The organism is Mycolicibacterium stellerae, from assembly GCF_003719305.1.
In the GTDB taxonomy this organism is placed as follows: Bacteria; Actinomycetota; Actinomycetes; order Mycobacteriales; family Mycobacteriaceae; genus Mycobacterium; species Mycobacterium stellerae.
In genome coordinates this window covers 115,344-173,014 of record NZ_RARC01000010.1, presented here as the reverse complement: position 1 = coordinate 173,014, position 57,671 = coordinate 115,344, and the positions used below count along the sequence as shown (strand labels likewise).

The window sequence follows — 57,671 nt, the reverse complement described above, 5'->3', positions numbered from 1 at the left end:
GGGGTGGCGCCGGTGACCGCGACGTTGCGGTATGCCTCCGCCAGCGCAAGCTGGGCGCCCGTATACGGGTCAAGTTGGGTGTAGCGGCCGGAGGCGTCGGTGGACACCGCGATGCCGCGCCCGGTGGACTCGTCGACACGCAGCACCCCGCCGTCGGCGTTCTCGGCCAGCACGGTGTTGCCGCGCACGTAGCGGTCATATTGTTCGGTGATGTACGCCCTGCTGCACAGATGCGGGCTGCCAACCATCGCAAGCAAAGTCGCGCGCAGCTCGTCGCCGGTTTGCGGCCGCGGCAGCCGCTCCGACGTGTCGGCGTTGAGCGCATCCTGGGTTTCCGGACGCTGGACAGGCCGTTCGTACACCGGGCCTTCGTGCGCGACGGTGCGGGGCGGCACGTCGACGACCGTCTCGCCGTGCCAGGTGATCTCCAGCCGGTCGCCGTCGGTGACCTCGCCGATGACGGTGGCGAGCACCTCCCACTTGCGGCACACCGCCATGAACGCGTCGACGTTCTCGGGGGCGACGACCGCGCACATCCGTTCCTGCGACTCGCTGGACAGGATCTCCGCGGGCGTCATGTTCGCCGCCCGCAGCGGCACCTTGTCCAGTTCGACGGCCATGCCACCGTCACCGGCGGAAGCGAGTTCGGATGTCGCGCAGGATAATCCGGCCCCGCCGAGGTCTTGGATGCCGATCACCAGGCCAGCGGCATACAGCTCGAGGCAGCACTCGATGAGCACCTTCTCCATGAAGGGGTCGCCGACCTGCACCGACGGCAGCTTCTTGCGGCCCGGCCCGCTTCCTTCGTCGCCGCCGAACGTCTCCGAAGCCAGAACCGAGACCCCGCCGATGCCGTCGAGGCCGGTGCGCGCCCCGAACAGGATGATCTTGTTGCCGGTGCCCGACGCGAACGCCAGGTGCAGGTCCTCTTTGCGCAACACCCCGACGCACAGCGCGTTCACCAGCGGATTGCCCGCGTAGGAGGCGTCGAATACGGTTTCACCGCCAATGTTGGGCAGCCCCAGCGAGTTTCCGTATCCCCCGATGCCGCGGACCACACCGTCGACGACGCGGCGGGTGTCGGGCGCATCGGCGGCGCCGAACCGCAGCTGGTCCATCACCGCAACCGGACGGGCGCCCATCGCCATGATGTCGCGCACGATCCCGCCGACACCGGTCGCGGCGCCCTGGTACGGCTCGACGTAGGACGGGTGGTTGTGCGATTCGACCTTGAAGGTGGCCGCCCAGCCGTCGCCGATGTCGACGACGCCCGCGTTCTCGCCGATGCCCGCCAGCATCGCCGCGCGCATCTCCTCGGTGGTGGTCTCGCCGAAGTAGCGCAGGTGCACCTTGGAGGACTTGTAGCTGCAGTGCTCGCTCCACATCACCGAATACATCGCCAGCTCGGCATCGGTCGGTCGGCGGCCGAGGATTTCGCGGATGCGCTCGTACTCGTCGTCCTTGAGTCCGAGTTCCCGGAAGGGTTGCGGTTGGTCGGGAGTGCCTGCGGCCCTCTCGACGGTGTCGACGATCTGGCTGGAGTCGACGGTATCGACCACGTGGGTGAGCTCCGGCGTCACGCGAACAGTCTAGTTTGCCGATCGCGGAATGCGCGGGCGGCCGCGGGCGCGCCGACACCGTGCAGAACCACGCTGGCCAGCACCACGATGACCGTGGTCATCAGCACGGCCCGCTCATCGTCACCGGTCAGCACGTTGAACGCCGACAGCGATGCCAGCGAGCACCAGAAACATCGGCGCGATGACCAATGCCAACACGGGCGCGATTGTGCCCGGTGCGCCGTGCGCTCGCTAGCCGCCCGCCACGCAGAACGCGTTGCCGTCGGGGTCGGCCAGCACCACCCACTCGAATTCGCCGAAGTTGCCCCTGCCTGTTTCGCTGGCGCCGAGGTCGACCAGGCGTTTGACCTCGGCCTCCCTGTCGGCGGTGCTGAAGTCGATGTGCACGCGGTTCTTACCCGGCGTGGGGTCGTCGACCTGCTGGAACGCCAACCCCGGGCCTTCTGGCACCGTCACGACGACGAAAAACGGTGGGGCGACAGGGTTTACCTGCCCGTCGAGCGCGCCGGCCCACCAGTCGGCGAGCTTCTCGGGATCGGTGGTATCAATCGTGATGTTCTCGGTTTTGAGCGCCATGCGCCGACCTTATGCCTGCCCACCGACACGCCGGCGGGATCACCGTCGCCTTTACCTGACACGTAATTGTGCTGCACCGGAACTCGACGCAGGCTTGGTTCATGACCGAAACACAGACCCAACCAGCGTTCAGCGCCGAGGTGTGGGCGGCCTTCTGGGCGGCCCCCGACATGTCTCGAGTCGGCGACGTCCTCGCCGACGACATCGTCGGCTACTGGCAGGGCGATCCGAGGCCGGTCCGGGGCAAACAGGCCTACGTCGGCAAGATCGCCGAGCTCGTCACCGCCGCCCCCGATCTGGCACTCGACCTGGTCGACAGCGCGACGGTCGACGGAAGCACCGCCGGAGAGCAGTTGGTTTACCTGCACTACGTCGGACGCGGCACGGGACCGGACGGACCATTCGCGATCCGCGGTATCGACCGGGTCCGCAGCCGCGATGGCCTGGTGATCGAGAACGTCATCCGCTACGACGAGGTCGATCCGGCGTCGATCTGACGCGGTCAGCCCGGCATCAGGAACGCCTGCAGCGCCGCCGAGTACGCGGCGACGTCGTCGGCTCCCATCACCTCACGCGCCGAGTGCATGGCCAGCTGTGCGGCGCCGACGTCCACCGTGGGGATGCCGGTGCGCGCGGCCGTCATCGGCCCGATCGTCGACCCGCACGGCAGGTCGGCCCGGTGTTCGTAGCGCTGCAACGGAACCCCTGCCTGCTTGCAGGCCAGAGCGAACGCCGCGGCGGTGCGGCCGTCGGTGGCGTAACGCAGGTTCGGCTGCACCTTGAGCACCGGCCCGGCGTTGACCTCGATCAGGTGGTAGGGCTCGTGGCGCTCGGGGTAGTTCGGGTGGGTGGCGTGCGCCATATCGCCCGACGCCACCATCGAGCCGGGCAGTCGGCGCAGGAAGTCCTCGCGGCCGCCGCCCGCCGCAAGCGCGATGCGCTCCAGCACCGTGAGCAGCAGCTCGGACTGCGCGCCGTGATCCGACTGGGAGCCGACCTCCTCGTGGTCGAAGAGCGCGAGCACCGGCAGGTGTTTTGCGGGCTCGGCGGCAAGAAAGGCCTCCAGGCCCGCGTAGCAGGTGGCCTGGTTGTCCAGTCGCGGCGCGCTGAGCAGCTCGCCGTCGGCGCCTGCCAGGGTCGACGGGGTCAAGTCGTGGGTCATCAGGTCGAATCCGAGGATCTCGTCGGCGTCCACTCCGGCCTGCTCGGCGACGTAGCCGAGGAACGACCGCGGCCCGCCGCCGACGCCCCAGACCGCGTTCACGTGCCGCTGTGGATCAAGCGACACCGCCTTGCGGTCCTCGGCCAGGTGAATGGCGAGCTGCGGCACCCGCAGGATCGGCTCGTCGATTCGGAACAGACGATCCTCGACGCCACCGGATGAGCGCACCGACAGCCTGCCGCTGACACCGAGGTCACGGTCGAGCCACGAGTTCAGCCACGCCCCGCCGTAGGGCTGCAGCGCAACGACCTGCCAGCCGGACACGAACCGGTCGGGATGCTGCTTGACCCGCAGATTCGGACTGTCGGTGTGGGCGCCGACGATGCGGAACGGTGCCGCGGGCTCGCCGTTGCCTTGCCAGGCGACCAGCGATCCGGCCCGCACGACGAAGAACCGGCCCTTCGTCGGCCACTCATCGCCCTCTGCCAGTTCGGTGAAGCCGGCATTGAGCAGACGCTGCGCGACGGTCGCGCACACGTGGAACGGGGACGGCGACTCGTCGATGAACTCGCACAGCCCTTGTGCACTTGCGGACATGGTTCACCATCTTCGCCCACGATCTTGATTTAGGGTCAGATGGTGCCCGCCGTCCAACCTCAACCCGTTCTTGCGCCGCTGACGCCAGCGGCCATCTTTCTGGTCGCGACCATCGACGACGGCGGCGAGCCAACCGTTCACGATGCGCTCGGCGACATCTCGGGGTTGGTGCGCTCCATCGGCTTCCGCGATCCGACCAAGCGCCTGTCGGTGGTGACCTCGATCGGTGCCGACGCGTGGGGCCGGCTGTTCTCCGGACCACGCCCCGCCGAACTGCATCCGTTCGTCGAGATCCAGGGCCGCCATCACGCGCCGTCGACGCCGGGCGACCTGCTGTTCCACATCCGGGCGGAGACGATGGACGTCTGCTTCGAGTTGGCGGGCAGGATCGTCGACGCGATGGCCGGCGCCATCACGGTCGTCGACGAGGTGCACGGCTTCAAGTTCTTCGACAACCGCGACCTGATGGGCTTCGTCGACGGCACCGAGAACCCGGACGGGCCCGTCGCGGTGTCAGCCACCCAGATCGGTGACGAGGATCCCGACTTCGCGGGCGGGTGCTACGTGCACGTCCAGAAGTACCTGCACGACATGGACTCGTGGAACTCGCTGTCGACCGAGGAGCAGGAGCGGGTGATCGGGCGCACCAAGCTCGACGACATCGAAATGGACGACGCGGTCAAACCCGCGAATTCGCACATCGCGCTCAACGTGATTGAAGACGATGAGGGCAACGAGCTGAAGATCGTGCGCCACAACATGCCGTTCGGCGAAGTCGGCAAGGGTGAATTCGGCACGTACTACATCGGCTACTCGCGTACCCCGACTGTGACGGAGCGCATGCTGGACAACATGTTCATCGGCGACCCGCCGGGAAACACCGATCGGATCCTGGACTTCTCGACGGCCCTGACCGGCACCATGTTCTTCACCCCGACCGTCGATTTTCTCGATGACCCACCGCCACTGGCGGATTCGGTTCCCGCAGAAGACGAACCTCCGGCAGTTCCCGTCGCAGCTCGTGATGGATCACTTGGCATTGGCAGCCTGAAAGGAACTCCATAGATGAACAACCTCTACCGCGACCTGGCTCCGGTTACCAAAGAGGCCTGGGCGGAGATCGAAATGGAGGCGACGCGCACGTTCAAGCGGCACATCGCCGGACGACGCGTCGTCGACGTCAGCGAACCGGGCGGTCCCACCGCGGCGGCGATCAGCACCGGGCACCTGCTCGACGTGGGCGCACCCGGCGACGGCGTGATCGCCCATCTCCGCGAGAGCAAGCCGCTGGTTCGACTGCGGGTCCCGTTCACGTTGTCGCGCAACGACATCGACGACGTCGAGCGCGGTTCTCAGGATTCGGACTGGGATCCGGTCAAGGAGGCCGCCAAGAAGTTGGCGTTCGTCGAAGACCGGGCGATCTTCGAGGGCTACAAGGACGCATCGATCGGCGGCATCCGCGCGTGCAGCTCCAACCCGGCGCTGGAGTTGCCAAGCGATCCGCGGGAGATGCCCGACGTAGTCGCCCAGGCACTTTCCGAGCTGCGCCTTGCGGGCGTCGACGGCCCCTACTCGGTGCTGCTGTCGGCCGACGCCTACACGAAGGTCAGCGAGACCACCGAGCACGGTTATCCGATCCGTGAGCATCTCAACCGGCTGGTGGATGGTGACATCATCTGGGCGCCCGCGATCGACGGCGCGTTCGTGCTGTCCACCCGCGGCGGCGATTTCGATCTGCAGCTGGGCACCGACGTGTCGATCGGGTACCTGTCGCATGACGCCGAAACGGTGCAGCTCTACATGCAGGAGACGCTGACGTTCCTGTGCTACACGGCCGAAGCCTCGGTCGCGCTGTCTCCCTAGCCGCACCGCGTGCGTGTCTGCCCACGCCACGCCGCGAAAAGCTGCCATTCTGCGCACGCTCGGGGGCATCGAGCGCGCACGCCCGGAATAAGCCGCCCGGCGATCCGGCTTATGTCGGGCATGAACACTTTCGAAGGCAGCACGGCCCTGGTCACCGGGGCAACCGCGGGCATCGGTAACGCGATTGCGCTGGAGCTCGCGCGACAGGGCGCCGAGGTCGTCGTGCACGGACGCAACGCCGAACGCGGCGCCAAAGCCGTAAGCCAGATCGAAAACGCAGGCGGCAGAGCACGATTCGTCGCCGCCGACCTCTCAAGGGCCGACGATGTCCGCAGGCTTGCGGCGGAGGCGGGTGAGGTGGATATCCTGGTGAACAACGCGGGCATCTACGAGTTCGCCCCGACCTTCGAGACCGATGACGCCGGTTTCGACGCTCATTTCGACACCAACGTGCGGGCCCCCTACATCCTGGTGCAGCAGCTGGTCCCCGGCATGATCCGGCGTGGCGGCGGCAACGTGGTCAACATCAGCACCGTCGCAGCCAGCACACCCTCCGCCGACGCGGGCCTCTACGGCGCCAGCAAGGCGGCCCTGGACCTGCTGACCAAACTCTGGGCCGACGAGTATGGGCCCGCCGGGGTGCGCGTCAACGCCATCGCACCCGGCCCCACCGAGACGGAAGGCACCTCAGGGTTCGCCGACGTCGTCGAGGGACTCGGCCGCACAAGGGCACTCCAGCGCGTCGGCCAGCCTGAGGAGATAGCGCGGGCGGTCGCGTTCATCGCCTCGCCAGGGGCGAGCTTCATCAACGGTGCGGTGCTGCCCGTCGACGGCGGCGCACTGGCTCTGCGGCCCGCCGCCTAGCCGGTTCATCTCAAGAGGTGGTACCGCCCGCTGCCGCGAGGCGATTTAGCACACAATGAGTCAGTGCCCGATGCCGTTGGACCCGATCCCCAGTACGACGTCTTCGCCGACGAATTCCTCGATCATGCTCGTAATGGCCTGTTCAACGCCTATTACGACAGGCCGGCATGCCTCTCGCTGTTGGGTGACGTTGACGGGGCGACGGTCCTTGACGCGGCGTGTGGCCCTGGGCTGTACGCCGAGGAACTCGTCGCCCGCGGCGCCCAGGTGATCGGTTTCGACCAGAGCCCTCGGATGGTCGAGTTGGCTGCGCAACGAGTTCCTGCGGGCCAGTTTCGCGCTCACGACTTGGCTGATCCCCTTGACTGGCTCGCCGACCAGTCAGTGGATTTGGTGCTGTTCGCACTTGCCCTCGAGTACATCGACGACAGAGGACGCGCCCTGCGGGAACTCCGGCGGGTGCTTCGACCCGACGGTGCGTTGGTCCTTTCCCGTCAGCATCCTGCCGGCGACTGGCTTCGCCACGGCGGCAACTACTTCCACGCCCGCGTCATTGAAGAAACCTGGAGTCGAGGCTGGCGAGTCCGGTATTGGCTCGCACCGCTGGAGCAGACCTGCGAAGAGTTGCACGAGGCTGGATTTCTCATCGAGCGGCTGCTTGAACCGCGTCCGGTCGCCGCGGCCGCTGACATCGACCCCGAAAAATACGAACGCCTAACGCAGGAGCCGACTGGCTTTCTTGCCATCAAAGCCATTCCAGATCCGCGTCGGTCGGTGCCTCCAAACTGGTGAGGCTTGTCACCAACCTGCTGAGACAGCGCACCTAGGCGTTGGCGAGAACCGCGTCGATCGCGGAGTAGAACATGCCGAGCCCGTCGTCGGACGGGCCGGTGAGCGCCTCGGTCGCGTGCTCGGGGTGCGGCATCAACCCGACCACCCGGCCGTTGGCCGAGGCGATACCGGCGATGTCGCGCATCGACCCGTTGGGGTTGTCGCGGTAGCGGAACACCACGCGGCCGTCGCCTTCGAGTTGGTCGAGCACGGCGTCGGAGGCGACGTAGCGACCCTCGCCGGACTTCAGCGGCACCAGCAGGTCGGCACCGGGCTCGTAGCGCGACGTCCACGCGGAGGTGTTGGACGCCACCTCGAGCCAAAGGTCGCGGCAGACGAAGTGCAGACCGGCGTTGCGGGTCAACGCGCCCGGCAGCAGGCCGGCCTCGCACAGCACCTGAAACCCGTTGCAAATACCCAAGACCGGCATTCCACTGGCCGCGGCGCCGATGACGGATTTCATCACAGGGGCGAACTTCGCGATGGCTCCGCAGCGCAGATAGTCACCGTAGGAGAAGCCGCCGGGGACGATGACCGCGTCGACACCCTTGAGGTCGGCGTCGGCGTGCCAGAGGCTGACCGCCTCGGCGCCGGACCGCCCGACCGCCCGTGCGGCGTCGACGTCGTCGAGTGTCCCTGGAAACGTGATGACGCCCACGCGTGCGGTCACGACGACTCCCTGCTGACCGACCAGTCCTCGATCACGATGTTCGCCAGCAGCGACTCGGCGATCTCGGCGACCGTCTCATCGACCACACTGTCGTCGACTTCGAGTTCAAACCGCTTGCCCTGCCGGACATCTGATATGCCGTCGTAGCCGAGACGGCCGAGTGCGCCGACGATCGCCTGCCCCTGCGGGTCGAGGATTTCGGCCTTCGGCATCACGTGCACAACCACCTTTGCCACGGCGCCCACTCTACCGGCGGTACCGGCCGGCCCGCCTCACCGGCACGAATCGATGTAGGCCGTGCACAGAGGGGCGGCCATCGCATCGAGGATCTGCGGGTCGGGCACCAAAGGCCAGTCGACGCGGGGCGGGGTCGTCGCCCACAACGCCATCTCGACGACGGTGCTGTTGAAAGGATTGACCAGCAGGTATTCATGCAGCACCGCCTGACCGGGCAACACCCCGCTGATGACCGCGGCCATCCGGTTGGGGGCGTCGGTGGTCAGCGACGGCGATGTCAGCGGAGAGGTGGCCTGGCAGCCGCGCAGGGCAGCGACGGCCTCGTCGAAGACGGTCGCGGCGAGTTGGCCGCCGCGCCAGGTCTCACCCCGCCAGTGCATCACCTGGACCTGCAGCTGCCAATGGCCCTCCGGCTGCGGGACGAGGGCTCGCGCCGCGACCGCGTAACCGCGCGGGTCGTCGGCGGGAACGGGCGGCGACGCGCAGGCCTCCTCGAACCGGAAGCGGGGGGTGGTCGCGGTGACGGCGACCCCGGCGAGGCCTGGCCAGCGGTAGGTCGAATACAGCGGGATGGCCGTCGGGTCCGGCCAGGCGGAGTCCGGGATGCGATCACAATTCGGCGGGCAGTCCACTGGAACCGCATACGCAGGGCCGACCGCGCCCGGCGCGATCGCCACTCCCCAGGCCGCCAGTATCGCCGCCACCATCATTCGCATCGCCCACCACCCCTGAGCGCACAATATAGGCATGCAGTTGACGCATTTCGGCCATTCGTGCCTACTCGCCGAGTTCAAGAACGATTCCGCGACGACATCGGTCCTGTTCGATCCAGGAAATTTTTCGCACGGCTTCGAGGGCATCACCGGACTGGACGCGATCCTGATCACCCATCAGCATCCCGATCACGCCGACACCGAGCGGCTGCCCGCGCTGGTGGACGCCAACCCGCAGGCTGCGCTGTACGCCGACCCACAGACCGCCGAACAGCTCGGGGGTCCGTGGCGGGCTGTGAACGTCGGTGACGAGTTCACCGTCGGCTCGTTGACCGTCCGCGGCGTCGGCGGCAAGCACGCGGTGATCCATCCGGAGATCCCGGTGATCGACAACATCTCGTATCTGATCGGCGACGGCGACCACCCGGCCCGGCTGATGCATCCCGGCGACGCGCTGTTCACACCGGGCGAGCCGGTGGATGTGCTCGCCACTCCGGCCGCCGCACCATGGCTGAAAATCTCTGAGGCCGTTGACTTTCTGCGTGCGGTCGCGCCGGCCCGCGCCGTCCCGATCCACCAGGCGATCATCGAGCCCAATGCCCGCGGGATCTACTACGGCAGGCTGTCGGAGATGACCGACACCGACTTCCAGGTGCTCGAAGCCGAAAAAGGCACGGCGTTTTAGGCCGTGTCCCTCGCGGCGGCCCGGCCCGCCGCCCGGCCGGAGAAGATGCAGCCGCCGAGGAAGGTGCCCTCCAGCGAGCGGTAGCCGTGCACGCCACCGCCGCCGAACCCGGCGGCCTCGCCTGCTGCGTAGAGGCCCCTGAACACCTCGCCGTCGCTGCGCAGCACTCGTGAGTCGAGGTCGGTCTCCAACCCGCCCAACGATTTTCGCGTCAGAATGTGCAGCTTCACCGCGATCAGCGGCCCGGCCTTCTGGTCGGTCAACCGGTGTGGGGCGACGACGCGGGTAAAGCGGTCGCCGAGATAGCCGCGAGCGGCCCGGATCGCCGTCACCTGGGTGTCCTTGGTGAACCGGTTGGCGACCTCCCGATCGCGCGCGGTGACCTCCGCTTCGACAGTCGCGTAGTCCAAGGGGATGACGTCGGGAACGGTGTTCATCTGAGATACCAACTCCCGCAACGTGGTTGCGCTGACGAAGTCGACACCCTTGTCGACGAACGCCTGCACCGGCGGCGGCGGGCCCGGTTTGACCCGCGCCAGCACGTCACGGATGCTGCGGCCGGTCAGGTCGGGATTCTGCTCCTGCCCGGACAGCGCGAACTCCTTGGAAATGATGCGGGCGTTCAGCACGAACCAGGTGTAATCCTGACCCGTGCGGGCGATGTGTTCCAGCGTGCCAAGGGTGTCGAACCCCGGGTACAGCGGTGCGGGCAGCCGTTTCCCGGTGGCGTCGAGCCACAGCGACGATGGCGCGGGCAGGATGCGGATGCCGTGATCCGGCCAGATCGGGTCGTAGTTGGTGATGCCCTCGGTGTAGTGCCACATCCGGTCGCTGTTGATGACGTGCGCGCCCGCCGACTCGGTGATCCCGATCATGCGGCCGTCGACGTGGGCAGGCACACCGCTGAGAAGTTGTGCGGGGACCCGGCCCATCCGGGTGGGCCAGTTCTGCCGAACGAGGTCGTGGTTGCCGCCGATGCCGCCGCTGGCGACGATCACCGCCTGCGAACGGAACTCGAACTCGCCGATGGTGTTTCGCGATGTCGCAACGCCTCGGGCGGCAGTCGTCGGTTCCAGCACGGCGCCGCGCACACCGACGACCGAACCGTCGGAGACGATCAGCTCGTCGACGCGGTGGCGATGCGCGAACGTCACCTTGGCGCTGCCCCGCAGGCGCCGCACGAATATCTCGACGATGCCGGGTCCGGTGCCCCACGTGACATGAAAGCGTGGCACCGAGTTGCCGTGGCCGCGCGCGTCGTATCCGCCTCGCTCAGCCCACGCCACCAGCGGGAAGCTGCGCAAGCCTCGTTCGCGCAGCCAGCTGCGCTTCTCACCCGCCGCGAAGTCGACGTAGGCATGTGCCCATTGCCGCGGCCAATGATCCTCTGGCCGGTCGAATCCGGCGGTGCCGAGCCAGTCCTGCAGCGCCAGCTCGTGGCTGTCGCGGATGCCCAGCCTGCGCTGTTCGGGGCTGTCGACGAAGAACAACCCGCCGAACGACCAAAACGCCTGGCCGCCGACGTTGGCAGCGTTCTCCTGGTCGACGATCAGGACGCGACGGCCCCGTTCGACCAGTTCACAGGCGGCGACGAGTCCCGCCAGGCCCGCTCCGACGACGATGACATCAGCATCTGCCATGGCCGCCAATGTAGCGGTTGATCAGGCGGCGTCGGTCAGCGCGGGATAGGGACGCCACTCGTAGATCGCGGGCGCGCACTGATGCATCAGGGCCAAGTCGATCGCATCGAGCATGGCCTGACGGGGTCCCGGTGTGCTCAGATGCCGCGCCGCCACCGCGACCCGCACGATGCCTGCCCGCCGCGCTGTGCGGTCGGCCGACATCACCAATGTGCGGCACCACCACGGCTCCGAGAGAAAGCCCTCGCCGATCCCGAGGACCCGCGCACGAACCGCCGTCCTGCGCACCAGGTCGGTGACACCGCTCAGACCGGCGAGCAGCCGGAACCCGTTCCGCGGCAGCGCATCTACCGTCCCCTGCGACACCGTCCAGCCCGGTGCGGCGAACAGCCGGGTGCGCAGCCCGAGATGCTCGAGCACCCTGTCGGCACCCATCAGCCGAAGGTTTGCCTCGTGTGCGGGCAGCGTCGCGAACTCGCCGCGTCGTTTCTTCGTTGCGGCTTCGTCGAAGCCGTGCAGGACGATGGCGTCGCCCCTGTTGCGCCGGCTCGCCAACCACTCGACGGTCGATGCATCGCGGTCGAGCCGGTAGCCACCCTTGCGCCGTGGCGCGACGAGGAAGGAGGACGGCACCCCCCGCTCGTCGAGTTGCGAGCAGAAGGCCGCGACGTCGGGCAGCGTTTGCTCACTGATGCCGGAGATCGAGACGATCAGCTGTCCAGCCACCCCGGTATTGTCGCAACGCCAGGTGTCTCAACGGTTTCCGACACTCTTACAGCAGTTGTCCATCCGCTATCGCGGCAGGACAGCCTCGATGGCTTCGACCACCTCTTGGGCGTCGGGTTCGGTACGCGGGCGGAACCGCTTGATCACCTCACCACCGGGGGCGACCAGGAACTTCTCGAAATTCCACTGCACGTCGCCCGCCTCACCTTCGGCGTCGGCGGCCTTGGTCAGCTCGGTGAACAGCGGGTGACGGCCCGGCCCGTTGACGTCGGTCTTGGCCAGTAGCGGAAAGGTGACGCCGTAGGTGGTGGAGCAGAACGTCTGGATCTCCTCGGCGCCTCCCGGCTCCTGGCCCATGAACTGGTTGCACGGCACGCCGATCACGGTCAGCCCCCGGTCGCCGTAGTCCTGCGCGAGCTTCTCCAGCGCGCTGTATTGCGGCGTCAGACCGCATTTCGAGGCGACGTTGACGACCAGCGCTGCACCGTCGGCGAGCTCGGCCAGCGTGGTCGGGTTGCCGTCGAGGGTGGTCAGTTCGATGTCGGTGAGCCGCGTGTCCGTCATGGTCGGCAACATTACCTATGTCCCGTACAGCATTCCGGCCACCCGGTGCACGGTCGCCATCGGATCCGTGTCTGTGTCGATGGCGCCGTTGAGCCACAGCAGCGAAAAGCCGTGCACCAGAGACCATGCCGCGAGTTGGGCCGCCTGCGGATCGCCTTTGGCGCGCGGATCGTCGAGGGTGCCCACACCGGCGGCCAGCTCGGCACCGGCCGACATTTCGGCGGCGACGAGTTCGGGGTCGGTCGCGTCGTACAGCGACTTGTCGAACATGACGGCATAGTGGCCGGGATGGTCGATCGCGAACCGGACGTACGCCAGCGCCGCGTCAAGGAAGTCCGGCCGTGCGCCGGTGAGCGCCTCGGCCAGCTTGCGGAACCCCTCGGTGGCCAGCGCGGTGAAGAGTCCGCGCCGGTCGCTGAAGTGATGAGCCGGCGCGGCATGGGAGACGCCTGCGGCACGGGCCAGCTCGCGTAGCGACAGGTCCGCGGCGCCACGGTCGGCCACCAGGGCGGCGGCTTCACCAAGGATGGTGGCCTTCAGATCGCCATGGTGGTAGGTGTCTCTGCTGCTCATAGCGCCATCATAGCGCGGAATCTTGACACTGACTAGATTCTTCTCTAGCGTGCATCTTGTCACTGTCTAGATTGGAGGTTCGACATGGCCCCCCTTCTCGCACTCGTGCTGGGAACGCTCGGTGCCCGGCTGATCGGCTCCCTTGGCGTGCACTACGTCGGCAACTGGCCTGCGGCCGTCGCCGTCGGGTTGGCGGTGATGTTCCTGGTCACCGGCGTCGCGCACTTCGTCAACCCCCTGCGCCGGGATCTGATCGCGATCGTGCCGCCGAAACTGCCCGCGCTGGGCCCGATTGCTCCTCACGTCCGCGGCCTGCTGGTCACCGTCACCGGCGTGCTGGAACTGCTCGGCGCCGTCGGGCTGCTGTACCCGCCGACCAGAGTGGCGGCCGCGATCTCGCTCGGCGTCATGATGCTGGCCATGTTCCCTGCCAACGTCTACGCGTCGCGGATGCCGAGCCCGCCGAAGTCGATGACCACTGCGCTGCCGCTACGGACGATCGAGCAGTTCGTCTTCGTAGGCGCCGCCCTCGTGGTTGGCCTTGGCGGCATCCAGTAACCACGCGTATTGGAACGCCGCCTCCTTCCAGCGTTCGTAGCGGCCGCTGATGCCACCGTGACCGGCGCTCATCTCGGTCTTCAACAGGATCGGGTGGGCGTCGGTCTTGGTGTGCCGCAGCGCCGCAACCCATTTTGCAGGCTCTACGTAGTACACCCTGGTGTCGTTGAGCGACGTCATCGCCAGAATCGGCGGATAGTCCTTGGCCGACACGTTCTCATACGGCGAATAGGACTTCATGTAGTAGTAGACGTCGCTGTCGGCCAACGGATTTCCCCACTCATCCCACTCCGTCACGGTGAGTGGAAGCGACGGGTCGAGGATCGTCGTCAGCGGATCGACGAACGGAACTTGGGCAAGGAAACCCGCGAACAGCTGCGGTGCCATATTGGCCACCGCGCCGATCAACAGCCCGCCCGCACTGCCGCCGAGTGCGACGAGGTTCTCCGGCCTTGTCACATCGCTGTTGATGAGATGTGCTGCCACAGCGACGAAGTCGGTGAAAGTATTCGCCTTCTCCAGCAGCTTGCCGTGCTCGTACCATGGGCGACCCAATTCGCCACCACCGCGCACGTGGGCGATGGCGAACACCATGCCGCGGTCGAGCAGCGACAGCCGCGCGATCGAGAACCGAGGATCCTCACAGGACTCGTATGCCCCGTAGCCGTACAACAGTGTGGGCGCCGGGAATTGGAGACCGGCGCGGTGGATGATCGACACCGGCACCCGCGCACCGTCGACTGCGACGGCCCAGTCGCGGCGTTCGACATAGTCCTCGGGTCGGTAGTCGCCGAGCACCGGTTGCTCACGTAGCAACGTCCGTTCGCCCGTGGCGAGGTCGACGTCGTAGATCCGCACCGGGGTGACAAACGACGTCGCACCGATCCGCAGCTTGGGCGAGACCCAGTTGGGATTGCCGGAAAGGCCTGCCGACGTCAGCTCGGATTCGAAGGTGAAGTCCTCCGGGCGGCCGTAGGTGCCCTCGGCATACAGCGGCCACAGCTGGATCCGCGGCAATGCCTCGCTGCGATAGCTGACCACGATGTGCCCGACGAACGCGTCGACCGCGTCGAGACGGACGTCGTCGCGGTGCTCGATCAGCGTCCTGGTCGCGGTCGGGTCGCTCACGGGCGCCTCGACGAGGGTGAAGTTCTCGGCGCCGTCGTTGTGCAGGATGAGGAATCGGTCTTCCCCGCCGACGACGGCATGTTCGACGGAGTACTCGACCAGCTCGCGCCGCGGCCAGACGGGGACGAACTCGGCGTCCCCGTCGGTGGCGTCGGCGTAGCGGATCTCCGACGTCACGGAGCTGCCCGCGGCGATGATCACGTACTTGTCGCTGCGGGTTCGGCCAACCGCGAGCCAGAACCGCTCGTCGGGCTCGTGATAGACCTTCTCGGCGGGCAGGCCCGCGCCGACCCGGTGCCGCCACACGGTGTCCGGCCGCCACGCGTCGTCGACCGTCGTGTAGTAGATGGTCCGATTGTCGGCGGCCCAGGTAGCACCAGCGCCGATCCCGACGATCTCGTCGTCGTACAGCTGGCCGGTCCGCAAGTCTTTGAACCGCAACGTGTATCGCTCGTCGCCGCGAACGTCGACCGAGTAGGCCAGCGTGTGGGCGTCGATACTGACCGAGGCGGCGCCCATCGAGAAGAAGTCGTGGCCGTCCGCCTCCGCGTTCTCGTCGAGCAGTACCTGCTCGCCGCGAATCTGGGTGTGCTCGTCGAATTGTGGGGGCGCCCAGTCGTCGGGATCGGTTATCGGACAACGGCAATGCACGCTGTACTGCTTGCCCTCGTAACTCCTGGTGTAGTACCACCAGCCGCCGCGGCGGATGGGCACCGACAGGTCGGTCTCCTTGGTGCGGGCCTTGATCTCGTCGAAGATCTTCTGCCGCAGCGGTGCCAGGTGGTCGGTGACCTGTTCGGTGTAGGCGTTCTCGGCCTCCAGGTACTCGATCACCGCGGGGTCGGACTTGTCACGCAGCCATTCGTAGGGGTCGACGAACACGTCGCCGTGATGCTCACGGCGGTGCTCGACCCGTTTCGCAGTCGGCGGAACCTGAACGCGGGTCACGCCTGTGGGCCGATCCAGTCGGCGAACTGCAGACCCGAGATGCGTTCGTAGGCATTGATATAGCGCTCGCGGGTGGCATCGACAATGTTGGGTGGCAACGGGGGCGGTGGCTCGTCGCCGCCGCGATCCCAGCCCGATTCCGGGCTCAGCAGCCAGTTGCGCACGAACTGCTTGTCGAAGCTGGGCTGCACGACACCTTCGGTGTAGGTGTCGACTGCCCAGTAACGCGACGAGTCCGGGGTGAAGACCTCGTCGGCCAGCACCAGGTTGCCGTGCTCATCGGCGCCGAACTCGAATTTGGTGTCGGCGATGATGATTCCCTTCGTCAAGGCATGGTCGGCTGCGCGGACATAGGTCGCGAGGGTGAGGTCACGCAACTGGTTGGCACGCACGGCGCCGACCATCTCGATCACGTGGGCGAACGAGATGTTCTCGTCGTGCTCACCGAGCTCGGCCTTGGTGGCAGGGGTGAACAGTGGGAAGTCGAACTTGCTGGCCTCCGACAGTCCGGGCGGCAGGGCGATGCCGCTGACCTCGCCGGACTTCTGATAGTCCAACAGCCCCGACCCGGTCAGGTAGCCGCGGGCGACGCACTCGATCGGGATCATGTCGAGCTTGCGCACCACCAGCGCGCGGCCAAGCACCTCGTCGGGGATGCGGGCGTCGTCGGGCGGCCCCGCGAGATGGTTGGGCGTCTTCAGGTAATCGAAGAAGAACACGCTCATCGCGGTCAGGATGCGGCCCTTGTCACCGATCTCGTTGTCGAGGATGTAGTCGAAGGCCGAGATGCGGTCGCTTGCGACGAACAGCAGGTGGTCATCGTCGATTCGGTAGATCTCGCGAACCTTGCCACTGGCCACGTGCTGGTAGGAGGACAGACCTGGGCGCATCGGGCCAGCCTAGCGGTCGATCTGTGTTGGGATCGATGGCATGACTTCGAGGTATGTGCCCTACGCCACCACCCCCGCTCGCCTGCTCGGACAGTTGATCAGCGACTTCGTCGTCGGCATCTGGATCGCCATCTGGGTGGTGGTCGGCATGGCCGTGCATTCGGCCGTCGCGACCATCGCCGACTTCGGCGGCGACGTCGAGAACGGGGCCAACGGGATCGCGGGCAACCTCGACCATGCGGGCGAGAATGCCGGCAAGGTGCCGCTGATCGGGGATGCGCTCAGCGAACCGCTGGCGGCGGCGGGTGGATTCGCCCGCGACATCGCCGGCGCGGGTGCACAGCTGAACTCGACGGCGACGTGGCTGGCATGGCTGTTGGCGTTGGCGGTCGCCGCGCCGCCGATCATGGCGATCGCGGGGCCGTGGCTGGTGTTGCGAATGCGGTTCTTCCGGCGCAAGTGGGTGGCGCTGACGCTGGCGCGCACGCCTGCCGGCGAGCAACTGCTTGCGCTGCGGGCGCTGGCCAACCGGCCGCTGGCCAAGCTCGCGGCGATCAACGCCGACCCCGTCGGCGCGTGGCGGCGCGAGGACGCCGCGGCGATCAGTGGCCTTGCCGCGCTCGAACTGCGATCGGCAGGCGTCGCCCGCCGCGGCACCTAGCCCCTATCAGCGATTTCGGCGCGCTGATCGACGCTCAGCGTATGTGAGCGCGCCGAAATCGCGACAGGTGGAACCGATACGCGTCGTCGCGAGTCCATTCACGATGTGCTCGACGAATTTCTTCGATCCCAAGACGGTGTGCTGACGCTCGCCGACGCCCAACGTGCCGGCCTCAGCCAGGCCGCCGTTGCCCGACGCGTTCGTTCGGGTCGTTGGCGACGTTTCGCGCCAGGCGTTTACTTCGCGGACGACCGTCCGTTCACCGATGCCGCGAGGGTGCGCGTTGCCGTCTGGAGCTACGGCGGGCAAGCCGCGGCGAGCGGGATGGCTGCAGCGTGGTGGCATGGCCTAACGCGATTTGCGCCAGACGTCATCGAGGTGACCGTGCCGAGGAACAGTCATGGCAGATGTCACGACGGCTGCCGGGTTCGCAGGCGCGATCTGAAATCGGCCGACATCGTCGAGCTCCGCGGCCTGCGGGTCACAGAGCTGGCTTTGACTGTCGTCGAAGCATCGGTACGGCCTCGACGCAACGTCAAGTTGATGGATGGAGCGCTGCAACGTCGCGTCGACCTGAACGCCTTGTGGCGCGCGCATTTGCGCAACAAAGGGCGGTACGGCTCACCCGCCGCACGCCTGCTTTTGCAAGCCGCGGCCGACGGTGCCCGCTCCCAAGCAGAGCGGCTGCTCATTCAATTGCTCAAGGCGGCAAAGATCACCGGTTGGAAGGCGAACTATCCCGTCGCGGGCTATCGCGTCGACGTTGGGTTCCCGAAGCAGAAGGTTGCGATCGAGGCCGACGGGTTCGCCTTCCACTCCGATAGCGAAGACTTTCACCACGACCGCATCCGACAGAACGCCATCGCATTGGCCGGCTGGCAGGTCTTGCGCTTCACGTGGTTGGACCTGATCGAATACCCGGACCGGGTGATCGCAGAGATCCGTAGTGCGATTTCGGCGCGCTGATCGACGCTCAGCGTATGTGAGCGCGCCCAAATCGCAGGGAGGTGAGGACCCATGCCGCAAGGGCGATCCAAAAGAACACCAACGAGACCGTCGTCAGCGGATGCCAGCCAGTTTCGACCGCTGTCGCATACGTCGCCGACGAGTACATCCCCAGCGGGAACACCGCAGCCCACCAGCTCCCGCCGCGCACCCGAGCACTGGCCACGACCAGCACCGGAATCCACAGGCTTGCGACGATCCACGTCGCGACGGTCACCGGACGAATGCCCTCGAAGCCGGCCTTGTGGATGTGATCACCCGCCAGTGTCGCGATCGCCGCCCCGCCCATCAGAATCCACACATCGGGCTCGAACAGATCGGTCTGCGACGGGTCGTGTACCGCGCGCCACAGAACCAACCCCGTCATCACGCAGTACAGGCAGATCGCCAGCGCCAGCAGGCCCAGCGCGACGCCGACGAGCCCGACGTCCGCTGCGATTATCGCCAGCCCCGAGGTGGCCACACTGGCCAGTTCCCAGCCGCCTCGCGCGCGGTCGCGAAGCCCGGTCCACCGACATCGCCACATCGCGCGAAGTGCGATCGGCAGTAAGAGCAGCCAGCCGAGCAGCCCGACCACTCCGACCGGCCACCAGCCCAACCGCGTGCCGACGACAGCGCACGCCGCAACGAAGGTGAGCAGTTGCAAGGGCACATCGGGTGCGTCGAAGTCGGGCCGCAACCGAAATATCGCCACAATCGTCAGCACCGCGAACACGACTACCGCGATGACGGCCAGCACATCGCTGATGCCGTGCACACCGTGATCGGCCGCCGCGATAGACACGATGCCGGTCGCCATCACCGCCGCGAATGCGTCGGGTCTCACGCTTTCAGTTCGACGACGAGGTGACGGATACCGGTGTGCCGGTTGCTTCGGGTCCACTCCACCGGCTTGGCGACGCGGACCGAGGAGAACCTGCCGAGTAGCTCCTCGTAGAGCACCCGTAGCTCCAGCCGCGCGAGGTTGGCACCGAGGCAGTAGTGGATGCCTTGCCCGAAACCCAAGTGCGGGTTCGGCTTCCGCCCGATATCGAAGGTGTCAGGGCTATCGAACGCCGCGGCGTCGCGATTGGCCGAACCCTCCCAGATCTGCACCTTCTGCCCTGCTTCGATCGCGCATCCGCCCAACTCGACGTCACGCGTTGCGGTGCGCCGCTTCGACGGCGACGGCGACGTCCACCGCACCATCTCTTCGACCGCGGTCGGCAACAACGACGGATCGGCGCGCAACGCGGCGAGCTGGTCGGGATGTTCGGCGAGGGCGAGCAGCCCGCCCGCGACCGCATTGCGTGTGGTTTCCGCGCCCGCACTGAACAGCAGGCTGAAGAACAGGTAGAGCTCGAGATCCGAAAGGAAGGGCGCCGAGAGCCCTTCGGAGTCCAGCACCGCATTCGCGACGACCGACAGCATGTCGTCGGTCGGCTCCGCCCGCTTGGCCGCGATCAGCTCCTGGCCGTATGTGTACATCCGCGTGCCGGCTTCTTCCGGTGTCATCTGGCCGATGGACGCCTTGCGCGAACCGCCGAAGTCGAACTGCGGCTCGATCGCCTCGAACAGCCAATGCCGTTCGGACTCAGGAACTCCCAGCAGAATACAGATCATCTGCATAGGCAGCTCCGCGGCGACCTCGACCAGGAAGTCGAAAGCCGAACCCGGCTCGACCGCGTCCAGAAGCCGACGAGCCCGGCTACGGAGGTCGTCTTCGACCCTGCTGATCATCCGCGGAGTCAGCCCGGAGCTGACCAGCCGCCTGATCTGCGAATGCCGGGGGTCGTCCATCATGTTCAGCACCTGACCAGCGACGGCGAGATCCTGCAGCAGGGTACCGCCGAACGGCCGCGTGCCGCCGGTCACCGATGAAAAGGTCTCCGGATCACGCAGCACCGCAAGTGTTTCCGCATACGTGGCCACCGACCAGAAGCCTTCGCCGTCGGGTGTGTTCTCGGTCGGCCGATGCCAGTAGACCGGTGCGTCACGGCGATGCACCTCGAAGAGGTGGTGCGGAAATCCGCCGGCGAAGTTGTCCAGATCGGTGAAGTCGATCTCGGGCAGCGGGCCAGCCAGTGTCACAGGATGGCACCCGAGGTGTACTTCGCCGCCTCGGGATAGCGGCTGACCAGTTCGTCCACCGCCGCGGCGACGGTGTCGACTTGACTGCCCGCCGCGCCGGTGAACGCTTGCTTGTCCGCCAACGCCGCATCCAACGCCGCCCGGTCCAGCGGCAAGCGCTTGTCGGAGGCCAACCGGTCCAACAGGTCGGGCTCGGCGCCCTTCTCCCGCATCGCCAACGCGACCGCGACCGCGTTCTCCTTGATGACTTCGTGCGCGGCCTCGCGCCCCATGCCTGCGCGCACCGCCGCGATCAGGATTCGGGTTGTCGCCAGGAACGGCAGATAGCGGTCGAGTTCCCGTTGAATCACCGCGGGATAGGCGCCGAACTCGTCGAGCACCGTGAGGAACGTCTCGGTCTGCCCGTCGATGGCGAAGAATGCGTCTGGCAGTGCGACGCGGCGCACCACCGAGCAGAACACGTCGCCCTCATTCCATTGCGCCCCAGCAAGTTCGGCGGCCATCGACGCGTAGCCGCGCAGTATCACCTGCAGCCCGTTGACCCGCTCGCACGATCGCGTGTTCATCTTGTGCGGCATCGCCGACGAACCGACCTGGCCGGGCGCGAAGCCCTCGGTCACCAGTTCGTGGCCAGCCATCAACCGAATGGTGTGTGCCAGCGACGACGGCCCCGCACCCACCTGCACCAGCGCCGACACCACGTCGTGGTCGAGCGATCGCGGGTACACCTGGCCGACGCTGGTCAGGATCTCGGTGAAGCCAAGGTATTCGGCGATGCGGCGCTCCAAATCCGCGAGCCGCGACGTGTCACCGTCGAACAGGTCGAGCATGTCCTGCGCGGTGCCCATCGGACCCTTGACGCCCCGCAACGGATAGCGGTCGATCAGTTCGCGCAGCCGGGACAACGCGATCAGCATCTCCTCCGCCGCGGACGCGAACCGCTTGCCCAACGTCGTCGCCTGCGCCGCGACGTTGTGACTGCGGCCCGCCATCACCAGGTCGCGGTAGCTGATCGCGCGCTCGGCCAGCCGCGCCACCACCGCGACACCATGGGAGAAGACCAGTTCCAGCGAGCGGCGGATCTGCAGCTGCTCAACGTTTTCCGTCAGGTCCCGGCTCGTCATGCCTTTGTGTACGTGCTCGTGGCCTGCCAACGCGTTGAATTCCTCGATGCGCGCCTTGACGTCGTGGCGCAACACCCGCTCGCGTTCGGCGATCGAGGCCAGATCGACGTCGTCGATCACCCGTTCATAGTCGTCGATCACGCCGTCAGGAACGTTGACGCCCAACTCGGCCTGCGCGCGCAGCACCGCAAGCCACAGTCGGCGCTCACCGACGATCTTGGCCTCCGGCGACCAGATCGCGACCATCTCGTCGCTGGCATACCTGCTGGCCAGCACGTTGGGAATCGCCACAAATACACAGCTTACGGCGGCGGGCAGGCGCACGTTTAAGGCACAGTAGCCCTATGCGCTTCGTTGGGCTCGATCTCGCTTGGGGCGAGAAAAATCAGACCGGTGTCGCGGCCATCGACGGCGACGGTCGGCTCCTGCACGTCGGTGCGGCCCAGGACGACGCCGACATCATCGACGCCATCGCGCCGTTCACGGCGGGAGAATGCATCGTCGCGTTCGACGCGCCGCTGATCGTCAACAACCAGACCGGCCAACGACCCGCCGAGACGGCGTTCAACCGCGACTTCGCGAAGTTCGATGCCGGAGCGCGTCCCGCGTTCGCCGAAAAGCCTGAACTCAAGAATCCCCGCGCCGCCAGGTTGGCGACCGCCCTCGATCTCGACATGGATCCCGCATCGGGCTCGACCAGGAAGGCCATCGAGGTCTATCCCCACCCGGCGACGGTCGTCCTGTTCCACCTCGAGAAGACGCTGAAATACAAGCGCGGCACTTTTGGTGATCGTCAGCGCGAGTTGCTGAAGTTGATGACGCTGATCGAAGGACTCGACGACGAGACCCCTCGGCTGCGGGCCAATCGCAGCGTCGGCTGGGTAGAACTTCGCAGACGGGTGGAGGCCGCCACCAAGCCGGTCCAGCTCGACCGCGACGAGGATCCGGTCGACGCGGTGCTGTGTGCTTACGTCGCGCTGTACTGGTACCAACGGCCCGACGACGTGACCGTTTACGGCGACTTCGAAAACGGCTACATCGTCACCCCCAGCCTGCCGCCGGACCTGGCGCCCACCCCACGCAGACGTGTGGTGCCGCCGCCCAGCGACGAACTACACCAACGCCTTTCACATCTCGAGGAGCTGCTTGCGCAGGCGCAGATCGAAGCCCGAACGATCCGGGAACGGCTGTACCGGTTGTGAACTGGCGAAGCTAGTCGGGCGCTTGGCCCAGCCGCGTCGGGTCCTTGATGCCCGCGTCTTCAACGCCGAGCCTGCGGTTGATCGCCATCGTGACGAAGAACAGCGCGATGCCGATGACGACGAGGATGCCCGCCAGGATGTACTGCTGCACCGGCCGGCCCGACAGCGGCGTCACCAGGTACAGCGAGGTGATAAAGCCGATGACCGGAAGGATGGTCGGGGTCTTGAAGTGACCGCCCGCCGCCTGCACGTCGCGCCTCAGCACCAGAACCGCGACGTTGACGACGGCGAATACCGCAAGCAGAAGAAGCGATGTCGTTCCGCCCAGAACGCTGATCGCCTTGTCGTTGGCGAACGCCGTCACGTAGATGAGCAGGCCGACGGCGATGCACGTGGTGAAGATGATGGCCACCCACGGAGCGCGGGTACGCGGATGCACCCTTCCCAGCACCGGCGGCAGCACGTGCTGACGGGCCATGCCGTAGATCAGCCTGCTGGCCATCAACATGTTGATCAGCGCCGTGTTGGACACCGCGAACATCGTGATGAACGGGAGGATCTTGTCGATCGGCAGCCCGGGCGCACCGGCCTTGACGACCTCTACCAACGGGGTGTCGCTGGCCTCAAGCTCGCCGATCGGCACCAGCGCCACCGCCACGATCGACACAAGGATGTAAACGATGCCTGCGATGCCGAGGCCCGTCAGCAGCATCTTCGGAAAAATCTTCACCGGATCCTTGGTCTCCTCGGCCATGTTGACCGAGTCCTCGAAACCCACCATCGCGAAGAAGGCCAGCGAGGTCGCCGCGGTGACGGCCATGAAGGCGTTCTTGTCCTCGGGAGTGTCGAACGCCACCACGCGCGAGAAGTCCACATCCGCGCCGCCGGTGAACGCCCACAACCCCACCAGAATCACCAGAATCAGACCACTGATCTCAATGATCGTCAGGAACACGTTGAGCTTGACGCTTTCGCCAACCCCACGCAGGTTGATCAATGCGAGCGCGATTATGAAGAATAACGCCAGCGCGACGATACCGGCTTTCCCCAGACTGAAGTCGAAGCCTTTGAAGAAGTTGGAGGCGAAGGTTCGGGCCGCCGTCGACGCCGAGGTGATTCCTGAGCACATCACCACAAAGGCGATCAGGAATGTCACGAACTGAATCCCAAATGCCTTGTGCGCGTAGAGCGCAGCACCCGCGGCCTGAGGATATTTGGTGACCAGCTCGAGGTAGCTGAACGCGGTGACCGTGGCGATGAGGAATGCGACGAGGAAGGGAACCCAGGCAGCACCACCGACTTCGGCGGCGACGTCTCCGGTGAGCGCATAGACGCCGGTGCCGAGGATGTCGCCAACCACGAACAGCAATAGCAATCCCGGGCCCATCACCCGCTTTAGTTCGGGCTGCTTTTCGGCGGTATCGGAATCGGCCACGGCACCTCCCCTGTCAGACGGCTGTGAGTACCCCATCATTGACCAGCACTAGTCGCCCTGCACCCGCAACGATGCAAACAGGACCGACGCGGTGAGGAGAATCAGCCGGGAGCTGCAGTGAGCAATGGTGCCGTGATCGGGGCGAGCACGTCGATGACGTCGATCAATGTCGCGCGCGCGGTGCCGCGCGGGCCGTCGCCGTCGTCGACAAGCGCAGCCACCACTGCACCGTCGACGGCGCACACCAACGCGGGAACGAGTTCCGCGCGAACAGACCGGCCGCATAGATCCACGACCTTGACGACCGCATCGGTCCGCTGCTGCAGAATTCGCCGCTGCACCTCGCGCAGGGCCGGCTGTCGCGCGCACGCGATATAGCGCTCGTACCGCGAGATCAACTGCTCGCTCACCTGTGTCTCGGGTTGGTCTCCGACGCAGGGGTCGTCGCCCACAAGCAGATCCACCAACACGTCGACGGTCGCCTCGGCGCCGCGACGACGTCGCGACAACCCGGCGACCCGCTCACGAAGCTGCTGCGCTTCGAGTGCACCGACGTGCTCGACGGCCTTGACGATCAGGTCGTCGAGGGACGAAAAGTAATACGTGGTCGCCGCCAACGGCAACCCTGCCCGGCGTGCAACGGCACGATGCCGCACGGCGTCGAACCCGCCTTCACACAGCAGGTCGGCGGCCGCAGTCACCAGCGCGTACTTCCTGCGTACGCCCTTGGGTGTCACCGCTGCCGTCACTCTTTGCATGCTGCCAGCCACACGAGGTCGAGATGGCTCTTTCGGCTAAAGCAAAGGCTTTACACAGGAAGTCGACACGCCAATCGATTTGGATGCATTTGCCCAAACATGCCCGCAGGTACGCCAGCATCCAATGGCATGATGGCCCGCATGCGAGGCAATCCGTTGAGCCGCCGGGCGATGATGCGACTCGGCGTCAGTGCGGTCGCAGGGGCCGCAGGCGCCTTCGCGTTCGGCACCCTGCGCGAGTCGGATCCGTCCATCGCGGGTCCGCCGGTGGAGATGACGAGCGCCGGTACCCCACTGGCGCCGTTGGCGCCGCCCGCCCCTCTTGAGCCCGCGCCCACCGCTGCACCGACATACATCAACGGGTCGTTCGTGTCGGCCGCGCGCGGTGGCATCGACACCAATTGGGCGATCGCGCGGCCGCCGGGACAGACCCAGTCTCTGAGGCCCGTCATCGCGCTGCACGGCAAGGGCGGCGACGCGGCACAGGTGATGGCGGGGGGCGTGGAGCAGGGTTTGGCTCAAGCGGTCGCCGCGGGCCTGCCGCCCTTCGCGGTGGTCGCCGTCGACGGCGGCGGGGGGTACTGGCACAAGCGCGCGTCGGGTGAGGACTCCGGCGCGATGGTGCTCGACGAACTGATCCCGATGCTCGGCTCACAGGGGCTGGACACTTCGCGGGTGGCGTTTCTCGGCTGGTCGATGGGCGGCTACGGCGCGCTGCTTTTGGGCGACCGGCTCGGTCCGGCGCGCACCGCGGCGATCTGCGCGGTCAGCCCGGCGTTGTGGACGTCGTCGGGCGGGGCCGCTCCAGGGGCGTTCGACGGCGCCGACGACTATGCGGCCAACACCGTGTGGGGCCTCCCGGCGCTCGGGTCGATACCGATCCGGATCGACTGCGGTGACAGCGATCCCTTCTACTCGGCGACGAAACAGTTCATCGCGCAGCTGCCCAACCCACCCGCGGGCGGCTTCTCACCGGGCGGTCACGACGGCGGTTTCTGGAGTTCGCAGCTGCCCGCCGAATTGGAATGGGTCGCGCCGCTTCTGACGGTATGACCCACCCGTGGCCTAGACGGTGACGCGACCCTCGGCCGCCGCCAGCCCGATATCGCTGCGAAAGTGGCTGCCGGGCAACTTGATCGACTTGATCAGATGGTAGGCATGGTCGCGCGCGGCGGCCAGGTCTTGCCCCGTGCCCACCACCGAGAGCACCCGGCCGCCGGAGGAGACGATGGCGCCGTCGTCGCGACGCGCGGTGCCTGCGTGCAGCACGCCGTCTGCTTCGGTGCCGACGATCACATCACCCACCCGTGGTCGCCCCGGATAGTTCTCGGCCGCCAGCACCACGGTCACCGCTGCGCCGTCGCGCCAGCGCAGCGGCGGCTGGTCGGCGAGGCTCCCGGTGGCGGCGGCATGCAGTAGTTGGCCGAGCGGCGATTCCAGCAGGGCGAGCACCGACTGGGTCTCGGGATCACCGAAACGGCAGTTGAACTCGACGACCGCGGGCCCCTGCGAGGTGATCGCCAGGCCGGCGTACAGCAGCCCCGAGAATGAGCTGTCGCGCCTGACAAGCTCTGCCGCAACGGGTTTGACGACGTCGTCGACGATCCGCTTCGTCACCTCGTCGGGTAGCCAGGCCAGCGGCGCGTAGGCACCCATTCCGCCGGTGTTGGGTCCGGTGTCACCGTCACCGACCCTCTTGAAGTCCTGGGCAGCCAGCAGCGGCACCACGGTCTCGCCGTCGACCACGCAGAACAGCGACACCTCCGGCCCGTCGAGGAATGACTCGAGCAATACCGGGTGTCCAGCGTCGAGGAGGCTTGCCGCGTGCGCGCGTGCGGCGTCGCGATCGGTCGTCACCACCACGCCCTTGCCCGCGGCAAGGCCGTCGTCCTTGACCACCCATGCCGCCTCGCCGCTTCCTGGCCCGAACCGATCCAGCGCCGCGTCGAGACGGGCGGGGTTGTCGACGATCTCGCTTCTGGCGGTGCGGACGCCCGCCGCCGACATCACGTCCTTGGCGAAGGACTTCGACCCCTCGATGCGCGCGGCCTCCTTCGTCGGCCCGAAGCACGCGATTCCCGCGGCCCGGACGGCGTCGGCCACACCCACGACCAGTGGCACTTCGGGCCCGATCACGACCAGGTCAGCACCCAGCTTCTGGCCAAGCGCCGCCACCGCGTCACCCGATGTGATCTCGACGTCGTACTGGTCGGCGATCGCCGCGGTTCCCGCGTTGCCCGGCGCGATCGCCAGGCTTTCCACCTCGGGGTCTCTGCGCAGTGCGAGCAGCAGCGCATGTTCGCGGGCACCGGATCCGATCACGAGGACGCGCACGGTTGCCAACCCTAATCGCACCACCGCGCGACGGTGCGCAATGTCCATTTAGTTAGGCCATACACTTGACATATCAGTGTATGGTCGACGAATGGCAACGATGCAGACCTGCCCCTTCGGCGACGGCTTCGACTTCACCAACCCCGACATTCTCGAAAAGGGCATTCCGGTGACCGAGTTCGCCGAGCTTCGAAAGACGGCGCCGGTGTGGTGGAACGAGCAGCCCGAGTCGATATTCGGTGACGGCGGGTATTGGGTGATCACCCGCCACGAGGACATCAAGGCCATCTCCCGCGACGGCGATCTGTGGTCGACGAACCGCAAGGGCGTCGTGATGCGGATGCCCGAGGGCACCACACCCGACCAACTCGAGCTGACGAAGGCGATGCTGATCAATCACGACGCGCCAGAACACACTCGGCTGCGCAAGCTGGTCTCCCGGTTGTTCACCCCGCGAGCGGTCGCCGGGCTCGAGGAGAAGCTCGCCACCGCGGCCCGCGAAATCGTCGCCACGGCAAGGGAAAAGGGCAGCGGCGACTTTGTCGACGACATCGCGATGCGCCTGCCGCTGCTGGCGATTGCCGACATGCTCGGAGTGCCGGAGGACGATCGCGAGAAGCTGTTTCATTGGACGAACACGATCATGAACACCGAAGACCCCGATTTCGAGTCGGACTATGTCGCGGCCAACGCCGAGCTGATGGGCTACGCGTACACGATGGCCGAGGAGCGGCGCCGCTGTCCCGGCGACGACATAGTGACGAAGCTGGTGCAGGCCGACGTCGACGGCGAATGGATGGAAGACGTCGAGTTCGCGTTCTTCGTGATCCTGCTGGCCGTCGCGGGCAACGAGACGACGCGCAATGCGATGACGCACGGCATGAATGCGTTCTTGGAAAACCCCGAGCAGTGGGAACTGTTCAAGCGGGAGCGCCCAGAAACCGCCGCCGACGAGATCGTCCGCTGGGCCACGCCGGTGCACTGCTTCCAGCGCACCGCGCAGGCGGACACCGAACTGGGCGGGGTGACCATCCGCGAGGGTCAGCGCGCCGGCCTCTTCTACAGCTCGGCCAACTACGACGACGCCGTTTTCGAGCGGCCCTTCGAGTTCAACATCCTGCGCGACCCCAACCCGCATCTCGGCTTCGGCGGAAACGGCGCCCACTTCTGCATCGGCGCGAACCTGGCCCGCATGGAGATCAAACTGATCTTCAACGAGATCGCCGATCAGATTCCCGACATCGCGAAACTGTCAGAGCCGCAACGACTTCGGTCGGGCTGGCTCAACGGCGTCAAGCGGCTCGCGGTGTCCTACCAGGGCTAGCAGTAGTATTCACCGCGTGCGCACCCACGGCTGGTCTGGCGCGGCACCCGCCAGCGACGACGAAGCGATCGCGCGAATTCTCGCCGCGGCGGGCAAAGCGATCGACGCGCGAGGTGCCGACTTCTCCATCGCAGATGTCGCACGCACGCTCGGCGTGACGCGCCAGACCGTCTACCGGTACTTCCCCAGCACCGACGCGTTACTGGTGGCGGCCGCCGTACATGCCGCCGACGATTTCATGGACCGGCTGGAGGCACACCTGCAGGGCGTCACCGACCCGGTCGAGGCCGTCGCCGAGGCGATCGCCACCGCACTCGAGTGGCTGCCCAAGGACAAGCATCTCGGGCTTCTCATCGAGCCGGGACGGCCGAACCCCCATATCGAGTCGGTGACGGGCAGCGTCGCGCTCGACTTCGGTCACTCGATGGTGCGCCGGTTCGACGTCGACTGGGCAGGCCTCGGCTTCAGCGACGACGATCTCGACGAGCTCGCCGAACACTTACTGCGGATCATCCAGTCGTTCGTCACCGATCCGGGCCGTCCACCCCGTACCGGCCAGGAGCTGCGCGAGTACCTGCGTCGGTGGGTCGGCTCCGCGGTGGGCGTCGTCGAGCGCTAACACTTCGGCTCAGACCACCGTCAGCGGCAGCGATTTCCGTGGAGCGAATACCCACGACGCGCCGCCGCTGACGCGGACGACCGAAACTTCCACCAGTTCCTCCGCAGCCGTGTCGGTCTCGACGACCCGAGCCGTCCAGTCCGTTTCGCTTCCTGTGATCTGCACATCGAGATGCGGATCGACGGCGGCGACGGCGGCGTGCAGTGGCCGCACAGATGACGGCCCGGCAAGGGCCACCCACGCGCCGTCCTCGTGGGCGGGCGAGCGGCGCACATGCACGGAGTCCGGGCTGAACTCGGCCGTCACATACACCGCGGGATTGAACATCGGATGCACTTCGAGAGTGCGGATCGCGCCCTCGACACCGCCGGGCAGCCCGAGCGCGCGGTGGATCCGTTCGGCCGCGATGCCCGCGATACCGGTCAGCTGATTGGTGCAGATCTTGGTGGCGAGATCGGTGTCGGTGCCTGCCCGTTTGCCAACCGCAATGATGAACGACAGGTTCAGCAGGTGCATCTGCAGGCAGACCTCGTCGGCGATGCGCACCAGCGCCGAGTGCGAGAACTTCGCGAAATCGAGGTCGGACACCAGCTCACCCGAGTAGTCAGACTGTCCCTCGTCATCGGCGTCGATCGGCCCGAGTTCTGTTCTGGCGGCCCGGGTCCGGCGGACGACGTCGAGCACCGGATGGTCTTCGACTTCGGGGTGGGACTCGTCGATGATGACTGTCCACGCGCAATGCGGGTGCTGGTCGGCGGTGGCGCGCGGCGGGCGGTGGATGGGACGGATCTGCGCCCTGCGATTGGTGGCGACCGCCGTCGCGTCGAAGGTGGGGTCCTCGATGTCGTGGCACATGCCGCGGACGTACTCCTCGCCCATCGGCTCGACATCGAGCAGTGCACCGCAATGGTCGAGATGGAACTCGCCGTGCCAGCGGTCGTGCACCGTGTAGCGGAAGTCCATGAACTGCGGTGGGGCGCCAATGTCGAGCTGCAGGCCCTTGAAGATGGTGACGACGTCGTCGCCCTCGAAGTTCAGCGCCTTCTGCATCCGCCCGGTGTAGATCGGGCTGGCACCCATCCACTCCTCGATCGCAATCTCCAGCATGCCCGAATGCCCGAAAGGTTTTATGCACCAACCCATTCCGGACCGGTCGATCAGCTGACCGATCAGCAGCAGCTCGGGCACCAGAACGGCGAGCTGATCCCTGGAGAGGCTCGCGAACCTACTTCTTGTCATGAACTTTTCCCCCGGAGTGCATCTGGACGGCGGCGTTGACGTTCGCTTTCTTGTCCTCGCCCTTGCCGGCGTCTGCGGCCTTCTTGCGGTTCTTGATCACCTTCGTGACCACACCGTCGAGCTTGGAGCCAAGCGGGAAGCCGAGGTAGTGGGTCAGAAAGATCGCCATCTCCTTGAGCTCGTCCTCCGAGATCTCCCCGTTGGCCAGGGCCGCGTTGGCCTGGATCTCGGCGAGGTCCCCGATTCCGAGCGCCGTCACCACCGTCAGCGTCATGATCCGCTTGTCCCGCATGGACAGGCCGGGCCGGGACCAAATGGTGCCGAAGAGGTGATCGGCGGTCAACGCGAAGTAGTCGCCGGGCATATCCGGCATCTCCCACCCGTAGACCTCGTTCATCTTCTCGAGGCCCTTCTTGCGCAGCTCGTCCATCGCTACTCCTTCGTGGTCGATGCGCTGTGAGGTACACCGAGACCGGCGGCGAGGTTCTCCAGCGCCATCTCGGCCATCGGCAGGTCGACACCGACGGTTTCGCCGAGCGCGAGCGCCAAACTCAAGTCCTTCTCGCCCAAATCGCGGGCATGCGCCAACGGCCCGTACAGAAAATTGTCCGGAGCCAACGCCTCCATGTTCTCCCGAACGATGATCGCGCCGGGGCCGCCGCTTTGAGCGTCGGTGTGCCGCACCACCCGGCCCAGCTGCTGAAGATCTATTCCTGCGGCTTCGGCAAGTTTCATCGCTTCGCAGCCCGCCGCATAGGAGACAAACGTCAACATGTTGCGAGCCAACTTCATTCGCGTGCCCGCGCCGACATCGCCTGCGTGCACGACCACCGACGCGAACTGCTTGAACGCCGGCTTGATGCGCTCGTAGACGTCGCGTTCGGCGCCGACCATGACGGCCAGCTCACCGTTCTGGGCTGCGGTCCCGCCACCGCTCACCGGCGCATCCACAATGTGAATGCCCTGCGGCGCAAGTTGTTCGGCGAGCTGAATGGCGGTATCGGGGCTGATCGTCGAGTGAATGGCAATCACCGTGCCTGGCTTCGCGTTGGCGGCGAGTTCGCCGACCACATCGCGCACCTGCTGATCGTTGAGGACCGTCACGCTGATGATGTCGGCCTTTGCGACGTCGGCAACACTGTCGGCCAGACTCGCACCGGCCTCGGCCAGCGGTGTCATCGCCTCCAGGCGCACATCGAAAACGGTCAATCCGCCGGGCCATTCGACCAACCTCTTCGCCATCGGCGCGCCCATGTTGCCCAGGCCGATGTAGCCGAGCTTGACGTCGTTGTCACTCATTGAAAGCCTCTCAGGACCGGATGATCTGGCCGCCGTCGACGTTGAAGATCTGGCCGGTGATCCACTTGGCCTGGTCCGAAAGCAGGAACAGACACATGCCGACCAGATCTTCGGGTTCACCCATGCGCGACAGTGGGATTCGCTTCACGATGTCGTCGACCATCTCCTTGGGCGTCGTCGTCCGGTTGGCCTCGGTGTCGATGGGCCCCGGCGCGATCGCGTTGACCCGGATGTTCTGGCCGCCGAGTTCGGTGGCCAGTTGCTGGGTCAGGCCGTTGATCCCCACCTTGGCCAGCCCGTAGAAATTCGAATACAGCCACGCAGCGGTCGACGACTGGTTGACGATCGCGCCGCCACCGCGCTTGGCCATTTTGCGGTAGACCGCCCGTGTGCACACCAACGCGCCGTCGAGGTTCACGCTCATGAACTTCTTGTAGTAATCCCAGTCGACGGTGATCAGGAAGTCGAGCTTCATGCCGCCGAAGATCGCCGCGTTGTTCACCAGGTAGTCGATGCCGCCGAACTCCGAAAGTGCTTGGGCAGCCATTTCTTTGGCGGAGTCGGGATCGGACACGTCGACCCGCACCGCGACCGCGTTGCCGCCCTCCCCGGTGATGCCGTCGGCGACCTTCTGGGCACCTTCGGTGTTGATGTCGGCAACGACGACGGCCGCGCCCTCGCGGGCGAGCGCCTCCGCATACGCCTGGCCGATACCGCCGCCAGCGCCGGTGACGATCGCCACCTTGTCCTTGAACTGATCACCATAAAGACCCACGCAAAGGCCCTCCGCTCTTTCTAGTTGACGGCTGTGGCAATGGCTTTGGTTTCGAGGTACTCCTCGAAACCGGCCAGGCCCATCTCGCGGCCGATGCCAGACTGCTTGTATCCGCCGAACGGCATGTCCGCCGAGTACCAGACACCGCCATTGACGTTGACGGTGCCGACCCGCATCCGCGCCGCGATACCGGCCGCCCGCTCGGGGTCGGAGCTGAACACGGTGCCCGACAATCCGTACGGCGAGTCGTTGGCGATGCGCACTGCGTCATCGTCGCCATCGTGAGCGATCACCGTGAGCACCGGCCCGAAGATCTCCTCGCGCGCCACCTTGGCGTTGTTGTCGAGTCCGGCGATGACGGTGGGTTCGATGAAGAAGCCGGTGTCGCGGTCGGCGGGACGCCCTCCGCCGCAGGCGAATTTGCCGCCCTCGGCAGTCGCCGAGTCGAGATAGCCCTGAATACGGTCGCGTTGCCGAGCCGAGATCACCGGGCCGCAGATGGTTCCCGGGTCCGTCGGGTCGCCCGGCTTCAGACCACCCATGGTCGCCGCCGCGGCCTCCACGGCCTCGTCGTAGCGGGCTCGCGGCACCACCAGCCGCGTGGTGATCGCACAGCCCTGCCCGGCATGCATCGACGCGGTGAACGCCGACATCGAGCAGGCACCCGCGAGATCGGCGTCGTCGAGTACGAGAAAGGCCGACTTGCCACCGAGTTCCAGAAAGACCTTCTTCAATGTCGCCGCGCCGTCGGCCATCACGGCACGACCCGTCGCCGTTGACCCTGTGAACGAGACCATGTCCACCCGTGGGTCTTTGGACAGCAGGGCGCCGACGGCGTGGTCGCTGGAGGTGACGATGTTGATCACACCCGGCGGAATGTCGGTGTGCTCGGCGATGAGGTGGCCGACGGCGGCGGCGCACCACGGGGTATCGGGTGCTGGCTTCAGCACCACCGTGTTGCCCGCGGCCAGCGCAGGTCCCAGCTTGGCAAGGTTGATCTGGTGCGGGAAGTTCCACGGCGTGATGGCGCCGACGACGCCGACCGCTTCCTTCGCGATGGTGCGGTGGGTCTTGATGCCCATGGGCGATGCGACGCCCGCGTCGGTGGTCCACTGGTAGGACTCCGCGGTGTCGGCGCAGAAGCTGAGGTCGGCGATCGGACCTTCGAGCTGCGCCATGGATGTCAGCATCACCGGCGCGCCGACCTCGGCGATCGTGATCTCACGCAGGTCTTCGACATGCTTGGTCAACACCTCCTGCACCTGCCGGATGCAGCGCACCCGCAACGCGGGGTCGGTCGACCAGTCGGTGTCGTCGAATGCGCGGCGGGCAGCCTCGATCGCGCTGCTCATATCCTCTTGGCTCGCATCGGCGGCGACGCCCAGCACCTCTTCGGTGGCCGGGTTGACCGTCGGGAATGTGCCCGCGCTGCCCGCCACGAGCTTCCCGTCGATGAGCAATTGACTCTGGCGATCGGCCAGCAACCCCATTCCGACTCCCGTTAGTAGCTGGACAAGTGTCCGAATATCTTCGTCTGAACGATAGCCGCAGACCGGTGTGAGAAGCAAGGTTAATCTGGTATGGCCGCGAAGCTCATTGTAAATAGTGGATCTGAGCAGGTAATTTTGCATGCGCACTTGCTTGCCGCGGTGCCGGTCCGATAACTTGGACATGTGTCCAGCGATGCCGTCGTAGCGGTCACCGACCAAAGCGGGGAAACGCCGCGCAACCGTCGGCAGGAAGAGACGTTTCGCAAGGTGCTCACCGCAGGCGTGGAGATGTTGCGGGAGTCGTCATACGCCGATCTGACGGTGCGCGCCGTTGCCGCACGCGCCAAGGTCGCACCCGCGACGGCCTACACCTACTTCTCGTCGAAGAACCATCTGATCGCCGAGGTCTACCTGGACCTGATGCGCCAGGTGCCGTACTTCACCGATGTCAACGACAGCACCCCCGCCAGGGTCGAGCAGGCGCTGCGCGCAATGACGTTGATGATCGCCGACGAACCCGAGGTCGCCGCCGCATGTACGACTGCTCTGCTGAGCAACGGCGACGCGGCCGTGCGCGCAGTACGGGACCGCATCGGCGCCGAGATCCACCGCCGCATCCGCTCGGCGATGGGCCCCGACGCCGACCCGCGCACGGTGTCCGCGCTCGAGATGACGTACTTCGGCGCACTGGTGCACGCGGGCAGCGGCTATGTCAGCTATCGCGAAATCGCCGATCGACTCACGTATGTCGTCGGCCTGATCCTCGGAGAGGATCGATGAGATGACGCCTCGGAGGGGATCGATGAGACCAAGCCTTGGAGACCACAGGTGACCGTTCCGACCAGCGAGGTGATCCTCGACCCGTACGACTACGACTTCCACGAGGATCCGTACCCCTACTACAAACGGCTGCGCGACGAAGCCCCGCTGTATCACAACGATGAGCTCGGGTTCTGGGCGCTGTCACGGCACCAGGACGTGCGGGAGGGTTTCCGCAACAGCACGACGCTGTCCAATCGCGACGGCGTCTCCCTCGATCCGATCTCACGTGGTCCACACGCGAGCAAGACCATGTCATTCCTCGCGATGGACGACCCCGCGCACCTGCGCCTGCGCACATTGGTGTCGAAGGGCTTCACGCCGCGGCGAATCCGGGAACTCGAGCCGCGGGTCACCGAACTCGCCGTCCAGCATCTCGACGCGATGCTGGAGAGGGCACGCTCCGGTGAAACAGTGGACTATGTCGCGGAATTCGCGGGCAAGCTGCCGATGGACGTCATCTCCGAGCTGATGGGCGTGCCGTTGGAGGACCGGGACCGCATCCGAGCCATGGCCGACGGCGTCATGCATCGTGAGGATGGGGTCAACGATGTACCTCAGTCTGCTATCGAGGCTTCCATCAACCTGATGGTCTATTACCACGAAATGATCGCCGACCGTCGCAAGAAACTCAGCGACGACCTCACCTCTGCACTGCTGGAGGCCGAGATCGACGGCGACCGCTTGACCGACGAAGAAGTGCTCGGCTTCTTGTTCCTCATGGTGATCGCGGGAAACGAGACGACCACGAAACTGCTTGCCAATGCCGCGTTCTGGGGTCATCGCAATCCCGACCAACTGAGTCCGCTCTATCACGACCTCGACAAGATTCCGCTGTGGGTCGAGGAGACGTTGCGCTACGACACATCCAGTCAGCTGCTTGCGCGCGTTGTCGCAGGGGACTTGAACCTGTACGACACCACCATCCCCGATGGTGACATCTTGTTGTTGCTCCCCGGCTCGGCGCACCGCGACGAGCGTGTGTTCCCCGATCCCGACGATTACGTCATCGGCCGCGAGATCGGTTCGAATTTGTTGAGTTTCGGCAGCGGCGCTCACTTCTGCCTCGGCGCACACCTCGCCCGTATGGAAGCCCGAGTGGCTCTGGCCGAATTGTTCAAGCGAATCCGCGGATTTGAAGTCGACGAGGCCAACGCCGTCCGCGTGCACTCCAGCAGCGTCCGCGGGTTCGCCCACCTACCGATGACAGTAGAGGTCTGAGTAATGCCCCGGTTTGAACCCCTCCCCGATCGCAGGCCTGCGATCGTCGCGGGAGCATCATCGGGCATCGGCGAGGCCACCGCCATCGAACTTGCCGCGCACGGATTCCCGGTTGCGCTCGGCGCACGTCGTGTTGACAAACTCACCGAGCTCGCCGGCAAGATCCAGGCCGACGGCGGTGAGGCCGTCGCTTTCCACCTCGATGTCACCGACCCGAATTCGGTGAAATCCTTTGTCTCGCAGTCGGTCGACGCGCTCGGCGATATCGAGGTCCTGGTGGCGGGCGCAGGTGACACCTACTTCGGCAAGCTTGCCGACATCAGCACCGACGAGTTCGACTCACAGCTGCAGATTCACCTTGTCGGGGCGAATCGGCTGGCCACAGCGGTGCTACCGGGCATGCTCGAGCGGCAGCGCGGCGACCTAATCTTCGTTGGCTCCGACGTGGCGCTGCGGCAGCGGCCCCACATGGGCGCATACGGAGCTGCCAAGGCGGCGCTCGTCGCGATGGTGAACAACCTGCAGATGGAACTCGAGGGCACGGGTGTCCGGGCATCGATCGTGCACCCTGGCCCGACGAAGACCAATATGGGCTGGAGCCTGCCCGCCGATCTGATCGGACCTGCGCTCGAGGACTGGGCCAAGTGGGGACAGGCGCGGCACGACTACTTCTTGCGCGCAGCCGATCTCGCGAGGGCGATCGCGTTCGTCGCCGAGACACCGCGTGGCGGCTTCATCGCGAATATGGAGCTTCAACCCGAAGCCCCGTTGGCCGACACCAAAGACCGACAGAAACTCGCCTTGGGCGAAGAGGGGATACCAGGACAGTGACGACCGCGATGGTTCCACGCGTATCGGGTGGCGAAGAAGAACACGGCCACCTCGAGGAGTTCCGCACCGACCCCATCGGGTTGATGAAGCGCATCCGTGACGAATGCGGCGACGTCGGCTGGTTCCAACTCGTCGACAAGCACGTCATCTTCCTGTCCGGCGCCAAGGCCAACGAGTTCTTCTTCCGTTCGGCCGACACCGATCTCGACCAGGCCGAGGCATACCCGTTCATGACGCCGATCTTTGGTGAGGGCGTGGTGTTCGACGCCAGCCCTGAGCGGCGCGCTGAGATGCTGCACAACTCGGCGCTGCGCGGTGAGCAGATGAAGGGTCACGCTGCCACCATCGAGGGCGAGGTCAAGAAGATCATCGCCGATTGGGGACCCCAGGGCGAGATCGAGCTGCTCGACTTCTTCTCCGAGCTGACCATCTACACGTCGACGGCCTGCCTGATCGGGCTGAAGTTCCGCGAACAGCTCGACAGTCGATTCGCGCACTATTATCACGAATTGGAGCGTGGCACAGATCCGCTGTGCTATGTCGACCCTTATCTGCCGATCGAGAGCTTCCAGCGGCGCGACGAGGCCCGCGTGAAACTCGTTGCGCTGGTGCAAGAGATCATGAGCGGGCGCATCTCGAATCCGCCAGCGGACAAGAGTGACCGCGACATGCTCGACGTGCTGGTGTCCATCAAGGACGAGGAGGGCAATCCGCGCTTCTCCGCCGACGAAATCACCGGGATGTTCATCTCGCTGATGTTCGCCGGGCATCACACCAGTTCCGGTACGTCGTCGTGGACGCTCATCGAACTGCTCCGGAACCCCGACGTCTACCGCGACATCGTCGCCGAACTCGAGGATCTGTACTCCGATGGGCAGGAGGTGAGCTTCCACGCGTTGCGCCAGATTCCGTTGCTGGACAACGTGGTCAAGGAGACCCTCCGGCTGCATCCGCCACTGATCATCCTGATGCGGGTTGCTCAGGGCGAGTTCGAGGTCGAGGGCTTCCCGATCCACAAGGGTGACTTCGTCGCCGCATCGCCGGCGATCAGCAATCGCATTCCCGAAGACTTCCACGACCCCGACGCGTTCATCCCGGATCGCTACAACAAACCGGAGCAGGCCGATATGGCCAACCGCTGGACGTGGATTCCGTTCGGCGCAGGCAGGCACCGCTGCGTCGGTGCGGCGTTCGCCACCATGCAGATCAAGGCCATCTTCTCGGTTCTGTTGCGCGAGTATGAATTCGAGATGGCGCAGCCGGCGGACAGCTACCGCAACGACCACTCGAAGATGGTGGTGCAGTTGGCCCGTCCCGCCAAGGTTCGCTACCGCAAGCGGAGCCGCCCGGCGGCGACATCCAATACAAGCGTCTAGGGCGATTGAATATGGGCATCAAGATCGAAGTCGACCTGGATCTGTGCCAGGGCCACGCCATGTGTGAACTCGAGGCGCCGGACTACTTCAAAGTGCCCAAACGCGGCAAGGTCGAGATCCTCAACGCCACTGCGGCAGAAGAGGACAGGTCAGAAGTCGAACAAGCCGTGTGGGCCTGTCCCACGCAAGCACTGTCCATCACGAATCAGGATTGAGAAAGGGACACTCCAATGCCGTCACTGCCCCGCGAAGACCTGGACAAATGGGTCGACGAATGGCTGGAAGCCAACCGCGTCTGCGAAGAGAAGGGTGACTGGAAGCCGCTGGCGGACTTCTACACCGAAGATGCCACCTACGGCTGGAACATCGGCCCCAAGGAAGACGTCATGTGCGTCGGCCGCGACGAGATCCGCGACGTCGCGCTTGGCCTGGAGATGGAGGGCCTGGAGAACTGGAACTACGAGTACCAGAAGGTGCTGGTCGACGACCAACTCGGGGAGATCGTCGGTTTCTGGAAGCAGATCGTCAACAAGACCGACGGCACGCGCGACGAGATCTACGGCATCGGCGGCAGCTGGTTCCGGCTCGATAAGGACCTGAAGATCGAGTGGCAGCGCGACTTCTTCGACTTCGGCCACGTGGCGAAGATGTTCGGCCAGCTGATCGAGTCGGGTGATCTCAGCGCCGGCATGCAGAAGCGGATCGAGCGGGCCGTGGCCGGCGAGAAAGTGCCTGGTTACTATCCGCTCGGCCAAGCGCCGGTGGCAATCTGGTAGCGCCCACCCAAGCAGTTGCTTGGGGGCCGTGTGGTGTGGCTAACTAGAGCCTCTAGTCTTGTCTAGACGCTCAATCGAAAGCAGGTGGAGATGAAGACCAAAGGCGCTCTCATCTGGGAGTTCAACCAGCCGTGGTCGATCGAGGAGATCGAGATCGGCGACCCCGTCCGCGACGAAGTGAAGATCCAGATGGAAGCGTCTGGGATGTGTCACTCCGACCACCACCTGGTGACGGGCAGCATCCCGATGGGCGGCTTTCCGGTGCTCGGCGGGCACGAGGGCGCAGGCATCGTCACCGAGGTCGGGCCGGGCGTCGAAGGCCTCGAGCCCGGCGACCACGTGGTGCTGTCCTTCATCCCGTCCTGCGGCACGTGTCCGTCCTGTCAGGCAGGGATGCGCAACCTCTGCGATCTGGGCATGTATCTCCTCACCGGAACGGCGGTGTCGGACGGTACCCACCGCATTCACGCCAAGGGGCAGCCTGTCTTTCCGATGACGCTGCTTGGCACCTTCAGCCCGTACATGGTGGTGCACAAGAGTTCGGTGGTGAAGATCGATCCGTCGATCCCGTTCGAGGTGGCCTGCCTGGTGGGCTGCGGCGTGACGACGGGCTACGGGTCGGCGGTGCGCAGCGGTGACGTCCGTCCCGGCGACGACGTCGCCGTCATCGGTGTCGGCGGTGTGGGCATGTCGGCTCTGCAAGGCGCGGTAAACGCGGGTGCGCGCAATATCTTCGTCATCGAACCCGTCGAGTGGAAGCGCGACGCTGCGCTGAAATTCGGTGCCACCCATGCCTACCCGGACATCGAGTCGGCGTTCGCAGGCGTCGCCGAGGTCACCGCGGGCCTGATGGCCAAGAAGGTCATCGTCACCGTCGGCGAGCTGGATGGCAAGGACGTCGACACGTACCTGAACCTGACCTCAAAGGGCGGCACCTGCGTGGTCACGGCGATCGGAAGCATGCTCGACACGGAGGTGTCGCTGAACCTCGCGATGCTGACGCTGATGCAGAAGAACCTGCAGGGCACCATCTTCGGTGGCGGCAACCCGCACTTCGACATCCCCCAGCTGCTGTCGATGTACAAGGCGGGCAAGCTCAACATCGACGACATGATCACCCGGCAGTACAAGCTGGAGCAGATCAACGAGGGCTACAAGGACATGCTGGAGGGCCGCAACATCCGCGGTGTGATCCGCTACACCGACGACGACCGGTAGATCGAAACATCATGTCGCAGGAGACAATCGAGCAGTCCCCGGCGCTGACGGCGTCACAGGCGTCGTGGCGCTGCGTGCAAGCCAAGGACAAGGCCGGCTGGCTGGCGCTGATGACCGACGACGTGGTCATCGAAGACCCGATCGGCCCGTCGTACACGAATCCCGACGGCACCGGTGTCGTCGGCAAGGACGGCGTCTCGGAGTGGTGGGAGCGCAGCGTCGGCCTCGCCACCATCACGATCACGTGCGAGGAGACCTTCCCGTCGAGTTCTCCCGACGAGATCGCCCACATCCTGGCGCTGAAGTTCACGTTCGACAACGGGTCGGCAAGCTCGGTGCGCGGCATCTTCACCTATAAGGTGAACGACGCCGGCCTGCTGACCAACCTTCGCGGGTACTGGAACATGGACATGATGAAGCCCGTCGAGGACGGCGAGGTCGATTAGCGCACCGCTGACCGGCCGTGGCGCCGTCGTGGTCGGCGGAACACGTGGTATCGGGCTGGCAGTCGCGGCCCTCCTCGCCGAACTCGGCGCAGGCGTCGTCGTCAATGGGCGCGATGCCCAAGCGGCGGCCCAAGCGGCAGAAGGCATCGACGGCGCGGTAGCCCACCCCGGTTCACCGGCCGACCCGGCGACGGCTGACGCGCTGATCGACAGGTGCACAAGCGAATTCGGCCGAATCGACATCCTGGTGAACTGCGCGGGCACCGCGGGCCTGGCCAGCGAGTCGATTCTCGAGGTCACCAGCGAGATGTTCCACGATCTGGTCGACGCGCACCTCGTCACGACGTTCGAGACGTGCCGGGCCGCGGCGCCGAAGATGGTGGAACAGGGCGGCGGCGCCATCGTCAACACCAGCTCGTTTGCCTTCCTCGGCGACTACGGGGGCACCGGCTATCCGGCGGGCAAGGGTGGGGTCAACGGGTTGACGCTGGCCATCGCCGCCGAACTGGCGGAGCACGGTGTCCGGGCGAACGTGGTGTGCCCGGGCGCCAAGACGCGAATTTCGACCGGCCCGCATTACGAGGCCCACATCGCGGGGTTGAACCGCAGGGGCCTGCTCGACAACGTGAGCACGCAAGCCGCGCTGGACGCCCCACCGCCCGAGTATGCGGCGCCGATGTACGGCTACCTGGCAGGCGACGAGGCCAAGGACATCACGGGCCGAATATTCATCGCCGCAGGAGGTTTCGTCGGCGAGTTCGCCCGCCAGACACCGGACATCATCGGCTACCGCGACCATCGGGACTCGCCGCCGTGGTCGGTCGACGAACTCCACGCGATGATCGGCCGATAACAGCGCGGGCTCACAGCGCGAGCTCACAGCGCGAGCTCACAGCGCGGGCTCACAGCGCGGGCTCACAGCGCGGGCGTGCGTGTTTGCACACGACACGCCGAGGTTTTCTGGCATTCTGCGCACGCTCGCGGTTAGGGGTGCGGCCTCAGCGGTTTGCGGCCAAGGCTTTTCCGCAACTCCCGAATCGGCAACGCGCGTGTTGCCAGTGCCCGCCCGAGTCGCCAGCATCCCTTCAGATCGCCGATCGCCGTCGCCGCGATGTCCACCCTGGAACCCGGGTCGTCGACCCAATCGACGGGCACTTCGTGGATCCGCAACCCGACTCTCTCGGCGATGACCAACAGCTCGGTGTCGAAGAACCAACCGGTGTCGGCCACAAGGGGAAGCAGTTCGCGGGCGACGTCGGCGCGCACCGCCTTGAAGCCACACTGGGCATCGGAGAACCTCGCACCCAGTACACCGTGTAGCAGCAAATTGTAACTGCGCGAGACGAATTCGCGTTTCACGCTCCGGACTACTCGGGATGACGGGACCAGCCGCGAGCCGATCGCCAGGTCGGAGTGCCCCGAGATCACCGATGCCACCAAAGGCATCAACGCCGACAGCTCCGTGGACAGATCGACGTCGGTGTATGCGACCACGTCGGCCGGCGATTTCAGCCACGCCGCGTGCAGGGCGGCCCCGCGGCCCTTGACGTCGACATGGATGACGTCGACGTCGGGTAGTTCGTCGGCGAGCCCATGGGCAACCGCAAGGGTGTGATCACTACTTGCGTTGTCGGCCACCGTGATCCGCGTCGAGTATGGCACGTAGGTACAGACGTATTCGTGCAGGCGGCGGACGCAGCCGCCGACATCGTGTTCCTCGTTGTGAACGGGTATGACGATGTCGAGCACATAGTCCGGCGTGCGTGAATCCGCCGGATCCGTCATATCGACAACCGTCTCCGAGCGAGCTGCCACCCCACTGCCACGCCACTGGGAGCTTGCTGGAATGCTCGCGAGTATGGCTACCGTCTTCACCAAGATCATCAATGGCGATCTGCCGGGCCGGTTCGTCTACACCGACGACGAGATCGTGGCGTTCCTGACGATTCAGCCGATGACGCAGGGGCACACTCTCGTCGTCCCGCGCGCGGAGATCGATCAGTGGCAGGACGTGGACCCCGCTGTCTTCGGCAGGGTCATGCAGGTCTCCCAACTGGTCGGCAAGGCGGTGTGCTCGGCGTTCGGCGCCGAGCGCGCGGGCGTGATCATCGCCGGGCTTGAGGTCCCGCACCTGCACGTGCACGTCTTCCCCGCCTACAACCTCACCGATTTCGGGTTCGCCAATGTCGATCCCAATCCGTCGCCGGAATCGCTCGACGAGGCGCAGGCAAAGATCAAGGCGGCGCTGGCCGACCTGGCCTGATCGATTCTCGCGGGCCCTCGGCGGCTGACTGCTCCTCGTGCACGACGACGTCGGCGATCCGCGGCAGTTTGACGGTGAACCGACAGCCCATCCCGGGGGCGGTGGTGACAGAGACGGTGCCGCCGTGGGCGTAGACCAGCGAGTCGACGATCGACAGGCCCAGCCCGGTGCCGCCGCTGGCGCGGTCACGCGATGAATCGGTGCGGTAGAACCGTTCGAAGATTCGGTGGGCGTCGTCGGCGCTCATACCTGGACCCTCGTCGGCGACCTCGAGCACGGCGTTGTCGTCGTCCGTGCCGACCCGCACGGTGACCCGGGCGGATTCGGGTGTGTGCTGCAGTGCGTTGGCGACCAGGTTCCCCAGCACCTGACGCAGCCGCGCCTCGTCGCCGAGCACCTCCGGCGTTCCCGGGCCGTCGATGATCTCCATGGTGACCGGGCGCTTCGGGGCGATCGACCGGGCATCGTGAACCGAGTCGCTGGCCAGCGCCAGCAGATCAACCCGGTGGCGATCCAGTGGCCGCTGCGCGTCGAGTCGCGCCAGCAGCAGAAGGTCCTCCACGAGCAGCCCCATCCGGCGCGATTCGCTCTCGATGCGCGACATCAGCATCTCGACATCGCGTGCGGCGCCCTGCCGGTACAGCTCGGCGAACCCGCGGATGGTGGTCAGCGGGGTGCGCAGTTCGTGGCTGGCGTCGGTGATGAAGCGACGCATCCGCTCTTCGGAGCGGCGGGCATGTTCGGCCGACGATTCCGACGATGCGACGGCGCGCTGGATCTGCGCCAGCATGCCGTTGAGGGCCAATGACAACCGCCCCACTTCGGTGCGCGGATCACGTTGCGGGATACGACGATCCAGCTGCCCGGCGGCGATGTCGGCGGCGGTCTGTTCGACCTCGGTCAGTGGCCGGAGGCTGCGATGCACCACCCAGAAGCCTGCCACCCCGATCACCAGCAGCACGGCCGCGCCGATGCCGGCCTGCGACCAGATCAACGCACGGACCGTGGACTGAACGTCGGACAGATCGATGGCCACGGTCGTCATTTCGTCATGGGGACCATGCACAGACATGGCCCGCCACTGGACGTGCGAGTTGTCGATCGAGCCGACGGTGACCGGTTCCGGGCCGACGTCGTTGTTGGCGGGCAGGTCGGGTTCGGCGGCGCGATCGTTGACGGCCATCCAGATGCGGCCGTCGGCGTCGACACCGCGGACATAGAAGTCCGACGGCGGACGGGCGGGATTGGGCCCTTCCAACGGAGGCGTCGGCATTCTGCGGGGGGCTTGCGCCCAGCTGCGGGATGCATCGAGCAATGTCTCGTCGACGCGGTTGGTGAGGCTGTGACGCAGGATCGAGGTGACGGCGATGCCGGACGCCAACAGGCCGAAGGCGACCAGCACCAGGGTCGCGGCCACCAGCCCGACCCGCAGCGGCACTCCTCGTCCGCGCAGACCCGCCATGCTCCTATTGTTCGTCAGAAGCTAGCTGAGTGGTCGGCTCTTCGCGCGAGCGCTCATCGCGGTTCGCGCAAAACATAACCAACACCCCGAAGCGTGTGCAGCAGGCGCTTCTCGCCGGTGTCGATCTTGCGGCGCAGGTAGGAGACGTAGGACTCGACGACGTTGACGTCGCCGCCGAAGTCGTAGCGCCAGACGTGGTCGAGAATTTTCGGCTTGGACAGCACCGTGCCCGCGTTGATGATGAAGTACCGCAGCAGGGTGAACTCCGTCGGCGACAGCGAAACGGGCTCGCCCGCCTTCCATACCTCGTGGGTGTCCTCGTCGAGTTCGATGTCGGCGAACGTCAGCCGGGCACTGCGCGGTTCCTCGATGCCCTTGCCCGTCCGTCGCAGCACGACCCGCAGCCGGGCTACCACCTCTTCCAGGCTGAACGGCTTGGTGACGTAATCGTCACCGCCGAGCGTCAGGCCAGCGATCTTGTCTTGAAGAGTGTCGCGGGCGGTGAGGAACAGCGCGGGCGCGTCGATGCCGTCGGCCCGCAGCCTGCGCAGCACGCCGAAGCCGTCCATCCCCGGCATCATGACGTCGAGGATGACCGCGTCGGGACGCACTTCGCGGGCCTTGTCGAGCGCGGCGGGGCCGTTGGAGGCGGTATAGACCTCGAAGCCCTGAAATTTCAGGCTCACCGAGAGAAGCTCGACGATATTGGTCTCATCGTCGACCACGAGGACTCGAGCCTCCGGGACGTTTTCTGGGAGTGCAGCCATGGCCATCGTCCAAATCTCTCCCAACTTCCTGGCAATGAAGCTGCAGGGCTGCTGTCAACTTCCTGTGAATATCATTGTGCTCCCCTCGCCGGCTCCGGCGGTAGCGGGTAGCTGGACCCATACACTGAGGGCATGAATCTCGGCAAGAACCTGGTCGATCTCGCCACCGCCCCGGTCCGAGTCGGGCTTGCTGCCGCCGAAACCGGCCTTGACGTCGCCAATGGCGCGCTTGGGTTGGCGCAACGAACGCTGGGTCAGGCCAACTCGAGGGCGAAGGGCGGGACGGGTTCGGTCGCCCACATGCTCGGCATCGACGAGGCGGTCGAACGGGCCAACCGGCTGGCCAGGCTCATGGACGAGGATCAGCCGCTGGGCCGGGCGCTGACGCCCGGCGGCCCCATCGACCGGCTACTTTCGCCCGGCGGCGTGGTGGACAAGCTCACGATGGAGGGCGGCGTCCTCGACCGGTTGACGCAGGACGACGGAGGCCTGATGCGCGCGATCGAACCGGGCGGCCTCGTCGACCAGCTGCTCGACGAGAACGGTTTGGTCGAGCGGTTGCTGGCAGAGGACGGCCTGGCCGATCGGCTGCTCGCCGAGGGCGGACTTGTGGACAAGCTGACTGCCAGGCACGGACCGCTCGAACAGCTGGCCGACGTGGCCGACACCCTCAACCGGCTGACGCCGGGGCTGGAGGCGCTCGAGCCGACGATCGAAGCGCTGCGCGAAGCCGTCATCGTGCTCAGCCAGGTCGTCAACCCGCTCAGCAACATCGCCGACCGGATCCCGTTTCCTGGCCGTCGACCGCGCAGGTCGTCATCGACGCCTGTGCGCTCGCAGCGCGTCATCGACGCCGACGAGTGAAATCCCGTTGGACCGCCACCAAAAATTAGTGGCCCTCGTTTTCGCAGTGGTAGAGCATTCGCGTTGCCGACAGGCTTAATGTGAATGACGCCGAATGCGAAACGGGAGGCACATAATGCCGAGGTCGCGGCGGGGAGAACCCAAGGAAGCAAAGTCGCCCAGTAGACGCGGTTACCGCGCCAAGGTTGTGCGCGAGGAGCTCAGGGACGAGCCAGAGCCGCGAACAGTTCCTTCTGGAGAGGGCCGTAGCGAAAAGCAGAACATCCCAACGGAACTACGTGACACGGAAGAGCCGGACCCGCCGCGAGAACCCGTGATCTTCACGTCGTACACGCCGCTGGACCCAACACAGCTCAGCAACGTGAAGATTCCGGTCGATCCAAGTGGCGGCGCGTCGAGGGACGGCAACGTCGTCGCCATGGTTGGGAATGTCTATCTGGCGGTGTCGAAAGACGCCGGTGCGACGTTCGACTACTTCGATCCCAGCACGATGTTCCCGACCTTCGCCGGCGGAATCGTCGGCGACCAGCAGCTGATCTATGTCCTCGAGTTCGATCTATTCGTCTGGATAATGCTCCACAGCTCCGATCCGGCATCTGGCGACGGCGCGTTCAGACTCGCGGCCGCCAAATCCGACGACGTTGCCGACAAGCCGAAAACTGCGTGGAGCTACTACGATTTCGTCAGTTCCGACTTCGACGAGTCCGGCTCAGCCCTCGATCAGCCTCACTTGTCACACTCAGGGCGCTTCCTGATCATCGCCATCGACGTCGGCGGAAGAGGACGGGTGGTGATCCGAATTCCGTTGACGGACCTGGCCAGCGGGTCGATCGGGTGGCAATGGATCGGACCTCTCACGGTCGGCTCGAGCGACTACCAATTCAGCGCCCCCGCAAATGGCGACGCACCCGGGACTTTCATGGCCGGCCACATCGACACCGCGAATCTACGCGTCGTCGAGTGGCGGGACTCCACATCCAACTACGCCACCAAAGACGTGGCTGTCGCGAAATGGTCGGATTCCGACGACTATTCGTGCACGTCCCCCAGCGGCATCGACTGGAGCAGTCGGTGCGGGTCGCGCATCAGCGGAGCCACGTGGCGAGATGGTCAGGTGTGGTTTTCCTGGACGTCCCCGCGGAGCAAATCCGGTGACTCACCAAACTATCCGCAGCCCTACACCCGCGTCGTCGCGATCAATGCGAACACTTTCACGGTGGCATCAGAGATGCAGGTCTGGAACGACAACTATGTGTTCGCGTACAGCGCGCTGGCGGTCAACTCGAACGGTGAAGTAGCGATCGCCGTCGCATGGGGCGGCGCCAGCGACGAGGCAGATACCGCATTCGGCATACTCGGCGATTTCGTGGTGTGGTACCGCGATGGTTCAACCGCCACGACGCCAGGAACCACTCCAGGACGATGGGGCGACTTCCTCAGGACATACCCGTGCTTCAGCACACCGGGGCACCTCGACGGCTTCGGCTACTTCACGAATACAGATGCCGGCGGCTCAATTGTGCAAAACCCGTACCACGTGCGATACGGCCGGTGACGGTCGTCCTCCAAACGAACAACCTGAAGTGAATCTCAACGCTGCGATTACGCCGTCCGGGGATGCAAACCGCACCTAGCGCCGGAATTGTCTCGGATTCTCGATTGTTCGCTGTGAACCTTGGCTGGAACGCGAAACTCACGTGATGTCAACGTTTCTCGCCAGAACGGCGTTGCTGAGTCCCCGCCGAGTCCAGTTCTGAGAGAGTTTCTTCGTCCGCTTTTTGCATAGCCGAAAAATTTTCGATGGCGGTCTGCTATGAATACGACATCTGCCGGCCAAAGGGGGCGTCGAGTCGAATGCGTTGGTACGTCATCCTTTCCGTCTACTAGAGCCGAGCGATCGCCGTGCCTGCGTCGCGGAATCCGGTTTTCACCGGGCCGACAGAGATCGTCGACGAACTAACAACCTTGCACCGAGCCGGGGTGCTTCCGTTACCGGACCGCGCCGCCGCCGCGGGGGACCCGATGCGGCCCATCACGTTGAACAGGGACGCCCTGGCCCGCCTGTTCCCATTCGCGGCGCGGCGCGTGCTCGGCGTGGAGTCGCGCCGGATCCGCGTGACGACCGTCGTGTGGCGGGACGGCGGCGACGAACTTGCCGTCGATCCCGGCGGCGCCGCCGTCGCCACCGCCGACGGGGCGGTAGTGGTGACCATTCCGGTGTCCTGCGACCAGAGCGGCCCCTCGCAAGCCCAGGTGACGTTCGTCGTCGGCACGTCAGATGCACCGGCCGGCATGTATGCGGCCACCGACGGCCGACCGCGCGGACCTGCCGCGATCACTGACCGCTGGGCTGACGCGCTCACGGCATTCGCGTGGAGCGCGGTCCTCGACTTGCTCGCCAGCGTGTCCGGCACCGTCGGCAACGACAAGGACGGCCTTCCACTCATACCGGGTGCCCTGGTCGCCACCGCTGACGGAATCACCGTGACACCGATGGCTCGCCATCCGCTCGGGCAATTGTCCTCATGACCGTCACCGCCGGCGACTTCGGGATTCTGGGTGACCTGGCCGCCGCGCTGGGCATTCTGCGTGACGGCTCACCTGACCCGGGGTGGTTCGGCGACCCGGCAGGGCGGCTGCGCGCGGTGCTCGGCGACGACGACCAGCGCGACGCGCTGGTGCGCTTCCTCGACTCGGTGCTCGATGACGGGGCGGTCCGCCATGACGGCGACCGCGTGGTACTTCCCGTAGTTCATGTCGACGACCCCGACCTGACCGTATCGGTGCTGATCGAACCTCATATCGACGTCGTGCGCGTCGGCGTAGTCGTCGAGCTTGAAGCGGCCGCCGTCGCAGGCGCCCAGGCCCGCCCGCAGGTGAACACCTCGATCGAGGCCATGCTGTTTCAGACGCGGCGAGGCAATGCCCCGTCGGTTGACCCCCTGTTGGCCGGACAGCCGGGCGGACGTGTCCGGCTCGCCGTCGAGCTGACGCTCGGCCACTCCCCCGCTTCGGGAGACTTCGACCTCGGCGGGATCGCCGCCATCGTCGACGTGCCGACCGCGGAAGATGACGAACCGCCCGTGCTTGGACTGCGGTTGACCGGTCTCCAGCTACCGGGCTCCGCTCCCAGGGACGTCGTGCTCGACGCCGCAGGAGTGGGTTCGCTCGACGACGCGATCATCGACCTTGTCGTCGGACTGGTACAGGCACAGGCGGCATCGGCGGGCGGCGCGCTCGCCGACGTCGCCACGCTGTTCGGATTGGCCGGCGCCGTACCGCCATTGCCGGTCGCTGGACTTCGGTCGGGCGCTGTCGATGCCCTCGTCACCTGGTACACCTCAGTCATAGGAGACGCCGCGGCCCACACCGCCTGGCTCGGCGCGCTCGCATCGTTGCTGCCACAGGGCGCCGCCGTCGTCGGCGACAGCGTCGAGGGCACTTTCGGCGATGCGACGGTGCGGCTCCGGGTGGGCAGCGTGACGGGGCCAACGGGTCAGCCACGCCTCACCCCCGAGGTCGACGTAGAGCTCGGCCAAGGCGGCAGGCTCGTCCGGGGCCACCTCATGCTGTTCACACTCGACGTGGCGACCGGTGCCGTCACCGCGGTGCCGCAACTGGCGGTGTGGGGGCACTTGGGCCGCACGCCCGGCGGCGCTGAACCCGTGGTGCTCGACGCTCCCGCCGTGGGACCGACGCCTGCAGTTCGGGTCGAAGCCGTGCGCGCCGGCTTCGCCCTCGACGCCGCACGGAAGCCGACGTTCGTCCTGGCCGCCGACGTCGTGGACATCGGCGCACACTCGTATCCGACGCTCGACCTCACCTCGACCGACACATTGATGGACGTGGCGGGCACGGTCGCCGACGACGTTCTCGACCAGCTGCTCGACCAACTCGGCGATGTCGCCGACACCGTACGCATGTTGCTGGGTTTGTCAGCGCCCCAAGGACATCCCGGTGTTGCAACGGTGTCGCTGGCCGATATCCTTGGCAACCCTTTGGACGCCGTCGCCGGCTATTGGCACGGTGTGCTCACCACACATGCCGACGCGGTGCCCGTCGTCCTGGGCGTTCTGCGCAACGTGCTGGCATCGGCCGCTTCGGCGGCCTTGCCCGTGCTCGGCAGCGGCTCGGCCGACGACCCGTGGCGGGTTCCGGTAACCGACCAGTTCGAGCTGCACGCATACGTCGTCGGCGACGAAGTCCACGTTTCCGTTGCGGGCCTCACCCGTGTCGACACACTTGGCCAGGGCTGCACCGTCGTGGAAGGCACACTCGCCCTCGAGCTGGCGGTCGTCGATCTTGCGGCCCGCAGCGCCCAGGTGATGACCGGGGCGACCGCAGCGATTCGGCTATCCGGCCGGGGCCTCGACCCCGAGCGGGCGCTGCTGGACCTGGGACCCGTCCGTCTCGAAGCCGACTACGTCCGGATTGTGTTGGGCTACCGGGCTTCCGGCGACTCGGTGTTTTCGTTCGATGCGCCTGGGCTTTGCGTGGTCGTCGAGGACGATCGGATCCCGCTGGCACTGCCCAACCCGGGCGACGTGCTCGACGACCTCGCATGGGACGGAGTCGAGCGGCTGATCGGCCTGGTCTCGATCGCGGCGCCGCCAGCCCTGGCGCCGATCCTCGACCTGTTCGGCTGGACACCCGGCGACCGGCCGCGGCTGCGGCTGGCCGACCTGGTCGGGCCCGCCGCCGACGCCCCCACTGCCATTGGTCGCTGGCTGGGCCAGCTCGCGGTCGTCGCCGGGCCCGCCCTAGTCAGCTTCATCGCCGACCTCATCACCAGCAGCGGCGTGTTGAGCGGGATGGTGTCTGGGTCCGGCACGCGGTCACAGCCGTTCATGCTGCCACTCGACACGACGCCCCGCGCACCCGAGCTGCTGGTGTGGTTCCCCGGCGCCGCGGGCGGCGACCCGTTCGTCGTCGCCGGGGACGAGATCACCACATGGCGACCCGGCCAGACCGGCCTTGCATCCGAGATCCTGGCGCGCAGCCTTTCCGACCAGGCGACCGTCGACGACGACGTCTTCGACCTGATCTGGAACCGGCCTGTCGCCGCCGGTCTCGACGCCCTTGTGTCGCGCTGGACCGGCACCGATGGACGCATCGTGCCGCCCGCTGACCCGCCCGACGACGTCGACGTCGTCGTACTTGACGATGTTCCGGCAGGGAACCTGGCCGCCGAGGCCGAGTTGACCGAACTGCTTGATCACGATCCGCCCGTCGTTATCCGCGTCCGTATCGTCACCGACGCCACGACCGCGTTCCCCGACGCGCCACCCGACCGGGTCATCGACCTCACCGCGGCCAATCGCGCGCCCGAAAGCTTTGCCGCACCGACTCTCTCGGCAGGTGACTGGTACGTCGCCCTGGCTCCTCGGCCGGTGGCCGCGCTGGCAGCGGGAGACCCCGACGGCTCACGCGGGCAGGCGGCGCGCTTGTCGGTCGTCCTCGCGGCTGCGGCGGGACTGGGCGACGGTCAGGTCGTCATCGGTGAAGGCGGCGCCGGTCACGCCGCACGGATGGCGGCGGTTGACGCGCAAGCGGTGAGCGACGTGGTCACCCTTGGCACGCCACTGGGCCCGGTGGCATTCAGCGTGCTGGACGAGGCAGCTGCGGGCGACGCCTGGCGGCTGTTGGACACGCTGTCCGCCGGCGTCGACCCCGGCGACGCCGACCTGATGCGCGGCCGGGCGCTTGTCGATGCGTTGGCCGAGATCGACTCACTTGCCGATCCAGCACGCGACCTCCGGCTGCCCGCCGGCGGGATTCCGGCCCGCGCGGGACTGTCCCTGCACGCGGTGTTCGGCAGGGCCGGCGAGGCCGCGGTGCGGCGCTCGGTCACCGCTCTGGTGGCCGCCGGCCTGGCAGCCCGCGCGCGCGACCGCGCTGATGCTGCCGCTGCGGAAAACCCAAGTGCAGGAATCAGATTGGCGCTGCGCACGCCTATCGCCGACGACGGTGTTGACTCCCTGGTCGTCTCCGGGTCCGTCACCACCGACCTCGCCGGCTGGGACATCACCGACGACGGCCTGACCACCAGCACCGAGCGCGCGGTGCGTGCGTCGCTGCGGCTCGGCGTCCGGTCCGGCTGGCTGGCAGGCGGGCCCGACCCGCAGCGGGGGCTCACCCGGCCCCGACACCATGCGGTGCGGGCCGTCACCGCGGAGGTGACCGTGCCCCGCGGTAGCGCGTCGACAGCCGTTGGGCAAGGCCGAGTGACGATCCTCGACGGCCGAGTATTCGACACGGTCCGCGTGCGGTCCGAGCTCAGCGCTGCCGGTGAACCCGTGGGCGCCGAAGCCCGCCTGCTGCTTTCGCTGGCCACGGCGCGCATCGCGGCCGAAGCCGCCGCGCCAGCGCCGAGTGCCAGTGCTGCCGCGCTTCGGACGGTGCTGGAAGCTGCGACGCTCGTCGCGGCCGACGGGAGCATTGCCGATGCCATCGAGCAACTCATCCACGACCCGGGCGGGCTATTCGCCGCCGTGCTCGATATCGAAGCCCGACGCAACCAATTAGCCGCCGGTGCAAGGGTTCTGCTTGGCGCCGCCGCATCGGGGCCACCCAATGAGGTGCGGATCGCCACGGGCACGGTGACAGCGGTGGCCGATCTTGCGGCGCGCGCGTTGACGGTCGAAGCGCCGGACGCGAACGGCGGCATCGGTTGGGCCGCACACGCGGCCGACTCGCCGGGCGGCCTGGACTGGTGGTTGCGCGTCGGCCGCCCCGACCCGTCCACATCGCCTTCCGGCGCTGTATGGCTCACCGCCAATCCGCGCGCCGTCGTCTTTCACCGCAGACCCACCCGCGGCGCGGAGGTGGCCACGGAGCTGTGGCCAACCTTCGACGCCGCAACGGCAGCGGACACCGTGCTGCGCCTGGCGCCCGCGCTTTTCGCCCAGTCGGCGCTGGACATGTTGCGGCAACTCGACGACGACGCCCGCCCCATCGTCGACGCCGTTCTTGCCGCCGTCGGGCTGATCGACTCAACCGGGCGGGTGCGGCTGCCGCTCGGGTTGATGGCCGATCCGGTGGGGTGGCTAGGCCACCCCGATGTGCTCGGCACAGACCCCGGTCGACTGATCGCTCTGGTCGAAGCCGTCAAACCGCTTCTCGGCGTCGGCGGGGACCCGGGGCGGCTCGACATCGCGCCCGGCGTGCGGGTCGCGGTGCGGGAGGCCGGCGGTGCGTTCGAACTGCACGCATCGGTGGACACCAGCGGTTTCCAGGCGCCCGCCGCTACGCCGCTCGGCCGGTTGGTGGCCGGCCTCGAAGCCAATGCCCGCTTTGTTTCCGGCGCCAAGCCGCACCCCGCGTTCGATCTGCACCTTGGAGCGGCCAGCCCCGTGAAGGGCCGCCGCGCCGTGCACGTCGCGATCGATGATGAGCTGAGCGTCTTTCTGCGACCGGCCAGCGGCGCCGATGTGGCGTTGCACCCGCACGGCCGCGGGCTCGGCGCGCTGGCCGACCAAGCGGTGACGGCCGGCGCCCACGCGTTGCCGTTCGTACTCGACAAGCTCGCCGCCCAAGGGGGCAACAACCTCTCCGGCCACGTGGGACAGCTGGTTGCCGTGGCGGGAGACGCACTCGGCCTGCGCGATCCGGCCGACCACTTCGACTACGACAAGCTGGTGGCATTCGCCGCGAATCCCTCGGCCTCTCTGGTCACCGCGGCGTCCACGACCGTCGACGCGGAGTTGAACCGTCTGGCGGCCGCTCTCACCGCAGCCTTGCCCGCGGCCGTTGCGGTGGCACCGGAAGGGCCTGCGTTGCGCATCGACGTCGGAGTGGTGACCGTGCGCTGGACTCCGGCGCCCTTCACGGTCGAGATCGAGGCCGCCGCCGACGACGTGCCGCTGATCGAAAACCTCCACGCTGCAGTGACATTGGTGCCCGGCGGACTGGACGCCGTGATGCTGGAGATCGGCCCTGCGCCGTTGGCCGCCGGTCCGTTGCAGCTGCGGCCCGTAGTCGCCGTGCATGCAGGCGCCAACCCGCAAGGCGGCAGGCGAGTCGAGGCCGGTGTCAATCTCGACGGCACCCGTAGCCTGGTCGCCCAGTGGCTGCCCGGAAGTCCTGCAGGCACGCAGCTGGCGCTGACCGGTGGCCCGTCACCGGTCATCGACCCCGCGGCCGTCACCGCCGCACTGACCGAACTCGCGGCGACCGTGGCCGCATCGATCGCGCTGGCCGTGGCCGAGGTACAGAACCTCTTGGACACGGCTGTCGGCACGAGCACCGTCAAGGAGCTGCTGCATGGAGTCGTGCTGCACGACGACGACACCTTCGACGCCGAATTATTCGCTGCCAGTGGGCTTGTGGATCGCGTCGGACGCCTGCTCGCCAACCTGGCCGAAGCCGACCTGTCGGTCGCGGTCGACAACGCGCTCACGCTCGGATTGGCGAAGCCTGCCGACGTCGGCGAACTCACGCTCGGCCTCACTTCGCGCCTGCCTCTCGTGGACGGCGATGTCACGATCTGGTTGGAGGCCGACGACACCTGGATCGACCCTGCCCCGCCGGTCGCAGGCATCGCCCTCGGGCTCGTCACGGTCAACGGCCAGGATGTCTCGTTCACGCCGACGCTGACCGTGTCGGGGCTGGGCGTGCGGATCGGACGAGAGAGCGGCCCGCTTCTCGACAGCTTCGCGACGGTCGAGTCCGTTGCGCTGCACCTGTTCGCCGACATCAGCGCCGCGGGCGTGAGCGGCGGCGCTCAGTTGCAGCTGGCCAACCTGGCCGCGGGCCTGTCTTCGGCCAACGGCGGCAATGCGATTGCGTCTGGCATTCTCGCCGACAGCGCCTCGGCGGGTAAGCCGCCGAAGCCGGCCTTCTCCCCTGCGCTTGCCGTACAGAAGCACGATGGCCAAGACCTCGAGGTGACGTTGCGGGCCGGGGCAGGCGACGGCCCGTGGTGGGTCGTCATCCAGAAGGGCTTCGGGCCGCTGTACGTCGAGCAGATCGGCTTCGGCGTCAAGATGCCGCAGCGCCACCTCGAGGCGGTGTCACTACTTCTCGATGCGCGGGTGTCTCTGTTCGGGCTCAACGCCGCCGTCGACGACCTGTCCATCACCTACTTCGTCGCCAAAGGCAGCGCGTTCGAACCGAAGAACTGGGAAGTCGACCTCGCAGGCCTCGCCGTGTCGGCAGATCTTGGCCCGCTGTCGATCTCGGGCGGTCTTCTCAAATCGGGCAGCGGCGATGCCATCGAATACCTCGGCATGTTGCTCGGTCGCTTCGGCGTCTACGGGCTCACCGTCTACGGCGGCTACGGCAAGACGGCGGGTGTCGTGTCGTTCTTCGCGGTGGGCGCCGTCGTCGGGCCGATCGGCGGCGTGCCCGCCTTCTTCGTCACGGGCATCGGCGGCGGCTTCGGTATCAACCGCGAGTTGCGGGTGCCCACCGACCTGTCCCAGTTCGCCGACTACCCGCTCATCAAGGCGCTCGACGTCAGCGCCACCCCCGCCCCGGACCCGATGGCCGAACTGCGGGCCCTCGGCAACTACTTCCCCGCGCAACCGGGCACATTCTGGTTCGCCGCAGGACTGAGCTTCACCAGCTTTGCCCTAGTTGACGGAATCGCAGTAGTGGCAATGCAATTCGGCGACGGCTTCGACATCACGATGCTGGGTCTCGCCCGCATGGCGCTGCCAAGGCCGCAGGCAGCGCTCGTCAGCATCGAGCTCGCGCTGGTCGTGCGTATCTCCTCCAAGGAGGGCGTCATCTGGGTGCAGGGCCAGCTGACCGACAACTCCTGGCTGCTGTACGAAGACGTCCGGCTCACCGGCGGGTTTGCGTTCGTGGTGTGGTTCGGTGGACCGCACAGGGGCGAAGTCGTGCTGACCATCGGCGGCTTCCACCCCGACTTCCACCGTGACGGCTACCCGCAGGTGCCGCGCCTTGGCCTTCAGTGGTCGATCGGCTCGGCAATCGTCATCAAGGGCGGCGCCTATTTCGCGCTGACCTCCGAAGCCGTGATGGCCGGGGTCGACGTGAAGGTGTCGGCCGACTTTGGCTGGGCATGGGCCCGGTTGACGTTCGGCGCACACGGCATCGTCTTCTACGACCCGTTCCACTACAAGGTGAAGGCATACGCGCGCATCGCGGCCGGCGTCACCATCGACACGTGGTTCGGCGACATCACCATCTCCATCTCCCGCGGCGCCTCCATCGAAGTGGAGGGGCCCGACTTCCACGGCCGCGCCAAGATCGACGTCGGCCCGTGCACGGTCACCGTGCCGTTCGGGTCGACAGCCAACCACGCGACCGTGCGGCTGCGTCCACGGGAGTTCATCGCCAAATACCTCGATGAGGCGAGCGCCGGTGTAGCGCAGGCTGTTTCGTCTATCGTGACCAGCGGTGCGGTGCGGCCGCGCACATCGGGAGGTCCGGCACCGCAGACGCCCGATGGCAGTCAGGGCCGACCGTTCGTGGTGACGGCGGAGTTCGTGATGACGCTGACCTCGACCGTTCCCACGACGGGAGTCGACACCACAGGTGCGCGGACGCCCGTCGCGCCGACCCGGCTGCTGGGCATCGGCCCGATGGGCACAGCCGCAATCGACCCCACCTTCACGCTGCGCTGGACGAGAGGCGGCGCACCGCAGCCGTGGCCGTTCGGGGCGGCAAAACGGCTTCCCTTCGGCGCCTTCCCGCTCGGCGTGTGGGGGCCGCCGCAGGACCCGGCCGCTCCACGGGTTCCGTCCGGCGAGGTCGTCGGCGCACTCAACCAGTTGCAGGTGGTGTCTCGCGCGGTCGACTCCGGTGGCGGCCCTCCCATCGCATTCAACCGCCTGGACCCGTCGGGGCCCCGCAGACCGCTGCCGTTCCTGCGCAACTCGGGCGCCACCCGCACGGAGGAACTCGACAAGGCCGCCCGCGTGGTGACACTGGTCGACGATGCGGTGTCCGGCGCTGCCGACGTGCGGGCGTTGGCCAACTCGTGGCGCGCCGATGGGGGAGCCTCACCGATCGAACTGGTGTCGTGGCAGAACGAGCGCAGGGGTGTGCCTCCCCGCCTTGGGTCGCTCAGCGACCGCCTTGCGGCGATCGATGACAACCTCGTGCCCGATGTCGCCACCCCGGTAATACCGCCTGCGGTGGACGCCACGGTGTTGCCGCCCGTCGCACTGGCCGTCCTCGGTGCCGGGACCGCGCTGGAGGGAGCGCTGGCAGGCGGCGCGACGACGGTATCCGACCTGCCGCGGGTGAGGCGCGCGGCACCGCCGACACTGGCCGGGTTGCGCAACGTTCCCGCCGCGGCACGCCTGGTGATCGGCGGCGCCGGGGTAGCGACGAGGACATCGATCGCACCCGTCGACGCGCCCGCTGTCACCCGCCTTGCCCGGACGCCCGCGGCTCGCGTTGCACAACGCGGCGGGGCCGGCCGCGACCGACTCGAAGCGCTCACCGCGGGGCTGGCCGGCACTCCCGACGGCGAGGCCCGGCGCCCTCGTTTCGGGCCGCGCGCCGCACCCAGCGG

Annotated in this window: 53 protein-coding genes and 1 pseudogene (2 of these 54 cut by a window edge); 27 read left to right on the top strand and 27 right to left on the bottom strand. The window is 66.5% G+C overall.

Annotation, left to right across the window (positions count from 1 at the left end):
• The 3 genes from purL to D6M19_RS15175 form a co-directional block, all read right to left on the bottom strand.
• Window positions 1–1,580, bottom strand: the 5' portion of a protein-coding gene (gene purL, locus D6M19_RS15180) for a phosphoribosylformylglycinamidine synthase subunit PurL (RefSeq protein ID WP_206428533.1). The gene continues 757 nt to the left of window position 1, outside the view; only the first 1,580 of its 2,337 coding nucleotides appear in the window; its start codon is at window positions 1,578–1,580; the stop codon falls past the left edge of the window.
• On the bottom strand, window positions 1,577–1,714 hold the full coding sequence (locus D6M19_RS34255) for a hypothetical protein (protein ID WP_164478498.1): 138 nt from the start codon (window positions 1,712–1,714) through the stop codon (window positions 1,577–1,579). Before D6M19_RS34255 ends, purL begins: the two co-directional genes overlap by 4 nt.
• A 97-nt stretch (window positions 1,715–1,811) precedes the next feature.
• On the bottom strand, window positions 1,812–2,156 hold the full coding sequence (locus tag D6M19_RS15175) for a VOC family protein (protein WP_123026044.1): 345 nt from the start codon (window positions 2,154–2,156) through the stop codon (window positions 1,812–1,814).
• Window positions 2,157–2,257: 101 nt separating this feature from the next.
• On the opposite strand from D6M19_RS15175, the gene D6M19_RS15170 reads away from it, so the two are divergent.
• Window positions 2,258–2,653 (top strand): nuclear transport factor 2 family protein, encoded by a 396-nt coding sequence (locus D6M19_RS15170; RefSeq protein ID WP_123026104.1) that lies wholly within the window; start codon window positions 2,258–2,260, stop codon window positions 2,651–2,653.
• Window positions 2,654–2,658: 5 nt separating this feature from the next.
• On the opposite strand, the gene D6M19_RS15165 is transcribed toward D6M19_RS15170, so the two are convergent.
• A complete protein-coding gene (locus D6M19_RS15165) occupies window positions 2,659–3,915 on the bottom strand; it encodes a M18 family aminopeptidase (protein ID WP_123026043.1) in 1,257 nt (418 codons plus the stop codon).
• A 42-nt stretch (window positions 3,916–3,957) separates the two neighbouring features.
• On the opposite strand from D6M19_RS15165, the gene D6M19_RS15160 reads away from it, so the two are divergent.
• The 4 genes from D6M19_RS15160 (at window position 3,958) to D6M19_RS15145 (ending at window position 7,434) form a co-directional block, all read left to right on the top strand.
• A complete protein-coding gene (locus D6M19_RS15160) occupies window positions 3,958–4,980 on the top strand; it encodes a Dyp-type peroxidase (RefSeq protein WP_123026103.1) in 1,023 nt (340 codons plus the stop codon).
• Window positions 4,981–5,778, top strand: coding sequence for a family 1 encapsulin nanocompartment shell protein (locus D6M19_RS15155; protein WP_123026042.1), 798 nt, complete (start codon window positions 4,981–4,983; stop codon window positions 5,776–5,778).
• A gap of 120 nt (window positions 5,779–5,898) precedes the next feature.
• On the top strand, window positions 5,899–6,642 hold the full coding sequence (locus D6M19_RS15150) for an SDR family NAD(P)-dependent oxidoreductase (RefSeq protein WP_327389799.1): 744 nt from the start codon (window positions 5,899–5,901) through the stop codon (window positions 6,640–6,642).
• Between the two features lie 63 nt (window positions 6,643–6,705).
• Entirely contained in the window at window positions 6,706–7,434 is a 729-nt protein-coding gene (locus D6M19_RS15145) for a class I SAM-dependent methyltransferase (RefSeq protein ID WP_123026040.1), read from the top strand.
• Window positions 7,435–7,465: 31 nt separating this feature from the next.
• Here the strand turns inward: D6M19_RS15145 and purQ are convergent, their stop codons facing one another.
• From purQ to D6M19_RS15130, 3 genes are read right to left on the bottom strand one after another with little or no spacing between them, the layout of a single operon-like run.
• Complete coding sequence (gene purQ, locus D6M19_RS15140; RefSeq protein ID WP_123026039.1) at window positions 7,466–8,143, bottom strand: phosphoribosylformylglycinamidine synthase subunit PurQ; 678 nt, start codon at window positions 8,141–8,143, stop codon at window positions 7,466–7,468.
• A complete protein-coding gene (gene purS, locus D6M19_RS15135; protein ID WP_164478497.1) occupies window positions 8,140–8,379 on the bottom strand; it encodes a phosphoribosylformylglycinamidine synthase subunit PurS in 240 nt (79 codons plus the stop codon). The genes purQ and purS overlap by 4 nt, the downstream gene beginning before the upstream one ends.
• Before the next feature lie 36 nt (window positions 8,380–8,415).
• Window positions 8,416–9,096, bottom strand: coding sequence for an ATPase (locus D6M19_RS15130; protein ID WP_123026037.1), 681 nt, complete (start codon window positions 9,094–9,096; stop codon window positions 8,416–8,418).
• Window positions 9,097–9,127: 31 nt separating this feature from the next.
• On the opposite strand from D6M19_RS15130, the gene D6M19_RS15125 reads away from it, so the two are divergent.
• Window positions 9,128–9,778, top strand: a complete 651-nt coding sequence (locus D6M19_RS15125; RefSeq protein ID WP_123026036.1) for an MBL fold metallo-hydrolase — start codon at window positions 9,128–9,130, stop codon at window positions 9,776–9,778.
• Here D6M19_RS15125 and D6M19_RS15120 read toward each other — a convergent pair.
• The 4 genes from D6M19_RS15120 to D6M19_RS15105 all read right to left on the bottom strand — a co-directional run bounded on the left by D6M19_RS15120 (window position 9,775) and on the right by D6M19_RS15105 (window position 13,281).
• Window positions 9,775–11,418: an FAD-binding dehydrogenase gene (locus tag D6M19_RS15120; RefSeq protein WP_123026035.1), complete on the bottom strand. Its 1,644-nt coding sequence runs from the start codon at window positions 11,416–11,418 to the stop codon at window positions 9,775–9,777. The two genes, D6M19_RS15125 and D6M19_RS15120, sit on opposite strands and share 4 nt — an antisense overlap.
• Before the next feature lie 21 nt (window positions 11,419–11,439).
• Window positions 11,440–12,144, bottom strand: a complete 705-nt coding sequence (locus D6M19_RS15115; RefSeq protein WP_123026034.1) for a DUF2334 domain-containing protein — start codon at window positions 12,142–12,144, stop codon at window positions 11,440–11,442.
• A 66-nt stretch (window positions 12,145–12,210) separates the two neighbouring features.
• Window positions 12,211–12,708 (bottom strand): glutathione peroxidase, encoded by a 498-nt coding sequence (locus D6M19_RS15110; protein WP_123026102.1) that lies wholly within the window; start codon window positions 12,706–12,708, stop codon window positions 12,211–12,213.
• A gap of 15 nt (window positions 12,709–12,723) precedes the next feature.
• Window positions 12,724–13,281, bottom strand: a complete 558-nt coding sequence (locus D6M19_RS15105) for a TetR/AcrR family transcriptional regulator (protein ID WP_123026033.1) — start codon at window positions 13,279–13,281, stop codon at window positions 12,724–12,726.
• Window positions 13,282–13,365: 84 nt separating this feature from the next.
• Here D6M19_RS15105 and D6M19_RS15100 point away from each other — a divergent pair, with 84 nt between their 5' ends.
• The gene (locus D6M19_RS15100) at window positions 13,366–13,839 is read left to right on the top strand and encodes a DoxX family protein (RefSeq protein WP_123026032.1); all 474 of its coding nucleotides are present in this window, start codon (window positions 13,366–13,368) and stop codon (window positions 13,837–13,839) included.
• Here the strand turns inward: D6M19_RS15100 and D6M19_RS15095 are convergent.
• Both D6M19_RS15095 and D6M19_RS15090 read right to left on the bottom strand, forming a co-directional pair.
• Entirely contained in the window at window positions 13,771–15,915 is a 2,145-nt protein-coding gene (locus D6M19_RS15095) for a S9 family peptidase (protein WP_123026031.1), read from the bottom strand. The two genes, D6M19_RS15100 and D6M19_RS15095, sit on opposite strands and share 69 nt — an antisense overlap.
• Window positions 15,912–16,805, bottom strand: coding sequence for a phosphoribosylaminoimidazolesuccinocarboxamide synthase (locus D6M19_RS15090; RefSeq protein ID WP_123026030.1), 894 nt, complete (start codon window positions 16,803–16,805; stop codon window positions 15,912–15,914). The genes D6M19_RS15095 and D6M19_RS15090 overlap by 4 nt, the downstream gene beginning before the upstream one ends.
• A 40-nt stretch (window positions 16,806–16,845) precedes the next feature.
• On the opposite strand from D6M19_RS15090, the gene D6M19_RS15085 reads away from it, so the two are divergent.
• Window positions 16,846–17,466 carry a hypothetical protein gene (locus D6M19_RS15085; RefSeq protein ID WP_123026029.1) on the top strand — a complete coding sequence of 207 codons (621 nt, stop codon included), beginning with the start codon at window positions 16,846–16,848 and terminating at the stop codon, window positions 17,464–17,466.
• 105 nt (window positions 17,467–17,571) lie between these two features.
• Window positions 17,572–18,432, top strand: coding sequence for an endonuclease domain-containing protein (locus tag D6M19_RS15080; protein WP_123026028.1), 861 nt, complete (start codon window positions 17,572–17,574; stop codon window positions 18,430–18,432).
• A gap of 7 nt (window positions 18,433–18,439) precedes the next feature.
• Here D6M19_RS15080 and D6M19_RS15075 read toward each other — a convergent pair whose 3' ends face one another.
• Genes D6M19_RS15075 through purB form a run of 3 tightly spaced genes read right to left on the bottom strand, consistent with a single transcriptional unit; the run spans window position 18,440 to window position 21,956 of the window.
• Window positions 18,440–19,297, bottom strand: coding sequence for a tellurite resistance/C4-dicarboxylate transporter family protein (locus tag D6M19_RS15075; RefSeq protein ID WP_123026027.1), 858 nt, complete (start codon window positions 19,295–19,297; stop codon window positions 18,440–18,442).
• Complete coding sequence (locus tag D6M19_RS15070) at window positions 19,294–20,541, bottom strand: cytochrome P450 (protein ID WP_123026026.1); 1,248 nt, start codon at window positions 20,539–20,541, stop codon at window positions 19,294–19,296. The genes D6M19_RS15075 and D6M19_RS15070 overlap by 4 nt, the downstream gene beginning before the upstream one ends.
• A complete protein-coding gene (purB, locus tag D6M19_RS15065; RefSeq protein WP_123026025.1) occupies window positions 20,538–21,956 on the bottom strand; it encodes an adenylosuccinate lyase in 1,419 nt (472 codons plus the stop codon). Before purB ends, D6M19_RS15070 begins: the two co-directional genes overlap by 4 nt.
• Before the next feature lie 53 nt (window positions 21,957–22,009).
• Between purB and D6M19_RS15060 the strand changes: the two genes are divergently transcribed.
• Window positions 22,010–22,867 carry a DUF429 domain-containing protein gene (locus D6M19_RS15060; protein WP_123026024.1) on the top strand — a complete coding sequence of 286 codons (858 nt, stop codon included), beginning with the start codon at window positions 22,010–22,012 and terminating at the stop codon, window positions 22,865–22,867.
• Between the two features lie 10 nt (window positions 22,868–22,877).
• Here the strand turns inward: D6M19_RS15060 and D6M19_RS15055 are convergent, their stop codons facing one another.
• The gene (locus D6M19_RS15055; protein WP_123026101.1) at window positions 22,878–24,338 is read right to left on the bottom strand and encodes an APC family permease; all 1,461 of its coding nucleotides are present in this window, start codon (window positions 24,336–24,338) and stop codon (window positions 22,878–22,880) included.
• Window positions 24,339–24,403: 65 nt separating this feature from the next.
• The gene (locus D6M19_RS15050; protein ID WP_123026100.1) at window positions 24,404–25,060 is read right to left on the bottom strand and encodes a TetR/AcrR family transcriptional regulator; all 657 of its coding nucleotides are present in this window, start codon (window positions 25,058–25,060) and stop codon (window positions 24,404–24,406) included.
• A 129-nt stretch (window positions 25,061–25,189) separates the two neighbouring features.
• Between D6M19_RS15050 and D6M19_RS15045 the strand changes: the two genes are divergently transcribed.
• Complete coding sequence (locus D6M19_RS15045; RefSeq protein ID WP_206428532.1) at window positions 25,190–26,113, top strand: alpha/beta hydrolase; 924 nt, start codon at window positions 25,190–25,192, stop codon at window positions 26,111–26,113.
• A 12-nt stretch (window positions 26,114–26,125) separates the two neighbouring features.
• On the opposite strand, the gene purD is transcribed toward D6M19_RS15045, so the two are convergent.
• A complete protein-coding gene (gene purD / locus D6M19_RS15040) occupies window positions 26,126–27,394 on the bottom strand; it encodes a phosphoribosylamine--glycine ligase (protein WP_123026098.1) in 1,269 nt (422 codons plus the stop codon).
• Between the two features lie 91 nt (window positions 27,395–27,485).
• On the opposite strand from purD, the gene D6M19_RS15035 reads away from it, so the two are divergent.
• Window positions 27,486–28,718 carry a cytochrome P450 gene (locus D6M19_RS15035; RefSeq protein ID WP_123026023.1) on the top strand — a complete coding sequence of 411 codons (1,233 nt, stop codon included), beginning with the start codon at window positions 27,486–27,488 and terminating at the stop codon, window positions 28,716–28,718.
• 16 nt (window positions 28,719–28,734) lie between these two features.
• Window positions 28,735–29,337: a TetR/AcrR family transcriptional regulator gene (locus D6M19_RS15030; protein ID WP_123026022.1), complete on the top strand. Its 603-nt coding sequence runs from the start codon at window positions 28,735–28,737 to the stop codon at window positions 29,335–29,337.
• Window positions 29,338–29,346: 9 nt separating this feature from the next.
• Here the strand turns inward: D6M19_RS15030 and D6M19_RS15025 are convergent, their stop codons facing one another.
• Genes D6M19_RS15025 through D6M19_RS15005 form a run of 5 tightly spaced genes read right to left on the bottom strand, consistent with a single transcriptional unit; the run spans window position 29,347 to window position 34,140 of the window.
• Window positions 29,347–30,576, bottom strand: a complete 1,230-nt coding sequence (locus D6M19_RS15025) for a hypothetical protein (RefSeq protein WP_123026021.1) — start codon at window positions 30,574–30,576, stop codon at window positions 29,347–29,349.
• Complete coding sequence (locus D6M19_RS15020) at window positions 30,563–31,006, bottom strand: carboxymuconolactone decarboxylase family protein (RefSeq protein ID WP_123026020.1); 444 nt, start codon at window positions 31,004–31,006, stop codon at window positions 30,563–30,565. Before D6M19_RS15020 ends, D6M19_RS15025 begins: the two co-directional genes overlap by 14 nt.
• A gap of 2 nt (window positions 31,007–31,008) precedes the next feature.
• A complete protein-coding gene (locus D6M19_RS15015; protein ID WP_123026019.1) occupies window positions 31,009–31,875 on the bottom strand; it encodes an NAD(P)-dependent oxidoreductase in 867 nt (288 codons plus the stop codon).
• Window positions 31,876–31,885: 10 nt separating this feature from the next.
• Window positions 31,886–32,650 (bottom strand): SDR family oxidoreductase, encoded by a 765-nt coding sequence (locus D6M19_RS15010; RefSeq protein ID WP_123026018.1) that lies wholly within the window; start codon window positions 32,648–32,650, stop codon window positions 31,886–31,888.
• A 20-nt stretch (window positions 32,651–32,670) separates the two neighbouring features.
• Entirely contained in the window at window positions 32,671–34,140 is a 1,470-nt protein-coding gene (locus tag D6M19_RS15005; RefSeq protein ID WP_123026017.1) for an aldehyde dehydrogenase, read from the bottom strand.
• Between the two features lie 183 nt (window positions 34,141–34,323).
• Here D6M19_RS15005 and D6M19_RS15000 point away from each other — a divergent pair, with 183 nt between their 5' ends.
• The 9 genes from D6M19_RS15000 (at window position 34,324) to D6M19_RS14960 (ending at window position 41,680) form a co-directional block, all read left to right on the top strand.
• Entirely contained in the window at window positions 34,324–34,920 is a 597-nt protein-coding gene (locus tag D6M19_RS15000) for a TetR/AcrR family transcriptional regulator (RefSeq protein ID WP_123026016.1), read from the top strand.
• 48 nt (window positions 34,921–34,968) lie between these two features.
• Window positions 34,969–36,180, top strand: coding sequence for a cytochrome P450 (locus tag D6M19_RS14995; protein ID WP_123026015.1), 1,212 nt, complete (start codon window positions 34,969–34,971; stop codon window positions 36,178–36,180).
• A gap of 3 nt (window positions 36,181–36,183) precedes the next feature.
• On the top strand, window positions 36,184–37,011 hold the full coding sequence (locus tag D6M19_RS14990) for an SDR family oxidoreductase (RefSeq protein WP_123026014.1): 828 nt from the start codon (window positions 36,184–36,186) through the stop codon (window positions 37,009–37,011).
• A gap of 8 nt (window positions 37,012–37,019) precedes the next feature.
• Entirely contained in the window at window positions 37,020–38,387 is a 1,368-nt protein-coding gene (locus D6M19_RS14985; RefSeq protein ID WP_327389800.1) for a lanosterol 14-alpha demethylase, read from the top strand.
• A gap of 11 nt (window positions 38,388–38,398) precedes the next feature.
• A complete protein-coding gene (locus D6M19_RS14980) occupies window positions 38,399–38,602 on the top strand; it encodes a ferredoxin (RefSeq protein ID WP_123026012.1) in 204 nt (67 codons plus the stop codon).
• Window positions 38,603–38,617: 15 nt separating this feature from the next.
• Window positions 38,618–39,163, top strand: a complete 546-nt coding sequence (locus D6M19_RS14975) for a nuclear transport factor 2 family protein (protein WP_123026011.1) — start codon at window positions 38,618–38,620, stop codon at window positions 39,161–39,163.
• Window positions 39,164–39,253: 90 nt separating this feature from the next.
• Window positions 39,254–40,381 carry an NDMA-dependent alcohol dehydrogenase gene (locus D6M19_RS14970; protein ID WP_123026097.1) on the top strand — a complete coding sequence of 376 codons (1,128 nt, stop codon included), beginning with the start codon at window positions 39,254–39,256 and terminating at the stop codon, window positions 40,379–40,381.
• An 11-nt stretch (window positions 40,382–40,392) separates the two neighbouring features.
• A complete protein-coding gene (locus D6M19_RS14965; protein WP_123026010.1) occupies window positions 40,393–40,827 on the top strand; it encodes a nuclear transport factor 2 family protein in 435 nt (144 codons plus the stop codon).
• 28 nt (window positions 40,828–40,855) lie between these two features.
• A complete protein-coding gene (locus D6M19_RS14960) occupies window positions 40,856–41,680 on the top strand; it encodes an SDR family NAD(P)-dependent oxidoreductase (protein WP_234834869.1) in 825 nt (274 codons plus the stop codon).
• Between the two features lie 140 nt (window positions 41,681–41,820).
• On the opposite strand, the pseudogene D6M19_RS14955 reads toward D6M19_RS14960, so the two are convergent.
• Window positions 41,821–42,675, bottom strand: a pseudogene (locus D6M19_RS14955) (dolichyl-phosphate beta-glucosyltransferase); the annotation flags it as partial.
• Between the two features lie 10 nt (window positions 42,676–42,685).
• Here D6M19_RS14955 and D6M19_RS14950 point away from each other — a divergent pair.
• Entirely contained in the window at window positions 42,686–43,090 is a 405-nt protein-coding gene (locus tag D6M19_RS14950) for an HIT family protein (RefSeq protein WP_164478495.1), read from the top strand.
• On the opposite strand, the gene D6M19_RS14945 is transcribed toward D6M19_RS14950, so the two are convergent.
• Both D6M19_RS14945 and D6M19_RS14940 read right to left on the bottom strand, forming a co-directional pair.
• Entirely contained in the window at window positions 43,062–44,552 is a 1,491-nt protein-coding gene (locus tag D6M19_RS14945; RefSeq protein ID WP_123026006.1) for a sensor histidine kinase, read from the bottom strand. The genes D6M19_RS14950 and D6M19_RS14945 overlap by 29 nt on opposite strands.
• Before the next feature lie 53 nt (window positions 44,553–44,605).
• Window positions 44,606–45,325 carry a response regulator transcription factor gene (locus D6M19_RS14940; RefSeq protein WP_123026005.1) on the bottom strand — a complete coding sequence of 240 codons (720 nt, stop codon included), beginning with the start codon at window positions 45,323–45,325 and terminating at the stop codon, window positions 44,606–44,608.
• 126 nt (window positions 45,326–45,451) lie between these two features.
• Between D6M19_RS14940 and D6M19_RS14935 the strand changes: the two genes are divergently transcribed.
• The 4 genes from D6M19_RS14935 to D6M19_RS14920 all read left to right on the top strand — a co-directional run.
• Window positions 45,452–46,183 (top strand): MlaD family protein, encoded by a 732-nt coding sequence (locus D6M19_RS14935; protein WP_123026004.1) that lies wholly within the window; start codon window positions 45,452–45,454, stop codon window positions 46,181–46,183.
• A 313-nt stretch (window positions 46,184–46,496) separates the two neighbouring features.
• A complete protein-coding gene (locus tag D6M19_RS14930) occupies window positions 46,497–47,738 on the top strand; it encodes a hypothetical protein (RefSeq protein ID WP_123026003.1) in 1,242 nt (413 codons plus the stop codon).
• 425 nt (window positions 47,739–48,163) lie between these two features.
• Window positions 48,164–48,712: a hypothetical protein gene (locus D6M19_RS14925; protein WP_164478494.1), complete on the top strand. Its 549-nt coding sequence runs from the start codon at window positions 48,164–48,166 to the stop codon at window positions 48,710–48,712.
• Window positions 48,709–57,671, top strand: partial view of a DUF6603 domain-containing protein gene (locus D6M19_RS14920; protein ID WP_123026001.1) — the 5' portion only. 856 nt of this gene lie beyond the right edge of the window; 8,963 of the gene's 9,819 nt are visible here — the first part of the coding sequence; its start codon is at window positions 48,709–48,711; its stop codon lies beyond the right edge, outside the window. The genes D6M19_RS14925 and D6M19_RS14920 overlap by 4 nt, the downstream gene beginning before the upstream one ends.

Coding starts and splice junctions, on each gene's coding strand:
- D6M19_RS15175 (WP_123026044.1), bottom strand. CDS start 2,156: ATGGCGCTCAAAACCGAGAACATCACGATTGATACCACCGATCCCGAG.
- D6M19_RS15170 (WP_123026104.1), top strand. CDS start 2,258: ATGACCGAAACACAGACCCAACCAGCGTTCAGCGCCGAGGTGTGGGCG.
- D6M19_RS15165 (WP_123026043.1), bottom strand. CDS start 3,915: ATGTCCGCAAGTGCACAAGGGCTGTGCGAGTTCATCGACGAGTCGCCG.
- D6M19_RS15155 (WP_123026042.1), top strand. CDS start 4,981: ATGAACAACCTCTACCGCGACCTGGCTCCGGTTACCAAAGAGGCCTGG.
- D6M19_RS15150 (WP_327389799.1), top strand. CDS start 5,899: ATGAACACTTTCGAAGGCAGCACGGCCCTGGTCACCGGGGCAACCGCG.
- D6M19_RS15130 (WP_123026037.1), bottom strand. CDS start 9,096: ATGCGAATGATGGTGGCGGCGATACTGGCGGCCTGGGGAGTGGCGATC.
- D6M19_RS15125 (WP_123026036.1), top strand. CDS start 9,128: ATGCAGTTGACGCATTTCGGCCATTCGTGCCTACTCGCCGAGTTCAAG.
- D6M19_RS15120 (WP_123026035.1), bottom strand. CDS start 11,418: ATGGCAGATGCTGATGTCATCGTCGTCGGAGCGGGCCTGGCGGGACTC.
- D6M19_RS15110 (WP_123026102.1), bottom strand. CDS start 12,708: ATGACGGACACGCGGCTCACCGACATCGAACTGACCACCCTCGACGGC.
- D6M19_RS15105 (WP_123026033.1), bottom strand. CDS start 13,281: ATGAGCAGCAGAGACACCTACCACCATGGCGATCTGAAGGCCACCATC.
- D6M19_RS15100 (WP_123026032.1), top strand. CDS start 13,366: ATGGCCCCCCTTCTCGCACTCGTGCTGGGAACGCTCGGTGCCCGGCTG.
- D6M19_RS15090 (WP_123026030.1), bottom strand. CDS start 16,805: ATGCGCCCAGGTCTGTCCTCCTACCAGCACGTGGCCAGTGGCAAGGTT.
- D6M19_RS15085 (WP_123026029.1), top strand. CDS start 16,846: ATGACTTCGAGGTATGTGCCCTACGCCACCACCCCCGCTCGCCTGCTC.
- D6M19_RS15060 (WP_123026024.1), top strand. CDS start 22,010: ATGCGCTTCGTTGGGCTCGATCTCGCTTGGGGCGAGAAAAATCAGACC.
- D6M19_RS15055 (WP_123026101.1), bottom strand. CDS start 24,338: ATGGGGTACTCACAGCCGTCTGACAGGGGAGGTGCCGTGGCCGATTCC.
- D6M19_RS15050 (WP_123026100.1), bottom strand. CDS start 25,060: ATGCAAAGAGTGACGGCAGCGGTGACACCCAAGGGCGTACGCAGGAAG.
- D6M19_RS15045 (WP_206428532.1), top strand. CDS start 25,190: ATGATGGCCCGCATGCGAGGCAATCCGTTGAGCCGCCGGGCGATGATG.
- D6M19_RS15035 (WP_123026023.1), top strand. CDS start 27,486: ATGGCAACGATGCAGACCTGCCCCTTCGGCGACGGCTTCGACTTCACC.
- D6M19_RS15025 (WP_123026021.1), bottom strand. CDS start 30,576: ATGACAAGAAGTAGGTTCGCGAGCCTCTCCAGGGATCAGCTCGCCGTT.
- D6M19_RS15020 (WP_123026020.1), bottom strand. CDS start 31,006: ATGGACGAGCTGCGCAAGAAGGGCCTCGAGAAGATGAACGAGGTCTAC.
- D6M19_RS15015 (WP_123026019.1), bottom strand. CDS start 31,875: ATGAGTGACAACGACGTCAAGCTCGGCTACATCGGCCTGGGCAACATG.
- D6M19_RS15005 (WP_123026017.1), bottom strand. CDS start 34,140: ATGGGGTTGCTGGCCGATCGCCAGAGTCAATTGCTCATCGACGGGAAG.
- D6M19_RS14990 (WP_123026014.1), top strand. CDS start 36,184: ATGCCCCGGTTTGAACCCCTCCCCGATCGCAGGCCTGCGATCGTCGCG.
- D6M19_RS14985 (WP_327389800.1), top strand. CDS start 37,020: ATGGTTCCACGCGTATCGGGTGGCGAAGAAGAACACGGCCACCTCGAG.
- D6M19_RS14980 (WP_123026012.1), top strand. CDS start 38,399: ATGGGCATCAAGATCGAAGTCGACCTGGATCTGTGCCAGGGCCACGCC.
- D6M19_RS14975 (WP_123026011.1), top strand. CDS start 38,618: ATGCCGTCACTGCCCCGCGAAGACCTGGACAAATGGGTCGACGAATGG.
- D6M19_RS14970 (WP_123026097.1), top strand. CDS start 39,254: ATGAAGACCAAAGGCGCTCTCATCTGGGAGTTCAACCAGCCGTGGTCG.
- D6M19_RS14965 (WP_123026010.1), top strand. CDS start 40,393: ATGTCGCAGGAGACAATCGAGCAGTCCCCGGCGCTGACGGCGTCACAG.
- D6M19_RS14950 (WP_164478495.1), top strand. CDS start 42,686: ATGGCTACCGTCTTCACCAAGATCATCAATGGCGATCTGCCGGGCCGG.
- D6M19_RS14945 (WP_123026006.1), bottom strand. CDS start 44,552: ATGGCGGGTCTGCGCGGACGAGGAGTGCCGCTGCGGGTCGGGCTGGTG.
- D6M19_RS14940 (WP_123026005.1), bottom strand. CDS start 45,325: ATGGCCATGGCTGCACTCCCAGAAAACGTCCCGGAGGCTCGAGTCCTC.
- D6M19_RS14935 (WP_123026004.1), top strand. CDS start 45,452: ATGAATCTCGGCAAGAACCTGGTCGATCTCGCCACCGCCCCGGTCCGA.